General features: G+C 45.9%; 54 protein-coding genes and 1 pseudogene (1 of these 55 running past the window's edge). 45 read left to right on the top strand and 10 right to left on the bottom strand.

From position 1 onward, the window contains the following. From DSOL_RS11120 to DSOL_RS11105, 6 genes are all read left to right on the top strand, one after another. A protein-coding gene (locus tag DSOL_RS11120) for a DUF445 domain-containing protein (protein ID WP_075364925.1) crosses the window boundary here: on the top strand, positions 1-955 show its 3' portion. Its footprint begins 368 nt before the window's first position; 955 of the gene's 1,323 nt are visible here — the last part of the coding sequence; its start codon lies off the left edge, out of view; it ends in the stop codon at positions 953-955. A gap of 127 nt (positions 956-1,082) precedes the next feature. Further along, positions 1,083-1,223 carry a hypothetical protein gene (locus tag DSOL_RS27930; protein WP_170871492.1) on the top strand — a complete coding sequence of 47 codons (141 nt, stop codon included), beginning with the start codon at positions 1,083-1,085 and terminating at the stop codon, positions 1,221-1,223. A 206-nt stretch (positions 1,224-1,429) separates the two neighbouring features. Further along, positions 1,430-2,659: an ammonium transporter gene (locus DSOL_RS11115; protein ID WP_075364924.1), complete on the top strand. Its 1,230-nt coding sequence runs from the start codon at positions 1,430-1,432 to the stop codon at positions 2,657-2,659. Between the two features lie 131 nt (positions 2,660-2,790). Continuing rightward, positions 2,791-3,129: a P-II family nitrogen regulator gene (locus tag DSOL_RS11110; RefSeq protein WP_075364923.1), complete on the top strand. Its 339-nt coding sequence runs from the start codon at positions 2,791-2,793 to the stop codon at positions 3,127-3,129. Positions 3,130-3,470: 341 nt separating this feature from the next. Beyond that, entirely contained in the window at positions 3,471-3,599 is a 129-nt protein-coding gene (locus DSOL_RS29520; protein WP_282433542.1) for a hypothetical protein, read from the top strand. Positions 3,600-3,742: 143 nt separating this feature from the next. After that, a complete protein-coding gene (locus DSOL_RS11105) occupies positions 3,743-4,009 on the top strand; it encodes a hypothetical protein (RefSeq protein WP_075364922.1) in 267 nt (88 codons plus the stop codon). A 131-nt stretch (positions 4,010-4,140) separates the two neighbouring features. Here the strand turns inward: DSOL_RS11105 and DSOL_RS11100 are convergent, their stop codons facing one another. Further along, positions 4,141-4,803: a hypothetical protein gene (locus DSOL_RS11100; RefSeq protein WP_075364921.1), complete on the bottom strand. Its 663-nt coding sequence runs from the start codon at positions 4,801-4,803 to the stop codon at positions 4,141-4,143. Between the two features lie 221 nt (positions 4,804-5,024). Between DSOL_RS11100 and clpP the strand changes: the two genes are divergently transcribed. Then, a complete protein-coding gene (clpP, locus tag DSOL_RS11095; RefSeq protein ID WP_075364920.1) occupies positions 5,025-5,642 on the top strand; it encodes an ATP-dependent Clp endopeptidase proteolytic subunit ClpP in 618 nt (205 codons plus the stop codon). A gap of 203 nt (positions 5,643-5,845) precedes the next feature. Here the strand turns inward: clpP and DSOL_RS11090 are convergent, their stop codons facing one another. Continuing rightward, a complete protein-coding gene (locus tag DSOL_RS11090; protein ID WP_075364919.1) occupies positions 5,846-6,256 on the bottom strand; it encodes a putative ABC transporter permease in 411 nt (136 codons plus the stop codon). A gap of 188 nt (positions 6,257-6,444) precedes the next feature. Between DSOL_RS11090 and galU the strand changes: the two genes are divergently transcribed. The 24 genes from galU to DSOL_RS10970 all read left to right on the top strand — a co-directional run bounded on the left by galU (position 6,445) and on the right by DSOL_RS10970 (position 33,561). After that, entirely contained in the window at positions 6,445-7,332 is an 888-nt protein-coding gene (galU, locus tag DSOL_RS11085; RefSeq protein WP_075364918.1) for a UTP--glucose-1-phosphate uridylyltransferase GalU, read from the top strand. Positions 7,333-7,559: 227 nt separating this feature from the next. Further along, positions 7,560-8,315, top strand: coding sequence for a hypothetical protein (locus tag DSOL_RS11080; RefSeq protein ID WP_075364917.1), 756 nt, complete (start codon positions 7,560-7,562; stop codon positions 8,313-8,315). Positions 8,316-8,805: 490 nt separating this feature from the next. Beyond that, complete coding sequence (locus tag DSOL_RS11075; protein ID WP_083642481.1) at positions 8,806-9,477, top strand: hypothetical protein; 672 nt, start codon at positions 8,806-8,808, stop codon at positions 9,475-9,477. A gap of 159 nt (positions 9,478-9,636) precedes the next feature. Next, positions 9,637-10,695, top strand: coding sequence for an acyltransferase family protein (locus tag DSOL_RS11070; protein ID WP_075364915.1), 1,059 nt, complete (start codon positions 9,637-9,639; stop codon positions 10,693-10,695). 49 nt (positions 10,696-10,744) lie between these two features. Beyond that, positions 10,745-11,881 carry an acyltransferase gene (locus DSOL_RS11065; protein ID WP_075364914.1) on the top strand — a complete coding sequence of 379 codons (1,137 nt, stop codon included), beginning with the start codon at positions 10,745-10,747 and terminating at the stop codon, positions 11,879-11,881. A 72-nt stretch (positions 11,882-11,953) separates the two neighbouring features. After that, the gene (locus DSOL_RS11060; RefSeq protein ID WP_139314450.1) at positions 11,954-13,816 is read left to right on the top strand and encodes a polysaccharide biosynthesis protein; all 1,863 of its coding nucleotides are present in this window, start codon (positions 11,954-11,956) and stop codon (positions 13,814-13,816) included. 15 nt (positions 13,817-13,831) lie between these two features. Continuing rightward, a complete protein-coding gene (locus DSOL_RS11055; protein WP_075364913.1) occupies positions 13,832-15,187 on the top strand; it encodes a nucleotide sugar dehydrogenase in 1,356 nt (451 codons plus the stop codon). A gap of 229 nt (positions 15,188-15,416) precedes the next feature. Continuing rightward, a complete protein-coding gene (locus tag DSOL_RS11050; protein ID WP_075364912.1) occupies positions 15,417-16,463 on the top strand; it encodes a Gfo/Idh/MocA family protein in 1,047 nt (348 codons plus the stop codon). A gap of 66 nt (positions 16,464-16,529) precedes the next feature. Beyond that, positions 16,530-16,778, top strand: a complete 249-nt coding sequence (locus tag DSOL_RS27240; protein ID WP_139314449.1) for a hypothetical protein — start codon at positions 16,530-16,532, stop codon at positions 16,776-16,778. A gap of 15 nt (positions 16,779-16,793) precedes the next feature. Next, positions 16,794-17,000 (top strand): hypothetical protein, encoded by a 207-nt coding sequence (locus tag DSOL_RS27925; RefSeq protein ID WP_170871491.1) that lies wholly within the window; start codon positions 16,794-16,796, stop codon positions 16,998-17,000. Between the two features lie 93 nt (positions 17,001-17,093). Continuing rightward, entirely contained in the window at positions 17,094-17,954 is an 861-nt protein-coding gene (locus DSOL_RS11040; protein ID WP_075364910.1) for an N-acetyltransferase, read from the top strand. Between the two features lie 358 nt (positions 17,955-18,312). Continuing rightward, positions 18,313-19,404 (top strand): DegT/DnrJ/EryC1/StrS family aminotransferase, encoded by a 1,092-nt coding sequence (locus DSOL_RS11035; protein WP_075364909.1) that lies wholly within the window; start codon positions 18,313-18,315, stop codon positions 19,402-19,404. A 19-nt stretch (positions 19,405-19,423) separates the two neighbouring features. Further along, the gene (locus tag DSOL_RS11030) at positions 19,424-20,758 is read left to right on the top strand and encodes an O-antigen ligase family protein (RefSeq protein ID WP_075364908.1); all 1,335 of its coding nucleotides are present in this window, start codon (positions 19,424-19,426) and stop codon (positions 20,756-20,758) included. Beyond that, a complete protein-coding gene (locus tag DSOL_RS11025) occupies positions 20,755-21,879 on the top strand; it encodes a glycosyltransferase family 4 protein (protein WP_075364907.1) in 1,125 nt (374 codons plus the stop codon). Before DSOL_RS11030 ends, DSOL_RS11025 begins: the two co-directional genes overlap by 4 nt. A gap of 8 nt (positions 21,880-21,887) precedes the next feature. Then, complete coding sequence (locus tag DSOL_RS11020) at positions 21,888-23,081, top strand: glycosyltransferase (protein WP_075364906.1); 1,194 nt, start codon at positions 21,888-21,890, stop codon at positions 23,079-23,081. 46 nt (positions 23,082-23,127) lie between these two features. Further along, the gene (locus DSOL_RS11015) at positions 23,128-24,555 is read left to right on the top strand and encodes a flippase (protein ID WP_075364905.1); all 1,428 of its coding nucleotides are present in this window, start codon (positions 23,128-23,130) and stop codon (positions 24,553-24,555) included. Positions 24,556-24,699: 144 nt separating this feature from the next. Beyond that, complete coding sequence (gene wecB / locus DSOL_RS11010) at positions 24,700-25,794, top strand: non-hydrolyzing UDP-N-acetylglucosamine 2-epimerase (protein WP_075364904.1); 1,095 nt, start codon at positions 24,700-24,702, stop codon at positions 25,792-25,794. Further along, positions 25,791-27,485, top strand: a complete 1,695-nt coding sequence (locus DSOL_RS11005; protein WP_075364903.1) for a polysaccharide deacetylase family protein — start codon at positions 25,791-25,793, stop codon at positions 27,483-27,485. Before wecB ends, DSOL_RS11005 begins: the two co-directional genes overlap by 4 nt. A gap of 1 nt (position 27,486) precedes the next feature. Continuing rightward, positions 27,487-28,920, top strand: coding sequence for an O-antigen ligase family protein (locus DSOL_RS11000; RefSeq protein WP_075364902.1), 1,434 nt, complete (start codon positions 27,487-27,489; stop codon positions 28,918-28,920). After that, complete coding sequence (locus DSOL_RS10995; protein ID WP_075364901.1) at positions 28,911-29,915, top strand: lipid II:glycine glycyltransferase FemX; 1,005 nt, start codon at positions 28,911-28,913, stop codon at positions 29,913-29,915. The genes DSOL_RS11000 and DSOL_RS10995 overlap by 10 nt, the downstream gene beginning before the upstream one ends. Before the next feature lie 16 nt (positions 29,916-29,931). Next, positions 29,932-31,143, top strand: coding sequence for a glycosyltransferase family 4 protein (locus DSOL_RS10990; RefSeq protein ID WP_075364900.1), 1,212 nt, complete (start codon positions 29,932-29,934; stop codon positions 31,141-31,143). Positions 31,144-31,200: 57 nt separating this feature from the next. After that, positions 31,201-31,422: a type II toxin-antitoxin system HicB family antitoxin gene (locus DSOL_RS10985; protein ID WP_075364899.1), complete on the top strand. Its 222-nt coding sequence runs from the start codon at positions 31,201-31,203 to the stop codon at positions 31,420-31,422. Between the two features lie 299 nt (positions 31,423-31,721). Next, complete coding sequence (locus tag DSOL_RS10975; RefSeq protein WP_075364968.1) at positions 31,722-32,888, top strand: DegT/DnrJ/EryC1/StrS family aminotransferase; 1,167 nt, start codon at positions 31,722-31,724, stop codon at positions 32,886-32,888. A 16-nt stretch (positions 32,889-32,904) separates the two neighbouring features. After that, a complete protein-coding gene (locus DSOL_RS10970) occupies positions 32,905-33,561 on the top strand; it encodes a sugar transferase (RefSeq protein WP_083642479.1) in 657 nt (218 codons plus the stop codon). A gap of 64 nt (positions 33,562-33,625) precedes the next feature. Here the strand turns inward: DSOL_RS10970 and DSOL_RS10965 are convergent, their stop codons facing one another. After that, positions 33,626-34,498, bottom strand: a complete 873-nt coding sequence (locus DSOL_RS10965) for an RpnC/YadD family protein (protein WP_075364898.1) — start codon at positions 34,496-34,498, stop codon at positions 33,626-33,628. A 151-nt stretch (positions 34,499-34,649) separates the two neighbouring features. On the opposite strand from DSOL_RS10965, the pseudogene DSOL_RS10960 reads away from it, so the two are divergent. Next, positions 34,650-35,093 (top strand): annotated as a pseudogene (locus DSOL_RS10960) (sugar transferase); the annotation flags it as partial. A gap of 66 nt (positions 35,094-35,159) precedes the next feature. Here the strand turns inward: DSOL_RS10960 and DSOL_RS10955 are convergent. Then, the gene (locus DSOL_RS10955; RefSeq protein ID WP_083642477.1) at positions 35,160-36,008 is read right to left on the bottom strand and encodes a hypothetical protein; all 849 of its coding nucleotides are present in this window, start codon (positions 36,006-36,008) and stop codon (positions 35,160-35,162) included. A gap of 255 nt (positions 36,009-36,263) precedes the next feature. Between DSOL_RS10955 and DSOL_RS10950 the strand changes: the two genes are divergently transcribed. From DSOL_RS10950 to DSOL_RS10930, 5 genes are all read left to right on the top strand, one after another. Beyond that, positions 36,264-38,606, top strand: a complete 2,343-nt coding sequence (locus DSOL_RS10950; RefSeq protein WP_075364896.1) for a cell wall-binding repeat-containing protein — start codon at positions 36,264-36,266, stop codon at positions 38,604-38,606. A gap of 30 nt (positions 38,607-38,636) precedes the next feature. Further along, positions 38,637-39,989 carry a glycosyltransferase family 39 protein gene (locus DSOL_RS10945; protein ID WP_235838777.1) on the top strand — a complete coding sequence of 451 codons (1,353 nt, stop codon included), beginning with the start codon at positions 38,637-38,639 and terminating at the stop codon, positions 39,987-39,989. Then, a complete protein-coding gene (locus DSOL_RS10940; protein ID WP_075364895.1) occupies positions 39,990-40,379 on the top strand; it encodes a DUF2304 domain-containing protein in 390 nt (129 codons plus the stop codon). A 41-nt stretch (positions 40,380-40,420) separates the two neighbouring features. Beyond that, entirely contained in the window at positions 40,421-41,128 is a 708-nt protein-coding gene (locus tag DSOL_RS10935; protein ID WP_075364965.1) for a glycosyltransferase family 2 protein, read from the top strand. Between the two features lie 88 nt (positions 41,129-41,216). Continuing rightward, entirely contained in the window at positions 41,217-41,552 is a 336-nt protein-coding gene (locus DSOL_RS10930) for a hypothetical protein (protein WP_075364894.1), read from the top strand. Positions 41,553-41,606: 54 nt separating this feature from the next. Here DSOL_RS10930 and DSOL_RS10925 read toward each other — a convergent pair whose 3' ends face one another. Further along, positions 41,607-41,834, bottom strand: a complete 228-nt coding sequence (locus DSOL_RS10925) for a type II toxin-antitoxin system HicA family toxin (protein WP_075364893.1) — start codon at positions 41,832-41,834, stop codon at positions 41,607-41,609. Further along, positions 41,834-42,061 (bottom strand): type II toxin-antitoxin system HicB family antitoxin, encoded by a 228-nt coding sequence (locus DSOL_RS10920; protein WP_075364892.1) that lies wholly within the window; start codon positions 42,059-42,061, stop codon positions 41,834-41,836. The genes DSOL_RS10925 and DSOL_RS10920 overlap by 1 nt, the downstream gene beginning before the upstream one ends. 343 nt (positions 42,062-42,404) lie before the next feature. Here DSOL_RS10920 and DSOL_RS26730 point away from each other — a divergent pair, with 343 nt between their 5' ends. Then, positions 42,405-42,929 carry an AAA family ATPase gene (locus tag DSOL_RS26730; RefSeq protein ID WP_345788376.1) on the top strand — a complete coding sequence of 175 codons (525 nt, stop codon included), beginning with the start codon at positions 42,405-42,407 and terminating at the stop codon, positions 42,927-42,929. Then, complete coding sequence (locus DSOL_RS29725; protein ID WP_345788375.1) at positions 42,824-43,180, top strand: DUF4143 domain-containing protein; 357 nt, start codon at positions 42,824-42,826, stop codon at positions 43,178-43,180. Before DSOL_RS26730 ends, DSOL_RS29725 begins: the two co-directional genes overlap by 106 nt. Here the strand turns inward: DSOL_RS29725 and DSOL_RS10905 are convergent. The 3 genes from DSOL_RS10905 to DSOL_RS10895 are packed head-to-tail and all read right to left on the bottom strand — an operon-like array spanning position 43,177 to position 45,521. Continuing rightward, a complete protein-coding gene (locus tag DSOL_RS10905; RefSeq protein ID WP_075364891.1) occupies positions 43,177-44,013 on the bottom strand; it encodes an XrtA system polysaccharide deacetylase in 837 nt (278 codons plus the stop codon). The two genes, DSOL_RS29725 and DSOL_RS10905, sit on opposite strands and share 4 nt — an antisense overlap. Before the next feature lie 51 nt (positions 44,014-44,064). Continuing rightward, positions 44,065-45,132 carry a GNAT family N-acetyltransferase gene (locus DSOL_RS10900; protein ID WP_075364890.1) on the bottom strand — a complete coding sequence of 356 codons (1,068 nt, stop codon included), beginning with the start codon at positions 45,130-45,132 and terminating at the stop codon, positions 44,065-44,067. 8 nt (positions 45,133-45,140) lie between these two features. After that, entirely contained in the window at positions 45,141-45,521 is a 381-nt protein-coding gene (locus tag DSOL_RS10895; protein ID WP_075364889.1) for an EamA family transporter, read from the bottom strand. 243 nt (positions 45,522-45,764) lie between these two features. On the opposite strand from DSOL_RS10895, the gene DSOL_RS10890 reads away from it, so the two are divergent. From DSOL_RS10890 to DSOL_RS10880, 3 genes are read left to right on the top strand one after another with little or no spacing between them, the layout of a single operon-like run. After that, complete coding sequence (locus tag DSOL_RS10890) at positions 45,765-46,091, top strand: UPF0175 family protein (RefSeq protein ID WP_235838775.1); 327 nt, start codon at positions 45,765-45,767, stop codon at positions 46,089-46,091. Further along, positions 46,088-46,585, top strand: a complete 498-nt coding sequence (locus DSOL_RS10885) for a PIN domain-containing protein (protein ID WP_075364888.1) — start codon at positions 46,088-46,090, stop codon at positions 46,583-46,585. Before DSOL_RS10890 ends, DSOL_RS10885 begins: the two co-directional genes overlap by 4 nt. Continuing rightward, on the top strand, positions 46,554-46,826 hold the full coding sequence (locus DSOL_RS10880; protein WP_139314447.1) for a hypothetical protein: 273 nt from the start codon (positions 46,554-46,556) through the stop codon (positions 46,824-46,826). The genes DSOL_RS10885 and DSOL_RS10880 overlap by 32 nt, the downstream gene beginning before the upstream one ends. Before the next feature lie 47 nt (positions 46,827-46,873). Here the strand turns inward: DSOL_RS10880 and DSOL_RS10875 are convergent, their stop codons facing one another. Beyond that, positions 46,874-48,871, bottom strand: coding sequence for a cell wall-binding repeat-containing protein (locus tag DSOL_RS10875; protein ID WP_075364886.1), 1,998 nt, complete (start codon positions 48,869-48,871; stop codon positions 46,874-46,876). Positions 48,872-49,171: 300 nt separating this feature from the next. On the opposite strand from DSOL_RS10875, the gene DSOL_RS10870 reads away from it, so the two are divergent. The 3 genes from DSOL_RS10870 (at position 49,172) to DSOL_RS10860 (ending at position 57,447) form a co-directional block, all read left to right on the top strand. Beyond that, entirely contained in the window at positions 49,172-51,775 is a 2,604-nt protein-coding gene (locus tag DSOL_RS10870; RefSeq protein ID WP_075364885.1) for a S8 family serine peptidase, read from the top strand. A gap of 93 nt (positions 51,776-51,868) precedes the next feature. After that, entirely contained in the window at positions 51,869-53,452 is a 1,584-nt protein-coding gene (locus DSOL_RS10865) for an N-acetylmuramoyl-L-alanine amidase (protein WP_139314446.1), read from the top strand. Positions 53,453-53,958: 506 nt separating this feature from the next. Next, positions 53,959-57,447 carry a cell wall-binding repeat-containing protein gene (locus DSOL_RS10860; protein ID WP_075364884.1) on the top strand — a complete coding sequence of 1,163 codons (3,489 nt, stop codon included), beginning with the start codon at positions 53,959-53,961 and terminating at the stop codon, positions 57,445-57,447. Positions 57,448-57,671: the final 224 nt, after the last annotated feature.

Raw genomic sequence — 57,671 nt, 5'->3', positions numbered from 1 at the left:
TACGGACAAGCTTGTGGCTTATATCCGCCGTTATGCAGAAAAACAGGAATCTGACCAGCTTGCTGAGAAGCTTGCTGAGTTTTTGCGTCCTAAAGCGAAGGCTTGGAAGCTAACGCCAAAGGTGCAGGCGGCCAGTGGATGGGCTTTAAAACATGGGTATATCGACCAAGGGTTAGATCGGTTAGCTGAAGGATTGTGGGATAAAGCATCAGAAGGGGAAACACGTGAGGTTATTTTCCGTTATCTCGAGGAAATCAAAGAAGAGAAAGTAAGCAATGGGGGATCAATTTTACGCACCCTGATGGGTTTTGTAGAGATGTCAGACGGATTAAATCTTGAAGACGCTGCTGATGCTTTGCAAGTGGAGTTGCTTCTAACTTTGCGTAATCTTCAAGACCATAAGCATCCTTTGCGTGTAAACCTAAAAGAGACTTTGCTGAACTCCCTAGCGAGATTAAGTTTTGATCCCGGATTTGCGGCCCAAGTTGAGCTGTTGAAGAACGACGTATTGGATGACGCTTTGTTTGAAAGGCTTCTAGAGAGTTTCCTGCAGACAGCATTAGAGCTTGCTGCTTCTCCCTCAACTCCTTTGGAGCCGAATGCACTCTATCAGGCGGTGTATCCTTATGTTGAAAAATATTGGGTTAACGTTCAAGAAAACATGGTGCTTCAAGAAACGATGAATTCATTTATCACGGATACCTTGTGTCGAGTGATTCAAAATGAACATGACATGATCGGGAATATGGTTAGGGAGACCCTTGCTGCATATACGGATCAGGACCTCAATCAATTTATCGAAGAGAAGGCGGGGAACGATCTTCAATGGATCCGGATCAATGGGTCCATGATCGGTGGGATAGTGGGGTTAATCTTGTTCTTATTCCTGGATTTCGTCTATGCCCCCATCATTATGCCGGTACTGGTGCCAGTTATTGCTCAATTTCCCCATTAAGTAAAGGGAGAGGTATAGACAACAGTTATCCCCTAGATTAGTGGTCTGTTGTCTATCGACGCGCATATGTAATTTTGAGCAGAACTTTATGTTTGGATTCTGCAAAAAAAAATTAAGGGGGAGAGTAATGATCGAGTTTACAGCTCACGAGCTGGAAATCATCGAGGTGGCATTGGTGCGTTACATGAAAGGGCTTGAAGGGGGAGTGTTTGCAGAACGTGAACGTGCGCGGATTAAGGTCATTCTGGAAAAAATAGGCGAGGGGTAGTTCGTCGTAAGCTATTTTAGAAGGTATACAGGATTCATGCAATAAAGGTATTGCAAGTATGTTTATCTCCGTGCTAGAATATCAAACATAAGGTGTGCACAGCCGAAGACCCATGGGTTAAGACAAAATGAAAGCAAAGCAATGGCGCTTTGAGTTACTCTAAGGAGTAGCTCAAAGCGCTATTTATTTTGGTGAGGAGGAATAGTATGGATACGGGAGATACAGGGTTTATTTTGATCTCGACAGCACTGGTTTTTCTTATGACGCCCGGTTTAGCACTCTTTTACGGTGGTATGGTACGTAAAAAGAACGTTCTCAGTACCCTCATGCATAGTTGGATTGTCATCGGTATCATCTCTGTACAGTGGATTTTAGTGGGATATACTTTGGCCTTTGGGCCGGACTATCACGGCATTATTGGTAGCTTAAACTGGTTGGGGTTGAGTGGAGTTGGGGTAGATCCCAATGCGGATTACGCAGCAACTATTCCAGCGATTGTCTTTATGGCGTTTCAAATGATGTTTGCTGTCATCACCCCGGCCTTGATAAGTGGTTCTATCGCAGAACGGATGCGTTTTCCGGCGTTCGTCGTATTCGTTCTTTTGTGGGCAACCTTTGTCTACGATCCGTTGGCCCATTGGGTCTGGGGTGTCGGTGGTTTCTTAAGGACCCTAGGCGCCTTGGATTTTGCAGGAGGAAATGTAGTTCATATTAGTTCGGGATACTCTGCCTTGATAGCCGCCCTGTTGCTCGGCAAACGTAAAGGACTGGGCAAAGAATCCATGGCGCCACACCACATCCCAATGACTGTTTTAGGAGCTGGACTTCTTTGGTTTGGTTGGTTTGGATTTAATGCGGGGAGTGCTCTGGGGGCGAATGGTTTAGCGGGTATGGCTTTTGTAAATACAAATACAGCCGCAGCTTCTGCAGCAATGGCCTGGGCAGTAGTGGAACGCTTTCATAGAGGAAAATCCACCGTCTTGGGTGCAGCTAGTGGTGCGGTTGCCGGGTTAGTAGCAATAACACCGGGCGCAGGGTTTGTAACTCCGCTCTCCTCCATATTTATCGGTTTGGTCGGAGGAACGGTTTGTTATCTAGCGATCAGCTTGATGAAGGCTAAGTTTGGATATGATGATGCCTTGGATGCCTTTGGCTGCCATGGGATTGGCGGGACTTGGGGAGCCTTGGCAACGGGGATATTTGCCACCAAGACCATCAATTCGGCAGGTGCGGATGGTCTCTTCTATGGGAATGCTTCACTTTTGGGGATTCAGGCAGTGAGTGTTTTGATTACGGTGGCGTTTACCGTGTTAGCCACATTCATAATTTTAAAAGCCATAGGCCTTGTGATGAAACTGCGAGTCAGTGACGAACAAGAATCAACAGGCTTGGATTTGTCCTTACACGGAGAAACGGCTTATTCAGAATTCATCTAGACGCGCAAGTCGTGTGGGTGCAAGTCAGGGACGGTTCTCGAGACTTGCATCGGTGAAAATGCAAGTCGAGAACCGTCCCCAAACTTGCAAACTTGCATAGGCTTGCAAAATCGTATTTGGAGGGGTTTAATATGAAAAAAATTGAGGCAATCATTCGTCCAGGAAAGCTGGACAACGTGAAAGATGCGTTGGGCACTCATGGAGTTAACGGTTTGACCGTGACCCAGGTGATCGGTTGTGGTAAACAGAAGGGGCATACTCAAGTTTATCGCGGCGTGGAATATACCGTACACCTTATTCCAAAGGTGAAGATTGAAATCGTCGTGATGGACAAATACGTGGAAGAAATCATCCAAGTCATTGCCAAAGAGGCAAGAACTGGGGAAATTGGGGACGGAAAAATCTTTGTATCTGCTATAGAAAATGCCTATACGATAAGAACAGGTGCCACTGGAGAACAAGCATTATAGAACATGCAAAAAAAACCAAAGACCGTTATCCCTTGAGCTGGGATAATGGTCTTTCTCATTTAAGCAAACAACGGATCTATGCAAGTTTAAGAACCGTCCCTGAACTTGCACTCATTTGCACTTCATAGTTGGTAAAATTTGGAACAAAACGATTACGGTGTGCGTATCCTGTATAAGACCAGGTAAGTTCAGGATGAAGGGGGGATTCAAAATGGCATTTGGAGCCGGCGGAGCTAGTTTTGGTGGCGGTGTTGGAGCTGGTATTGCAGTCGTGGTTGTAATAATTTTGCTTCTTATCGCAATGGGAATAGTATTCTAGATTAAAAGAAGGAGGTATTGCTATGTACGGATATGGTGGCGGTGCATGTTGTCATGTAGTTGCTCCTGTTGCTCCCGTTGGTAGAGGAATAGGTGTAGGAATTATTGCGATCGCGATTTTAATCTTGATTGCTTTGGGCGTTATCTTTTAAGAATCGAAGTTGGAAGAAAAGTAAGGGCTCATTCAGGGCCCTTTTTTCTATCTTTGTATCAGAGTCGTGACAAATAGAATACTGAGTTTGCCGAGAAGCAAAATATATTGGAATAAAATAGGATACAAGGGGGTGAATGGTATATGCCGTTGAGAGGATTTAACATCTTAAACAACCAAACTATGCAGCAATTCATGGGACAAAATCAATTTCCCATGCGAGGGCTGGAACGCTTTATGCAGAAACGGGGTATGAATTTCCCTGGAATGATTCAAGGAGGGGGTTTTCAAGGCCTGAATCAACAAGGGGGAGCTGGGAATCTTGTGAACACTCTGAATGTCCAAGCACCACCAAAGAAAAGCGGAGGGATAAAAGAATTATTCAGCAAGTTTAGTCGTAAACTGAAGTAAAAATCATAGGCTTATTCCGAGCCCTCGATGAAAATCGAAGGGCTTTTCTATAGATGTTTTCGGTTGGCTAATCAATTTAGAAATTACAAGAAGCCCCCTAGTATTTCAAAACACAGGGAGCTTGCAAAAGTCTACTTAATTCTTTGAGCAAGGAGGAGCTGGATTCCTGTAGCCATGGTAAACAGGTAAAAGGCTATTTCAGTGGCGATAAGGGCACGTGCAGTAAGATTTGCCGGCATAATGTCACCTAAGTTCCCAGTAGCAATACTTGTAATGCTCAAATATATGAATGAGAAGAGTTGAGTCCAAAAGTCATCCCCCACATCCCCTTTGAAACTTTCGGGAAAGAATCGGTAGAGCAAAAGATAATCGGCGGCAAAAAGTAAAATAATCGAGACAAGGGCTCCCCCGATTGGATAGACTAAGTGATCGTGGGGAGTTTTAGAGTCTGTCACGATATCAGAAATGCAAGAAGAAATTGCAATCGTAGCAAAGATAGAATATCCTACGATAGTAAGTTTAAACAGGGGCCCTTCAAAGCGTTTTATCAAACGATCATTCCCTGAGAATAAGCTTAGGAAAATCGCCCCGCCTGCACCAATGAGCGCAGGAGATAACGATCTCCAATAGTCTAGATCGATCGTTGTGTTCAAAGGGACGTTCTGTTTGGCTGGAGGAACACAATTCGGTGCATTTGGAAGTGATGGCTTATAACCGCGAATAATGCTGGGGTTTAAGGGAGGAACTCCATAATAAGGATAATAGCGGGGGATTTGCGTCCTGTTTTGATCCACGTCTGAATCAGCCACCTTTCAGGGTGATGATACCAGTATATTCCATTAAATCTAGAGGGTTAAGAAGAATATGTAGAATTGTAGATTAAAAGCGGAAATTATTACGTTTGCAAATAAACCATTTGACCTTAACTGACCTTTGTAATAAAATAAAGTTAATCGGTCAGAATATATTAAGTTAATGCAGAACTATTAATCAAGGTGAATAGGGGGAATTATAAATGGGTTATCTCGTCCCAATGGTTGTAGAACAAACGAATCGTGGAGAGCGCTCCTACGACATTTACTCTCGTCTGCTCAAAGACCGTATCATTTTTCTCGGAGGGGCAATTGATGATGATGTGTCTAACCTTATCGTAGCGCAAATGCTCTTCCTTGAGGCCGAAGATCCTGAAAAGGATATCAATCTATATATTAACAGTCCCGGTGGTTCGATCACAGCGGGAATGGCCATCTATGACACCATGCAGTACATTCGGTCAGATGTTCGTACGATCTGTATCGGAATGGCGGCCAGCATGGGGGCATTCCTCTTGGCAGCGGGTACAAAAGGAAAAAGGGTCGCACTTCCCAACTCCGAAGTCTTGATTCACCAGCCATTGATCGGTGGGCACGGGCTCTCCGGGCAAGCAACAGAAATTGAAATTCATGCTAAACAGTTGCTCCGTACTAGGTCAAAGATGAACAAAATCCTTTCAGAGAGAACCGGGCAACCACTAGAAAGAATTGAAAAAGACACCGAGCGCGATTATTACATGACCGCTGATGAAGCCAAAGAATACGGTCTCGTCGACCAGGTTTTAGAAAAGGTTGAACCTACCGCGGAAAGTAAGAAGTAAGCAAATGAGAGTTAAATGACAAAACGCAAGGGCAATATGCGCTCTTGCGTTTTGTCATATCAATCAGAAAGTATAAATTTCAGGTGGGTCCCTTCTCGCCATCCATGGCTACAGGGACACTCGGCCATCCTTGGCCAGCGCATCAGTGCAACTAAGGCGACCGCCTTCGCAGGCTTGGCGTTAGCCAAGTTTTCTTTATAGGGTCAGATTTTCAAGGGCAGCGTATCTAAGAAATCATGGATGAATTCAAATCCTAGGCCTGCAAGGAACCATTCGGGGGCCATGCGGAGGGTGATATACCCATTAACGTTTAAGGGATCACTGTAGTGCCAAGGACAGTTTCCAAGAATCAAGGCAAGAATAATCCCGCTGGAAAATTCAATCGCCCAGATCGTGGCTAAATAGATGAGTCCGCGTATCCACCAAGGGTGAGACCGCAAGTAGTTGTGCAAGGGTTCAAGAAACACAGATAATCCATAAATAGGCAACATCACCAAGAAGGTCATCCCTTGCATGCTGAAATCTCCTTTAAGCAGGGAGGCCAAACCTGTATAGATGACCTCGAGGACAAGACCAATAATTCCGTAAATCAAAAAGCGTTTTAATGTTTTCATAGATTTTAGTATGGTTAGACAAAGTTTGAGCATACATCATTCGAACAGGAATGTTTTGGAAAAAAGAAGGTAATTGTCCCTCATTCGTCGAAATGATTTTCTGTTTGTAAAATAGGGAATTAGTCAGGTTGTTTTTCTATATACATAAAAAGACCTGTGAATTTTTGAGATAAAGGAGAGCGGAAGAAATGCGGAAAATTCGCAAAGCAGTGATACCGGCAGCTGGACTGGGAACCCGTTTTTTGCCAGCCACCAAGGCTCAACCAAAAGAGATGCTGCCTATTGTGGATAAACCAACCATCCAGTACATAGTTGAAGAGGCCATTCGGTCAGGAATCGAAGACATCATTATTGTCACGGGGCGTAATAAGCGAGCTATCGAAGACCATTTTGACCGCTCGATGGAACTAGAGGCCTTTCTGGAGAAAAATGCGAAAGATGAGCTTCTGGATTTGGTTCAGGATGTCGCACGAATGGCGGATATCTATTACGTTCGACAAAAAGAAGCGTTAGGCTTGGGACACGCAATCTATAGCGCTCGGAAATTCATCGGAAATGAACCATTCGCAGTCCTCTTGGGGGATGATGTCATCTATTCTGAAGTTCCTGCTCTCCGTCAAATGATGAATCAATACGAACGCTATGGAGCAAGTATGGTAGGGGTTCAGGAAGTGCCGCTCGAGGATACGTCCAAATACGGGATCGTGGATGGAGAGAGGTATGTAGATCGGCTTTATCGTGCCAAGAATATGGTGGAAAAGCCTCGCTCAGAGGATGCGCCTAACACTCGTTTAGCGATCATGGGACGGTATATCTTAAATCCCGAGATTTTTGATATCTTGGGTGTTCTTCCACCAGGGAAGGGTGGGGAGATCCAGCTCACAGATGGGATCAAGGAACTCGGTCGTTATCAGGAAATCCTAGCTTATGAATTCGAAGGACGGCGGTATGACGTTGGCGACAAGCTAGGCTTTGTGGAAGCGACCATCGATTACGCCTTGCGTCGAGGCGACATTTCGGAAGATCTAATGAACTATTTGAGAGAAGTCGTTCGGAAAGCAGATATTGACGGCTAGATCAAAACCTCACCCTACAACAAGGTGAGGTTTTTACTATATATTTTGGATATGCTGCTTAATCTTCGCGAAATTTATGTACCCTAAGTAATATCTTGGATTTTACCAGAAATTGAGGACGGAAAATAGGCCAAGCTTTACAGCAAAAGCGACACACTTTTCTCCTAATAATTGGTAAAATTTTAACGTAGCATCATGAAAAAATGATTTAAGGAGGGAAGAGAGCAATGAGACCAATGGACAAAAAGAGGATAGTAACTTTAGCAGGAACGTTAGTTCTAGCTGGTGCTGTTGTTGCCGCAGGGGTATATGGCCCCAGTGCCTGGAAGGTTTTTAGGCAACAAAGTTCCATCACGGACAAAGAAGTAGTCATTCAAACCCCTGCCGTTGATTCGATTGGGGCCCCAAAGAACAACGGCGCAATTGACACTGCACCAAATGGTACGGCACCACCAGGTACAGGTACATCTGGAGCGGCTCAGCCAACAGCTACAGCACCCACTACCATTAACACACCCCCCCAAGGAGAAACGGTTTCCAAAAGTAAATATAGGGAGCCGGACACCAAACTAATTGACCTAGCACCGTCTGTCGCCATGTTCTTCGGCGAGGCTGCTCTGAGCAATGATGCTAAGACATTAGTCTTTGGTTCAGCCTGGAACATCCATCAATATGTAGACGGTTATCTCTATGGGCCAGCAGCGGGTCCGCAGTTGAACGAACAAGACATTAAAAAGTATATTGTGTTCCATAAAACTCTCTTGGACAAGCAGTTTAAAAATGAAGCCAATGTTTCCAAAGCAGTAACCTTTACCGGTTATATAGATGTGCTTCTCAACAGTGGAATTGACGCGTTTGACTCCAAAGATAAAACGCGAATCGAACAGTTCCACCAAGGAATCCACGACCTAGATGCGCACATCTTACGCAATGATGTTAATTCTAAAGTCTACGGAGCAACGCCCTTTGCAACCAAACGGTAATAATTCAGGGCAACAGATAGTGCAATTGAACATAGGAATGAAATGGAGCTTAACTAGAGTAATGTTTACGCTAACAGATCCGTTGAATTATTTTCTAGGTGCAAAGGGCTTTTGTACTTATAGATAATTAGAGACATTGGACCAATGAAACGCTCGGAAAAGAGCAGTGAAACTTAGAATTGATATATAAATTTGATAAATGAAAAGGAATGATTGAGAAAAGTATAACTATAGTTAATAAATAATTGAATAGACAACTAAATCAGTAGACTGTGACCTTGTTTTACGAGGTTGAAAACTGAGATTAGTTGTTGCATTTTAAGTCCACAAAACTGAATAGAAAAGAGCAAGGCCTGCCTTAAAGGGACAGGCCTTGCTCTTTCTTTAACAGCCTGAAAGTGGATCAGATGATAAAAAAATCGCATGTCTAGAATCTTCTTGCACTGGCCAAACTAGTAATAAAATCCATTTAAAGGAGATTTTGGTCTTTATGCGTAAAATGAATTATTTTGTAGGTGCTCTGGCGTTAGCTCTCGGTGTATTAGTTGGAACCCTCGGCATGTCGTTGCTTACGAATTCGAGTTCCCCAGCGTCTTTTATCTCTAAACTACGTGGTCAAGACAAGGTACAAACGGTTTCCGGAATGCAAACCCCTTCAATTTTAAACACAGTTCCGGATAGTCTATCAACGTCAAATCCCGTAGGGCCAGAAAAGGATGTCCTATCCCTGGGGCAAAACGGAAGCAACAAGGATACGGCAGCGTTAAGTCAACTAAAACAACAAGTTATTACAGACTATAAGCAAGATATTGGAATCTTTTTCGGAGCTTGGAAATCAACGGATATGGAGAATTTCCGACTCAAATTAGCCAAAGCGTATACCGGAGACTTGTTCGAGAAACATGCACGACGAGCGGAGGAATATTTGGTTCAAGGCATAGGGCTCGATGTTAGTCAAATAACCTTTGACAGGGTCGACGTGGAAAGTGCCAATGAAAATACAGCCACACTACGTGCAGATTATCACTACACAGCCAGGGATTATAACTTAGCAGATGCCGCTACAGTCGGGGAAGAGCATGAGCAGACTGTACACGCTCGTGTCAATCTCTTGAAATTAAATTCACGCTGGATGATCACAGGGGAGAGTCCCATCCAATAGTATAGAGACGTTTGGTCATTAAGGGCTGCCTAGCATTTAGCTAAGCAGTCCTTTTTTATGCAAATGGCTAGAGTGTATGATAGACTAGACGAATGAACAATGAAATGATTCTTATAGGGCAAATATCTGAGATGTGACTAAAAAAGGGAGGAAATGATCGTGGGAACCGTCATGGGCTCTGAAGTCGAGCGTGTTAAATGGGTGGATATCTTAAAAGGCCTCGGAATTTTGACGGTCGTTTGGGGACATTCCGGAAGTCACAACTCGTTCTATATGTTTTGGTTTCATATGCCACTCTTTTTCTTGGTGAGTGGGTATCTCTACCGTTTCAAACCGCATCAAACATGGTTAGCTTATGTTCAGCGCAAAGCAACGCATTTGCTTGTCCCTTACTTCTTCTATTTATTGCTTTTAACGCTCATGATGGTTAGTGTCACTCTATGGAGAGGGCAATCTGTGGGACAATTTTTGAGTGGCAATTGGAAACCCTTCTTATTAGGCGGAAGTCTTTTGGAAGGCGTCTATGCGACGTTTTGGTTTACCACTTGCTTGTTTGTGACGCAAATCGCCTATGATTACTTATGTCGAAAAGTTTCCTCATCACTTTACAAAGCGCTCTTCGTGACAGGGTGTTTTTTCTTAGCCTACTGGGAATCTCGTTATTGGACGGGGGTGTTTGTTCCTTGGAATGCGGATGTTGGCCTATATGCCCTAGTTTTTTATGCTCTAGGTCATGTGATCAGGCAAGCGAAACTCTTGGAAATACCAAACCGCCGTAAGATAGTTTTTGGGTTATCCTTAGTGCTCTTCTTAGGGTTCATCTATCTCTATTCTCATCAAATCCTGGATTATGGGCTGGATATGAAACATCGCCAATATTATTATTTTGGGACTAATCTAATCGTTCCGCTGGTGCTTACCTTGCTTTTAAGTAAACTAAGCATGATTCTGGCCAAGTTTCCCTTTCTCAATGATGCGCTTATTCACTTAGGTAGGGCCGCCATGGTGATCATGTATTTGCATCTAGCATCCGGCTATATGGCTCGTCAGTTCATCGCGATCACGCCGCTGCGTTTCTTTGTCGTTGGGCTCCTGGGGCCTTTGGTTTTTTATAAGCTGGTTCAAGTTTTCCCATATGGAAGGTTTTTGGCATTGGGCGAGACTAAGGCAGGAGTTTCCAAAGCGAATTTTCCGAAGTCTAAGGATTTACCACTATAGATCTTAAGGCTTGAAAAGTAGGTTGGTTGAAGAGGAGTATCGGTTGAGCATGGAAGATAATAGAGTCGATCCGACGAAATTGGGCACAATCAAGGAAATTGACTATCTGCGGGGATTTGGCGTTTTAGCAGTCATCGCTATCCATACAACAGGCTATTTTACTGAAATACCGCGCTTTAATACCCTAGTCTTAATTAATTTATGGACGGACGTATTTTCTCAGTTTGCCGTGCCCTTATTTATTTTAATTTCAGGATTTGTCCTAGCTAAGAACTACCGATCTAAATTTTCCTTAAAGACGTTTTACCAGAAGAGAATACGCTCGATCATTCCTCAATACCTGATTTTTTCAGTGGCCTATACGGCCTTTAATAATTGGGGAGTTATGAGGAATAATCCCCTTAAAGCAAATCTTGTTCTCCTACTTAAGAATATCATTCATGCCGATGCCTCCTACCACTTATGGTTCTTCTCCATCATAATCCAGCTGTATATTTTCTATCCACTAATCATCAAAATCTACACGTTCTTCAAACAAAAAAACAAGGCCGAACTCTTGATGGCCATCTTATTAATCGTTCAAATCCTTTGGATGGAAGGGCTGCATACCCCTTATTTTGGAACTCTAAAAATCAACTTCATAGCCTATTTGTTCTACTTCGGAATGGGAATTTACAGTGGGGATCACTTTGAACATCTAAGAAATTCTGGGAAGAGTTTAACGCCCATCTTCTTAACGATATCGCTAGCTTTAACCTTAGGGGCAAGCTCTTTCATAATTATTGGTTTAACAATGGGTTATCGATACACGGATATTCCGGCTTATTTCTTTATCGGTCCAGAACTTATTTATCCTGTCCTCCGGATTTCGACCTTTTTATTGTTCTTTAATCTAGCCAGGAATCTTGTTGGACAAAGAAATGGCCTGGAAAAGGTTATTTCTAAGCTAGGGAATTACTCTTTTGGAATTTATCTCATTCATATTTTCTTTAACCAGTATGCTATTAAGTTCCTGAGGAACTATACTATTGATGATACTCATTGGATCTTCTATCCGGTCGTGTTTGGCGTGACTGTGATTTTAAGTTATCTAGCCGTAAGGCTGATGAGTTACCTTCCTTATAGCTACTATATTATCGGTCACAGGAGCAAGCCACAGTCTCATCGTTCGATTGTAAGGTTGTAAAGGCACGTAATTTGTAGTAAACTTTGAACGATAAGTTTACGGGCAGGTTCATTTTAGAAGGGGCTGAGCAGTGTGTCATTACGCAAACGAACATTGATTCTGATGCTGATTGATGCTATGTTGATCAACTTAGCAGCTTTCGGCAGTTTTTATTTACGCTTCGAAGGAGCCATCCCATTAGAGTATTATCAGACGTACTACCATACCGCTGCGGCGGCTACGATTCTTTATCTTGCAGTGTTTTATGTTTTTGGCTTATATAATCGTCTTTGGCAGTATGCGAGTACAGGGGAACTACTCTCCATTGTTTATGCTGTGACAGTCGGAACGGGTGGAACGGTTGCAGTAGTTTATGTTTACGGTTTGGTTAGGGCTGTGTATAGATTGCCTCATACTGCAGCTATGTTGCTTTGGCTAGCCATGGTCTTTTTGATCGGAGGATCTCGCTTTATCTGGCGAATTTTGCAGGAAAATGCCTTTGAACGTCACGTTCCAGGGTCGCAAAAGCAAGTCCTTATCGTGGGGGCTGGGGATGCAGGCGTGCTGGCAGCGCGAGAATTAAAAAATCGCAATTACCGAGATGGGCGCCCGATCGGGTTTATTGATGATAACGTTTCCAAACAGAAGTTACATTTACTGGGCATTCCGGTTTTGGGTACCCGGAAGGATATCAATCGCGTTGTCAAAGGACATAGTATTGATGAAGTCATCATAGCCATGCCTTCGGCTTCGGGCGAATCAGTTCGAGAAATCGTGCAAATTTGTGAAAAATCCGGGGTCGAGTTGAAGATTATGCCCGGTGTCTATGACATTATTAGTGGAGATATTAATGTCAACGCCATACGACAGGTTCAAGTGGAAGATTTACTGGGCAGAGACCCTGTTTCCGTTGATTTAGAGGAAGTAGCTGGATATGTAGCCGGAGAAACGGTGTTCATTACCGGAGCGGGGGGCTCCATCGGCTCGGAAATAAGCCGTCAGATTGCGAGATTTAATCCCGGAAAATTGGTTTTGCTCGGGCATGGTGAAAATACCATTTTTGACATCGAGCAGGAATTGCGCGCCGAGCACCCCAGCATCGACTACATAACAGAAATTGTGGATATTAAAGATCGAGAGAAAATAACCTTGATCTTTGAACGATACAAACCGGGCGTCGTCTTCCACGCTGCGGCCCATAAACATGTTCCTCTGATGGAACGTAATCCAGAAGAAGCATTGAAAAACAATATCGTCGGGACCCAGAATCTCGCAGAAGCGGCAGACAAAGTGAATGTAAAAACGTTTGTCTCCATCTCCACGGATAAAGCAGTCAATCCAACCAGTGTCATGGGGGCCACGAAACGTACCGTAGAGATGCTTATCCAGAACTTGGATCGCCGTTCGCAAACCAAGTTTGTAGCGGTAAGGTTTGGAAACGTTTTAGGGAGTAGAGGAAGTGTCATCCCGACCTTTAAGAAACAAATTGCTAAAGGGGGTCCGGTAACCGTCACTCATCCTGATATGGTGCGTTACTTTATGACGATTCCGGAAGCAGCTCAGCTGGTTATTCAAGCAGGGGCTATGGCTAAGGGTGGAGAAATATTTATCCTGGATATGGGGAAACCTGTAAAAATCGTGGATCTAGCCAAAGACTTAATTCGGCTTTCGGGTTTCGAGCCCGATGTCGATATTAAGATACAATTCACAGGAATTCGACCGGGAGAAAAACTCTTTGAAGAATTGTTGACGGCAGAAGAGGGAACAACGTCAACGAAACACAGCCGAATTTTTGTGGCTAAACCCAACCAAATCGACGTTGAACGTCTTGAAGAGCTGACACATATTATTCGAGAACGGGGCAGCTATTTAAAGCGAGATGAAGTCATTGAATTGTTGCAGACAGTTATTCCGACTTTTCGCAAGAAGACGGCCAAAGCAGTAGCTAATCATTAAGGGGGAAAACGTAGGATGATGACGGTAAAGAATGTTATTACAAGTAAAGATGTCGTTGCTCAGACTCTCAAAGGAAAAATAGAAAAGCACGAAGCACAAGTTGGGGTTATTGGTTTAGGATATGTAGGACTCCCTCTAGCCGTTGAAAAGGGAAAAGTGGGGTTTCCGGTTATTGGTTTCGATATTAATTCAGCCCGCGTTGACCGTGTGAATGCAGCAGACAATTATATCGGAGATGTCAAAGATGAGGATCTAAAAGATCTGGTGCAAAAGGGCCTGCTCGTGGCGACTACGGACTTTTCCCGCTTAGCGGAATGTGACGTCGTGATCATTTGTGTTCCCACGCCCTTGACGATTACTCGTGACCCAGATATCTCGTACATCCAGGCCTCAACAGAAGAGATCGTGAAACGCCTTCGCCCCGGACAGATCATCACCTTAGAAAGTACAACGTATCCCGGAACCACGGAAGAAGTCATTCTTCCTCTCTTGGAGAAAACGGGACTTAAGGTGGGGAAAGACTTCTTTCTCGCCTTCTCTCCGGAACGTGTGGACCCAGGCAACAAACGGTTTAGCACCAAAAACACCTCAAAAGTAGTTGGAGGGATGACCCCAATTTGCTTAGAGATTGCCTATACCCTTTATGTTCAAACGATTGCCAATGTTGTTCCCGTGTCTTCACCTGCCGCGGCAGAGTTGACTAAAGTCTTTGAAAATACCTATCGAGCCGTAAATATTGCGATGGTCAACGAATTGATGATGCTCTGTGATCGCATGGGCATTGATATCTGGGAAGTGGTTGAAGCTGCCGGAACAAAACCGTTTGGCATTCAAACCTTCTACCCAGGACCAGGCGTCGGTGGTCACTGTATTCCTATTGATCCGTTCTACCTTACTTGGAAAGCGCGTGAATACGATTTCCATACCCGCTTCATCGAACTTGCTGGGGAAGTTAATGTGGAAGTTTCTTATTACGTAGTCAACAAAGTGGTCAGAGCCTTAAATAGTGTGAATAAGAGTTTGAAAGACGCTGAGATTTTGGTCCTCGGGGTAGCCTACAAAAAGGATATTGACGACATGCGTGAATCACCAGCGTTGAAAATCATGGAACTCTTGCGCAAACAAGGAGCTAATATTGTGTATCATGACCCCTACATTCCAGTCATCGAGCCCCACGGCGGAAGTACTCTCCACCTAGAGAGTATTCCGTTGACGGATGAGGTGTTGACGAGTTCCGACGGCGTGTTGATCTTAACAGATCATACCGCAGTAGATTATGAACGAGTGGTTGGGAAGGCCAAACTGGTGGTGGATACTCGCAATGCCACGAAAGACGTCCAAGAGAATCGCGAGAAGATCATAAAAATTTAGGTGTTCGCGGAAGCAAGGGGACGGTTCTTGTGCTTCCTCAGGATTGGGTTTAAGGGGAATCAATAGATTCCCCTTGGAAGCAAAGGGACGGTTCTTGTGCTTCCTCCGGGATTGGGTTTAAGGGGAATCAATTAGATTCCCCTTAAATCTATAAAAATAAAGAAATCTACATGCCATGAGTCAAACATAGATCATTTAAAAATATAAAGAAAAGAGTTGTTGTACTGAGATGAGTGGAGAAAAAAAGATTCGTTTTGGGATCATTGGATGTGGGCGGATTGCCCCGAAACATGCGGAATCCATAGTAGCACTTCCAGAGGCTGAACTGGTAGCGGTCTGTGACATTGTGCCGGAATTGGCTCAAAATTTTGCGGATAAATACGGAGCAGAACCCTATACCGATTATCTGGAAATGCTCAAGAGGGCCGATATCGATGTCGTCACCATAGCGACTTCAAGCGGAATACATGCCGAAATTGGGATTGCCGCAGCCGAAGCCGGCAAGCATGTCCTCGTAGAAAAACCAATGGCCATGACCTTGAAAACCGCGGATGCTCTAATTGCGGCTTGCCGCAAAGCAGGCGTCAAATTAGGCGTTATTCACCAAAACCGTTTTAACGCCTCCATTAAACTCCTGCGCAAAGCCTTAGAGGATGGCCGTTTTGGCAAATTGACGCATGGACAAGCCACGGTTCGCTGGAATCGGAATGATAATTATTATACCCAAGCACCCTGGCGTGGGACAAAGCTCCAAGACGGCGGGGTCCTCATGAATCAATCCATTCATAATATTGACCTCTTACAGTGGACGTTTGGACCTGTGGAATCTGTCTTTGGATATACAGCGACCTTTATGCGCAAAATTGAAATGGAAGATATGGGTGCGGCGGTTATCAAGTTTAAAAGTGGTGCCATCGGACTTATTGAAGCAGCCTCAACCATTTATCCTAAAAACATCGAAGAGACTCTGAATGTCTTCGGAGAAACAGGATCAGTCATCGTCGGAGGGATTGCTGTCAACCGCATCGAAGTCTGGGAGTTGCCTGATAGTGTGGAAGAGAAAGAAGAGATCTTCGCCAGTCAGGAAGGGGATCCCCCGAACGTTTACGGCTTTGGACACAGAGAACTCATTTTGGATCTAATTCAGGCGATTCGAGAAGACAGGGAACCGGCCATTCCGGGAGAAGAGGGACGTAAGGCGCTGGAGATTATTCTGGCCATTTACAAGTGCCAGGAAACGAAGGAGCCGGTCGTGTTTCCGATGACGGTTGAGTAACGGAGAGTTCCGTTACAGCCGCTCCACCGTTACGCTCGCAGACCAAACTAAAGGCTAACCTGCTGGATGCAAGAAGCGGGGTTCCGCCAAATTCGACATCCGCTGGCCATGGATGGCCGAGTGTCGCCGGAACCAAGGATGGTGGCAGGCGACCTTGGATCCCGCCCCGCCGATGAAAGAGAGCAGGTTTGCCTAAGTTTGGTTATCTGCTCACGTAGAGGCATCGCTTGCCGTAATCGTAACTCTCCGGGCTTAGATTACGGGTCACGAGAAAGCATTCAAGCAAATTATCTCGTGAATTTAGAGATTACGTGATGAGTGATGCGAGAGTTGCGTTACCAACCGCTTGGCTACAACGTTTCTTGTGAGCCTGCAGGGAGTTTGATTTACAAAAGTGAACGACTCAAGCGAGTAGCTCACCAAACTTCGCGAGAAGGCAGCGGAGACGAGTTGGAAACAGGACGTTTCCAACCGGCAACTGAGCCAAGGACGGCGAATTGCCGGGAACTCGTCGGAGCGGGCGGCTTTGAGCGTTAGTTTGGTCTACGCAGCTTATGGAGCGAACGATGTAAATCAAAATCCACTGGACGGTCCATAACTCTTTAACTCTTCTGAAATGAGGTAAAAGTAATGACTGAAAATAATATACCACGCCAAATCCCCTCAAGTGCCACCGTGCCATCAAGCGTAACGATCGGGCCGTTTTGTGTGCTGGGAGAAAATGTCGTGCTGGGAGAAAATGTGGTCTTAGGAGTGGGGTGTGTTCTTGGTGACGGTGCTCGGGTTGGGACTGGAAGCGAGCTCGGGAACTATGTCACGGTCGGGACAGGGGGAATCATAGGGGCTCGCACCTGCATTGGAGATCACACCACGATTTACCCGCAAGCTGAGCTTGGTGAGGACGGCTTTTTTGGCAGCAACTCGTCGCTTGGACGTTTACCCAAGGCCGCAGCTACGAGTACGGTTAAAGCACATGCGGATTTGCCACCTCTTAGGATGGGGAATGGATGCACTGTTGGGTGCTCTGTTGTCCTCTATGCCGGGACGAGCTATGCCGACAACTCCTTTGTGGGAGACGGAGCAGTGGTGCGCGAGAGATGCTCGATCGGCCAGAATGTGGTTATAGGTAGCGGAGTGGCGGTCGAAAATGATACTAAGATCGGTGCGTTTACCAAGATCCAGACGGGGTCTTATATCACAGCTTATATGGAGATCGAAGAACGGGTGTTTATTGCGCCTATGGTCACCACGACGAATGATAATTATATGGGGCGCACTGAAAAACGCTTCAAATCAATCAAGGGTGCGACTATTCAACGTGGGGCTCGGGTTGGCGGTGGGGCTATCCTGTTGCCGGGCATAAAAGTTGCCCCAGAAACCTTTGTGGCGGCAGGGGCCTTGGTTACTAAAGATACTACGGAAAAACGTGTGGTTAAAGGGTTCCCGGCTAAAGAGGTTCGGGAGGTTCAGGAAGAGGAGCTTCTGCCCTAGGGGGGAAGTTTCTTAGTCCATCCCGGCATCTTGCCCATCCATGGCGATGCTCTTACCTCAAACGTCCTGTTTGAGTCATGGACAAGTCCCAATGCGTTTCTTCACGCCTCATCGTCTGCGCTCATTGACGCAATTCCGCTATCCGTGCTCTCTAAGCTAAGAAACTTCCTCTGACTTGGGGTCTACGGGGTGTGGAACGGTTCTGCGTGGCTGTTTGCGTCATATACGCAAAGGTGCTGTGTGCAAGTGAAGGTGCAAGTTCAAGAACCGTTTCCGACTTGCACGCGGAAGCGAGGGAAGTCAGGGAGGGAAGCAAGAGAACCGTCCCCTTGCTTCCAAAGAAAGGAGAAGATGAAATATGCGTATTCCGTTGTTAGATCTTAAGGCTCAGTATTTGAGCATCAAAGAGGAAATTGATCAAGCCATCATGAATGTGTTGGATTCTTCCGTGTTTATCCTTGGCCCAGAAATGAAGGCGTTAGAAAAGGAAATTGCGGCTTACTGTGGGACGAAGGATGCTGTCGCGGTGGGTAACGGTACGGATGCTTTGGTACTCACACTTAAGGCCTTTGGTATTGGACCGGGGGATGAAGTGATCACCACTCCATTTACGTTTTTCGCATCGGCGGAAACGATTGCTCAGGTGGGGGCAACGCCGGTATTCGTGGATATTGACCTCGTGACCTTGAACATGGATTTGACTCAGCTTGAGGAGAAAATAACGTCCAGAACTAAAGCGATTATTCCGGTACATATTTTTGGTCAGATGGTTGATGTTGAGCGAGTGATGGAAATCGCTGCGCGCCATGACTTGAAAGTCATTGAAGACGCTGCTCAAGCGATTGGGTCCGAGTATCGGGGAAAAAGGGCGGGCTCTATTGCCCATGCCTCAACGTTTAGCTTTTTTCCAACCAAAAATTTAGGGGCCTATGGGGACGCTGGGATGATTGTCACCAATGATGCAGACCTAGCTTCGCAGCTGCGCATGCTTCGTTTTCATGGGTGCAAAACGAAATATTATCATGATGAAATTGGCTATAACAGTCGCCTCGATGAAGTTCAAGCAGCGATTTTAAGAGTCAAGTTACGACATCTCGACAATTGGAATGAAGGCCGTCGAGAAAAGGCCAAGGTTTATGACGAACTTCTGGCCGATGCAGCGCTTCAACTACCGGGTCGCGATCCCTTGGCGACACCTATTTATCATTTATATGTCCTCCGATCAGAGGAACGAAACGTCCTGATGGAGCGTTTAACTGCTGGTGGAGTAGCTAATGCTATCTATTATCCTGTTCCACTCCACTTACAAAAAGCCTTTCGTACCCTCGGCTACAAAGTTGGAGATTTCCCTGTTGCAGAAAAAGCTTGTGAACAAGCCCTTGCGATACCGTGTTACCCTGAATTAAGCCTCGAACAACAACGAGAGATTGCGACCTTAGTTAAAGGTTAGGAAAACGAGGAGGAAAAAGATGTTCTGGAACACAGGGATTACTCGCACTAACTCAAATAAATTGATGCTCATAATCGCTGTCATGCTGTCCGCAATGCTTCTGCCTTCGTTTGAAATCCGATCGAGTTTGCCACGTGTTCGGTTGGATGATGCGCTTATTTTTGGAGCATTTGCTCTCAACCTTCTCCTCGGGTTGATACACCGGACGCGTCCGGTGGACGACTTCGGATTCTCTTTTGAGGAGGGACAGAGCAGGGGCTTGCGGGCAGTAAATAAAGTTTTCTTGTTTTTCTTAGCATCGATCATTGTTTCGAATGTGTTTGCCTTGGTTTTCTTAAAAATGCCCTTCGGTGTCCGGGATGCCATGGAGGGAGTGACACTTGCTAAATATTACTTGGCAATCACCCTAGCCCTATCTTTGGACTTGCATGAAGGGGAATTCGAGGGGTTAAGGAACGCATTTCTCGTGGGGCTGGGCATAATTATGTTACTTTCGTGGAGTCAATTTTTGAATCTAGCCAATGTCAATGCCTGGCTAACACCTTTCTTTGCCCTGTCTCACTTGGATAACCTAGTGAATGCTAACCCGCCTCGCGTCTTAGGGACCTTTGATAATCCAAATGTCATGGGTATCGTGTCCGTCCTGATTATGACTTTGTTCGTAACCTGGTTTTATTTTCAGAGAAACGATCGAACAAAAGCTGCGATCTTTTTTGTAGCGACAGGGCTAACGATAAAACTGACGTTTATGACCATTTCGCGTACTGCTCTTTTAGCGACAGCAGTAGCACTCACCTTTCTAAGTCTCTGGGGCCTGTTTAAATTCCATTGGAACAAGGGCATTCTACTTAAAGTTGGGTTGCTGGCTATGTTAACCTTGGCGATATTTTTCACCTCGCCGCGAGATTTTACGGCTCGGATGAATGAAGGGACCGATATTAAGACAAGCACATCGGCGCAAGGACATATTTTGCGGGCGGGAAGTGCCTTCGTATTCATAAAACAGTCGCCGATCTTAGGTTGGGGTACGGCCAAGGACACTATGACCACTCTCGTAGATGATGAGTATGCCTTGGTGACTCGTCGTTATGGTGTTATCGGGTTAGCCTTTTATCTTTGGCTTTTTCTCCGGCCGGCTCTTGCAGCCCTTCGGAGGGGAAGATTATTGAATCCCTATGCCTTCGAATATGGGATACGGGAAGCTAAAACCTTACTTTCCATCGCTTTTGTGGCAGCTACGCTTGTGATACTTGTGTATAATATTACCGCAGGGGCTTTCTACAATCTTCAGTTAATGACCCTGGTTGCCCTTTTCATGGGTTTAATTTACAGAACAGAAGGGGAAAGCGATTGAAAGCTTGTATCTTAACGACAGCACATTCGCCCTTTGATGAGCGCATTTTTCATAAGGAAGGTAAAAGCTTGGCGGAAGCGGGTTATGACGTAGTCATCGTGGCCCCTTATGAACGATCTGAACTAAAAGAAGGGATTCGGATCGAGGCGGTCACACCGCTTTCTTCCAGGATGGATCGGATTTGGCGAATCAAGGATATCTACCGAGCAGCACTTCAGGAAAAGGCGGACATCTATCACTTTCATGATCCGGACTTGATTCCTGTGGCACTCTGGTTGAGTCGTAAACATCATAAACCCGTGGTTTACGATGTCCATGAATATTATGGAGATAGCCTTCTTACGCGCTATTGGCTGCCAAGACCATTTCGGAAATTTGTGGCGAAGAATGTGGATCGAGTCGAAAAATGGGCAGCACGCTCCTTTGCTGGCATTATTACCGTGAACAGTCACATGGCGGAGCTTTTTCGCAGGGAAAACTCGGAAGGGGAAATCTTACATAACTACCCTCTCAAGAAACAGTTTGATTTTCCACGTCCCGAGAACGTAAAACCTCCGGTTATTTTATACCTAGGAGGGATTAACCGAGAACGGGGTTTGGAAGTTATCTTGCGTGCTATGTCCACAGTGAGAGAAAAATACCCTGAAGCAGTGTGTGAGCTCGTAGGCCCAGCTGAGACTACGGATTTGGGTCCGGAATTTTCGGATCTCACCCCCTGGTTAGAACAGGGAAATGTTCGATTAAGAGGGAAGGTCCCTTATGAGCTGGTGCCTGAAATCTTAGCAAAGAGTTCGATCGCCTTGGTTCCCTTACTCCCAACGTTGAACTATCAAAAGGCGATCCCGGTAAAACTTTTAGAATACATGGCAGCAGGTCTTCCCGTGGTTGGCTCCCGTTTTGGCTATATCGAAGAGATCATTGCCAAGAATCAGTGCGGCCTACTCACTGAGCCGGGTGATCCGGAGAGCCTGTCTCGTGATATTTGTGCTTTATTAGAGAACCCGGAACGAGCCTTAAACTATGGCCAAAATGGGTGGGACGCTTTCCAACGGGAGTATACTTGGGAAAAAGAACAAGGCAAACTCTTAAGACTATATGAACGAATCTTGGCAGCGAGGTAGGCCAAACGATGCGTGTTTTAATACTTTCTCATATGTATCCAAATGAAGTTTCTCCCTTAGGTGGGATCTTCGTCCGCCAACAGGCTGTCGCTTTAGCAAAACTTGGCGTAGAAGTGACCGTCGTCGCTCCAGTTCCTTGGGTCCCAGGCTTCATGGCTGGACGAGGAAAATGGGGTGGCTACCCCTCGGTTCCTCTAGAAGAACACCCGGATGGGTTTCCAGTCTTTCATCCACGGGTTCTCGAATTTCCCCGCTCCCTCTTTTTTGAATACTACCCTCAAACCTATGCTCACGGGATAGAAAAGGTTTTCACAGAACAAATCGCCCGAGGGGTTGATCTTATCCACGCCCACGTCGCTCATCCAGATGGAGCAGCGGCTTTGAAATTTGGCCTGAAGTACAACATTCCAGTGGTGGTTACAATTCATGGTCAGGATTTTGCGTACACGCTGAACCGCAGTCGCACCTGTGCCGAGAGCGTCCGGGCAACCCTTAAAGGTGCCTCGGGAGTTATCTTGGTAAGCGAGAAGCTTAAAAAACAGTACGGCCTGGAAACTTGGGCGGATCAGCTGGCCAAGTATAAGGTTATTTATAACGGCGTGGATTTGAACGACGTGGTTCAAGAGCTTGAACATAAGACATCCCGTCGGCGTCTCCTGACGGTTGGGTTCTTACGCCCAGATAAAGGGCATGCTGTGGTTATAAAGGCGCTCCCCGAACTTATCCGCGAATTTCCCGACCTAGAATACCGAATCGTGGGGGACGGGACGGAACGGCAAGCGTTGGAGGCGCTTACTATAGAGTTAGGCTTAAGAGAGTATGTCGTGTTCTTGGGAAGCTTACCCCATCACGATGCCATGCGTGAAATGGCTAAGTGTGAGGTATTTGTCTTGCCGAGTTGGAAGGAAGCCTTTGGAGTCGTGTATTTAGAGGCAATGGCTCACGGTAAGCCCATTATAGGCACGAGCGGTGAAGGAATCGCCGAGATTCTTGATCAGGAAGACGTTGGTATCGCTGTTCCGCTTAAGGATGTCGACGCCATCGCTAAGGGGATTCAGGAGCTCTTCAGACATCCTGATCGCGCGAAGGAAATGGGGGTCCGAGGGAAAGAACTCGTCACCCATAAATTTACCTGGCAGTACAACGCCCAGAAGACGCTAGAAGTCTATCAGGAGGTAATCATGTCAGGTTACACAGATTAATGACTGAAAAACACTATTCAGGGCAGAGTTAGAAAGGAGAACCCCAGTGGAGCTTCGTTTAGTCCTTAAGAATGCTGCCGCCTTAAGCGTAGCCAGTGTGCTTTCCAAAGCGATTGCCGCTGTTGTGGGAATCTCGGTCGCTCGGTACTTAGGACCGGAAACGTATGGAGAATACAACGTAGCCCTCGCTTTTGTCAGTACGTTTATCCTCTTTGCGGATTTTGGTTTGAGTAATTACATGGTCCAAGAGGGGTCTCGAGATGAAGGAGTTTTACCGCTTTATTTAGGGAATACCCTTTTATTTAAGGTGTTCTCCTCTCTGGCCATCTACGCACTTATGCTGGTTTTAATGCCCTCAAGTTATAGTCAGTCGATTCGGAGCATGATCATCGTTTTTGGACTGGCCAGTGGGTTAAATGCTCTAGACAGCACGGTTTATAATTATTTTCAGGCCAAACAACAAATGTATTACGCCGCTGTATATCAGTTCCTGTCCACCTTTCTCATTGGGGCACTGACAATCCTGGTTGTGCTTATGAAAGGCAATGTGGTGATGATCTCCGTTTCCCAATGCGTGACGGCAGTTCTGATTTCGTTCATGCTCTATGTCCACATACGGCGTGACCTCCGCCTGGAATATAATCTACGCCATCTAATCAAGATGATCAAACGGGGACTGCCCTACGGGATTGCAGTCATCTTTTTGTATGTCTATTTCCAGATTGACATGTTCATGCTTTCCCTGATGCGCCCTCCCTTAGAAGTAGGAATCTATTCGGCAGCTTATCGCTTAATTTCCATTCTCTTATTTATTCCTGGAATTTTGACAAGTGTGCTTTATCCAATCTTATTCCAGCTCGGAGTGGAGAGTCAGGAGAAACATCGTGGTACCATAGAAAAAATCTTCAAAGTCCTGAGTGCTGTCGGGATTCCTGGCAGTGTCCTATTATTTGTGTTAGCCGATCCTCTGCTGACGTGGCTTTACAACAATCGTTTTCCACAATCAATCCCGATCATGATGATTTTAAGCTGGTTTTTTGCCTTGGAATGCTTGAGTTTCTCCCTAGGAGATGTATTGACAACGACAAATCGGCAATGGACCCGGGCCTGGATTCAGGGAAGTGCCGCTTTATTAAATATAGCCATCAATTTATATGCCATACCTCGTTATGGAATTTATGGGGCGAGTGTGGCGACCCTTATCACTGAACTATTCGTGTTTGTCATGTACTACTGGATCGTGCGGCGGCAAGTTTATAAAGTCCAAACTTGGCGGCAACTTCCTGTCATCGTTTTCGCTGCCATAGTCATGGCCCTTGCAGCTTATTTCTTGCGCCATTTTCATCCGCTGGTCTCTGCGGGTATTGCGGGGATCCTTTACCTCGTTATCTTGATTGCCCTAGATGACGATTTTAAACGCATTGGTGGGTATGTTTTGCGCCAAGGAACTCTTCGCTTTAAAACAAGGAGTTAGGATAATAATTAAGCGTTGAAGCTTACAGTGATCGAGTAAAACGTATAAGAACAAATTAAGACAAATTGAGAACAGGTTAAAAAATAAATTGAGAACAAATAGGAAGATGTTCGCTGGATATTAGGAAGGCAAGGAGTTTTTCAAATGAAAATAGTGACTGTACTGGGCGCTAGGCCCCAATTTATTAAAGCCGCTCCTCTTTCAGAAGCTCTCAGAAAAAACCATGAGGAGAAAATTGTGCATACGGGTCAGCATTATGATTACCAGATGTCGGATGTATTTTTCGAAGAATTAGGGATCCCCAAACCAGACTATTTTTTGGGAGTGGGCTCAAAGCAACATGGAGCACAAACTGGAGAGATGCTAACGGGTGTTGAAGAGGTGCTCCTCAAGGAAAAACCCGACTGGGTTCTCGTCTATGGGGATACGAACTCTACTTTGGCAGGGGCGTTGGCCGCAGCCAAGCTCCACATTCCGATCGCTCATGTCGAAGCGGGGTTGCGGAGTTATAACCGTCAGATGCCAGAAGAAGTAAATCGCGTCTTAACGGATCATCTCTCTACCTTATTGTTTTGTCCGACGGATCAGGCTGTGAAAAACCTTAGTCAGGAGGGCCTGACTGAAGGAGTGGTCCGTACGGGGGATGTCATGGCTGATGCCCTTTACTACCATGCCCGGCGGGTAGAGGAGCGTCAACCGGCGGAAGAACGAACCATCTCGGAGAACCTTCGGTATAAGAAGAAGTCGTATCTCTTGGCCACCGTTCACCGAGCGGAAAATACGGATAACCCCAGCCGTTTGGAAGGAATTATTAACTCCTTCGCTCAAATTGATGGGCAGATCGTTCTTCCCCTTCATCCCCGAACTAAAAAATTCCTCCTAGATCGGAAAATCACGATTCCGGGAAATGTTGAAGTGATTGAGCCTGTGGGCTATTTGGAAATGATTCTTTTGGAAAAAGGTGCTGAACTTATCTTGACAGACTCCGGCGGCGTGCAGAAAGAAGCGTACCTTTGGCGGGTGCCCTGTGTGACCCTGAGAGATGAAACCGAGTGGGTCGAGACCGTACATACGGGTTGGAATACCTTGACAGGCGCGAAAACAGAAGCAATCGTTGCCGCCGTCGCCCGCTATCGCCAAAACTCCTTGCCACCTTATCAGGAAAATCTCTATGGAAATGGTCGGGCTAGTGAAGAGATCGTAACTGCCATCGAACAGAAAAGAAGGCTAGGTACGTGAGCGAAGCACAACACGGTGAGAAACGTCGGATTGGCTTTTTCGTCTCCGCAGAGTTAGAGGGAGTTTACCGGGAGATTGCGGGCCTTTTGGGAATTGCTTGGAGTGGGAATTCTGACGATGAAATGTCTTCAGACTTCGATGTAATTTTGGTCGATGGAATTTCACTCGCGCGCTTAACTGAGCTTACGCTGAGCTACTCAGACTCTGACTCAGGACGGCCACATGAGGATAAACCTCTGATCTTGGTCTGTGGACCGGTTAGCGGGGAAAACCCAGACCTACGACTGAAGACGCTGCCTTTTCATCTGGGGCAAGAGGGGACTCGGCTTTTGATGGAGGGTCGAGACTATACGGAAAAGAACGTCAGTGAGCCTAGCCTCGATCTCATGCTTGAAGAACTACGCAAGGTACTGCGCCGGGAAGTCAGAAATTACATAGAACTTCCGCCTATCCCTTGGGGTTATTCTTATGCCATGACATTAACCCATGATATCGATATCTTAAGCCTCAAGGAAATGCCGATTGCGCGCACGTTTTTAGGGTACTTCTATCGCAGCTCTGTTTTGAATTGGAAACGTTGGCGGGCCAGAAAGGTTCAGACCTTAGAATTCTCCCGCACTCTTTGGGAAATGGTGAGGACGTGGACCGCGAAAGCTGGTATGGGGCAAGATGTCTGGCAGCGGGCTCTGCCTATGCTGCTTGCACTGGAAAAACGCCTTGGAGTTCGCTCAAGTCTTTATTTTATGCCTATGCCGGGGAAAGCGGGCATTCTTCCCGAAACCTTAAAGCTGTTTAAAGATAATGATAACGATAGTGGTAATCCGAAAAATGACGCTTATGATCAGGCAAGAGAAAGCGCCCCCGCCAACCGTGCCTCCTTTTATGACGTGACAAAGCATCAGGCCTTGCTTGATACCTTGGAAGACGGCGGTTGGGAAGCTGGGGTACATGGAATTGATGCTTGGCATGATGTTCAAGCAGCGCAAGCCGAACACGACCGGATTTCTCAGCTGACCGGGCAAAATGAAATCGGGGTACGCATGCACTGGCTTTACTTTCAGTCGCCAGACTCCTTTAAGGCCTTAGAAGAAGGTGGATTTCTATATGATGCGACATTCGGATATAATGAAGTCGTCGGTTTTCGGGCAGGAACGCTTCAACCCTATCATCCCTTAAATTGTCAAACCCTTTGGGAGCTACCACTACATATTCAAGATGGGGCCCTCATGGGGGAGGAATACCTGGACTTAAATCGGGAAGATGCTTTCAATAAAGCAAAACCTATCTTGGCTTGGGCCAAGCGCTTTGGTGGCGCCGTGAGTTTATTGTGGCATAATCAGAGTTTCACCGCTCCTCGTTTTTGGGGAGAAGTGTATGAACGTCTGATAGACCAAGGAAAGACGGACGGCGCTTGGATTGCAGTGCCACGGGATGTCTTACGTTGGTTCAACTTAAGGCGCAAGTGCGAGGTTGACTTGTCTATTGAAGGGACACACTGGCAAGTTAGGTGTGTCATTTCAGACCAAGATTTAATTCCGCCAACGTCCTTGCAGATCCCGCCCGTGCGGGTTCGCTTGTATATCGATCCTAGAAGGGTTTTGGCGGTTTCCGTGCCCTACGAGGTTGGAGAGGGTTATCTTGATTTTCCAGTCCAAGCCCTGGTTACACTAGAAGTGGAAGGAGAGGGTTGAGATGGGGCTTATACTCGCAAAGTGGGTTTTTTTCCTTCTCTGCGTTGGAACGGTGATCTATTATGGCTGGAAAAGACCAGCTATCTTACCTTCGCTGCTGGCAGGGGCGGTCGCCTTTGATATCTCTATTAACTGGTTTCCGGCTTTGGGACCACTTGGCTCACAGCTTGGTAGTCTTGCACGTCTCTTCACTGTCGGGGTTATCGGAGCCGCACTTTGGCGTCTCTGGCTTGAACCTGAGAAACGTCAGGTCCTGAAAGGAATTTTAAGTCACTTTTTAACTCGAGCCCTCATGATTTATATTGCAGTAGGAGCTGTAAGTCTCCTCTATTCTATAGGGCGAGGTAAGACTGCAGTGGAAGTTGCTCGCTTGCTCACGTTATTTTTGCTCTATCTCGGGATCTGCCTACTGGCAGAGCGTAAACATACCTTCCTCCCTTTCCATGTTGTCCATTGGGTCGGAGTTGCTTTGGTCCCACTTGCGCTCTATGAAGGAATGACACGCCAGTTTATCTGGCGAGGATACTTGGCTGAGGGCATGATCGCCCGAGTCAATGCAACCTTTGTGGATCCCAATATTTTTGCTCGCTACCTTGTTTTAGCGATTGTGGCAAATTTGGTTCTTCAATTTTTTAACACCTTACCATGGAAACGGCTTGTGTATTTTGGGTCGCTCTTAGGATTGCTTGGGGCGCTGGCCATTACGCTCTCACGCAGTGGGGTCGTAACCTTGGTTGTCGTCCTCATGCTGATGGTTATTCTTATTCCACGCAAACAGATAATCCAGCCGATTGGAGTTTTGGGACTGATCGGGGCTGTAATTGTGGCCTCGCGTCCGACCATTTGGCAGCGTTTGCTCACGTTTCGAGAAGGGTTTGGCGCTTTAGATGCCCAGCGGCAATATTTATGGAAAGTGGCTTGGGCGATGTTTAGAGATCATCCTATTTTTGGGGTCGGATTGGGCGGATTTCAGCAGATGTTTTTAACCCATTACATAAGCATGAAAACCGTGATTCCGGATGTTGAAGGGGTAACCCTTTCGCATACAACGATTCTAACAATTGCAGCAGAACTTGGCCTAATGGGATTGGCGGCACTAGCTTGGGTTTGGTTGGCCTTAGTTCGAGTGCTTAGACATTTGCGCAACGGTATGCTTGTACAGTCAGAAAGTATAAACTCCGTTATATACTTTCCAAGCATAAGTGCAACTAGGCAGCCGCCTTCGCCAAGGCTTGGCGCCAGCCAAGTTTTCTTTAACAGAAACAGCCTCGAGCGGTATATTCCCGGGGTGGGTTACTTTTTATGGATTACGACAGTTTTTATCAGCTCACAAGCCGAAGCGCGTTTTTTTGAAGATCCGATAATCTGGATTAGCATGGGAATGATGCTTTGCTTGTTGGGTGAGGTAGGGAGTGAGAAAACGACGTGGGTTTAAAATTACGATCCATCGAGCGCGCTGCATGGCAAGACTATTTAAAGGGGACGACTCAAGGGTCTCTCTTTCATCGTTGGGAATGGCAAGATATTATTGAAACAGGATTCGGTTTGCGGGTTAACCGCTTGGGTCTGTTTGACGACGAGGGGGTTCTTAAGGGCCTGTTGCCTTTGATCGAGCGGAAAATGAGCCTTTTGAAATTGGCAGGGAGTCCACTTTCCGGTGCGGCAACCCCTCACTGCGGACCATTAGGTGCCGTCTCCTTGACTGAAGTCCTTGCTGCTCTCGAGGGGTATGCCGCAGAACAACACATTGATTATCTCGAAATGAGTCTTCCTACTTTGGCCGAAAAAGACACTTTCGAACAAAATGGTTATACTGTTGAGGAGCTAATCACCTTGGAATTACCGATCCCCACGGATGAGACTTCCCTCTGGTCTGGGCTTGAAGTCCGTTGTCGCAATGCCGTACGTAAAGCAGAAAAATCAGGAGTCGAAGTGATTGAACCTCAGACCTTGGAAGAATGGCTTGAGCCGTATTATGAACTTTCGTGTGGGGTTTATCGTCGTCAGGAAATGGAGCCCCCCTTCAGCAAAGAATACTTCACGGCCCTTTGGCAGAACCTATATTCGAGTGGGGATTTAGTGGTCTTGCTCGCTCGTTTTGAAGGGAAAATAATTGCGGGTGGGATTTTCCCGAGGGATCGGAATGTCGGCTATTACCTAGACGGAGTTTCCGATCGGGAGTACAATAAAGTCGTACCTAATAATCTCGTGCAATGGGAATACTTAAAACGGGCCCAAGCCATGGGAATTCAACTCTACGATATGGTAGGGGCTAACATTCCGAGCATCGCGAAATTCAAGAAGAGTTTTGGGAGCATCGAGCGGAATTACCTCTATGCTTACCGCAACCGGACGATCGCGGCGCGTGTTGGCCGTACAGTTTATGCTAAACACGGGGAAACCATTAAGAAATTTCTTAAACGATCTTAAAGGAGCGCGGTCTAATTTGCGCATATTAATGCTAACACAATACTTTCCACCGGAGTCCGGGGCTGCTCAGGTTCGGCTCAAGGAAGTTGCCAAGGGGCTGCAACGTAACGGGCACGAGGTTACGGTTGTCACTGCGTTCCCCAACCACCCGAGTGGTGTAATTCCGCCAAACTATCGTGGGCATTGGCGAATGAAGGATGAAGTGGATGGGATACCCGTCTGGCGGACCTGGATTTATCCCGTGCAGAGAGGCCGTTTCTGGAAGCGTTTGCTTAATTATTTTTCCTTTGTCTTTTCCTCCTTCTGGGGCTTGAGCAAAGCAGGGAAGCAAGATATTTTGTTTTTCGAATCCCCACCGCTTTTTCTCGGAATCACGGCCTTAGTCTATGGGTGGTTCAATCACACACGGATTATCATGAATATTTCGGATCTCTGGCCAGAATCAGCCGTTGCTTTGGGACTCGTGAACAGCCAATGGATGATTAAGGCAGCAGAGGGATTGGAGAAGTTGCTTTACCGCAAAGCATGGAAAATATCCTGTCAAACGGAAGGAATTCGCTCGTCCTTAATTGAGCGTGGCGTGCCTAAGGAAAAAGTGACCTTTTTGCCTAACGGGGTGAACCTCGAACTTTTTGCACCGCGGGAACGAGATCAAGAGATGACCCAAAAGTTGGGTTTTAAAGAAGAGGACTTTGTCCTGATCTACGCCGGTACGATGGGCTATGCCCAGGGCCTTGAATCCGTGATTCAGACAGCGGAACTACTTAAAGAAGAAAAAAACCTCCAATTTTTGTTTGTCGGTGACGGTACGGAAAAACCGATGCTCGAAGCACTTGTGAAGGAAAAGGGATTAACCAATGTCTGCTTCGTCGATTTTCAACCGGTTCAGGAAATGCCGAGATATTTCTCCTTGTCCTCGGCAAGTATTGTTCCTTTGAAGAAAAACAAGCTCTTTGAAGGGGCACGGCCCTCGAAGATGTTCCCTGCTCTCGGGTCAGCGGTCCCCGTAATCTATTCTGGCGAAGGTGAGGCAGCCGAACTAGTCCTCTCATCGGGGGGCGGTGTCGTTGTTGAGCCGGAGAACAGTGAAGATTTAGCGCGAGCCATTATCGCCTTGAAAGAGAACCCTGATCGCCGTGAGATGGGTAGAAGAGGGCGAGAGTTTGTCCAAGGCAACTATACTTGGTCAGAAATTATTCAGCGTTGGCTTGGGGAGCTTGGGGTGTAAACCAGAGGTCAGAGGTCGGATAAGTTCAGGTCAAATTCATTAAGGGGGTTTTCCTGAATGCAAAGAAGATTTAAGGTGATTCTTGAGAAGAATGAAAGTGGAGGCTTTACGGTTACAGTCCCCTCTCTTCCTGGTTGCGTCACGCAGGGCGACGATCGAAGAGAAGCACTCGAACATGTTCAGGAGGCAATTGAGGGTTTTCTCGAAGCATTGGTGATCGAGGGATTACCTATCCCCTCAGCTGATGCAGAAATGGACGAAGTGCAGGTGAGTTACTGATTATGGTCAGAATACCTGGAGTTGAGGGGAAAGATGTTGTAGCTGCGCTTAAGAGGGCGGACTTTAGGCTCTCACATATACGAGGAAGCCACCATTAACTTCGACGATCCGGTGAAAGCCTAGTTTGTGTGCCGGTTCATGCTGGAGTGATTGTGGATATAAAGACATTAAAGAGTATTTTGGAACAGACAGATCTAACGATAAACGAGTTAATAGAATTGCTTTAGGGGGATCAGCGGAGCCTAAGATTGAAAAAAGGTAGTGTTCTAGTAGGCGCTTCCAAAGAAGGTGGAATTGTTATGAGTGTACGTCAAGAATTCTTACCCTATAATATTCCTTTGATAGAAGAGGACGATATCGCAGGGGTTGTGGACAGTCTAAGGTCAGGCTGGATCGCAAAGGGCCCCAAAACTATGGAATTCGAGAAACGTTTTGCCGAATATGTTGGAGCTAAATACGCTGTTGCAGTGAATTCTTGTACTGCAGCGTTGCATCTTGCCCTAGTGGCTGCTGGTATCGGGGAAGGAGACGAAGTCTTGACTACTCCGATGACCTTTGCCTCTTCAGCTAATGTGGTCATTCATACTGGGGCAAGGCCAGTACTCGTGGATATTGATCCGGTCACGATGAACATTGACCCCAAGAAAATTCGAGAGAAAATCTCGCCTCGGACCAAAGCGATCATCCCAGTTCATATAGCGGGGCATCCCTGCGAGATGGATGAAATCATGGCGATTGCGCGAGAACATAACCTTTTTGTCCTGGAAGACGCAGCCCATGCCGTTTATACCCAGTATAAAGGGAAAATGATTGGGTCGATTGGGAATGCCACCGCTTTCTCATTTTATGCCACCAAGAATCTAGTCACAGGTGAAGGCGGCATGGTCACAACCAACGATGAAGATTTGTATAATAAGATCCGCATCTTAAGTACGCACGGTATGAGTCGGAATGCCTGGAATCGCTATGCTCAAGCTGGTTCGTGGTACTATGAAATCCTTGCACCAGGGTATAAAGATAATATGTCTGACATAATGGCAGGACTGGGGCTGTCCCAACTGGATAAGCTGGAACGGATGCAGGGGATGCGCCAGGAAATTGCAGACTATTATAAGGTTGAGTTTGGAAAAATGCCGGAGATTGAAGTGCCCGTAGAACTCGATTATGCACGACACGCTTGGCATTTGTATATCATCAAGCTGAATTTGGATAAGCTATCCATAGATCGCGGAAAGTTTGTTGAAGAACTAAAAGAAGAGAATATTGGAACGAGTGTCCACTTTATTCCACTTCACATGCACCCGTATTACCGGGACACGTATGGATACAAGCCGGGCGACTTCCCGATCGCGGAGAGCGTTTTCGAGAGAACGATCTCCTTGCCGCTGTATCCTAAGATGAGCATGCAAGACGCGAGTGATGTGGTGAATGCGGTAAGGCGAGTGGTGGAGCGTTTCCGGAAGTAGAGAAAGGAGATAAATGATGGGTCAGAGATTTTCGGCATCTGTGGAGAGCAAAGAGTTTGAATATTCCCGGTGGCAATTAGTTCTGAAGCGGCTGCTTGACCTTCTAGTTGTCGTGGTTCTCCTTGTGATTTTATCCCCGCTCTGGCTCATCATTGTTCTTTGGATTCGGTCAGACTCTTCCGGGCCAGCGATTTTTAAGCAGACAAGAGTCGGTCTTGGCGGAAAACCTTATACCATTTATAAGTTTCGTACTATGGTTCAGAATGCGGAGGCTTTGATGAAGGACAGACTCGAAAAGGTGAAAGATCTGGAGAATTTCGTCTTTCAGGAAAAAGATGATCCGCGGATAACCCGAAGCGGTCGTTTTCTTAGAAAAACAAGTTTGGATGAACTGCCTCAACTTCTAAATATTTTGGTGGGAAATATGAGCTTGGTCGGCCCTCGCCCTGAGGTGCCGGAACTTGTAAAGCTCTATACACCAGAACAACAGCAACGCCTTAATGTTCTTCCAGGAGTTACTGGTTTGGCCCAAGTTAATGGGCGAAGTGAGCTGACCCTGGGGGAGACAATGGCTTATGACTTGGAATACGTCCGCATTTGGAGTTTCTGGTTGGACCTCAAAATTCTGTGGAAAACTATCTTTGTGGTTTTTACAGGCAAAGGTGCATATTAGGGAGATATCAAATTAAAGCCCCCCTCGGATTACGAGGGGGGCTTTAATTTGAGAATGAGGGGGATTAGTTTAGATCATCTAGCTTTTGAATTTCTTCTGAACTTAACCCTGTAATTTCTTCAATTTCCTTGACGCTCATCCCCTTAAGCCTTAGCTTCTTAGCAGCTATTCTCATTGCCGCAAGACCTTCCATTCGCCCTTCCACACGACCTTCCATTCGACCTTCCATTCGACCCATGTCCTTAGCCTCTTCTTCTAATGCTCGTAATACCTTGCTCATCATTAAAACCTCCATGATTTTCCGTGTATACTCTCGATCAATAAAATTATCGGATATTGCAATCACGCAACCAGTCAAAAACGTCTTCTGGGCTTCATCTCGGATCATACCTGCTAGTTCAATGGTTTCGAGAGCACGTTCAGGCTTGGAGTGCATACTCTTCATTAAAGGTAAAAAGGCTAATTGCATTTGTTCTAGTTCATTTAGTCTTGAACCCCTTAGAATTTTTTGTTCCAAGTCCGAAAAGATGCTATCCCCGTTGTAACGATCCATGTATATTCCTTTGGCTCGATATTCAATAGATCCACAGTTTAAAACCTCTTGTGCTCCACTAATTCCTGAACCGTAGACTACATAAGTATGAATCGTCTTCTTACGCTTTCGATACAAGGCTATATCGTACTCTAAAAATCGCTCCAGTTCTTCCGGGCCTTGAGTACTCTGAAATTCCAAATGCAAATAGCTATCATCAGCCAGATAAAAAACAAAGTCCATGGTTTTTTCTTGTACCATAATTGTAGGTAGATTTGCTGGTTCAGCACGTACGATCGGTGCAGTGTTAATATCATAAAAGTTCAGGACCCGATCGGCAAATATCTCAGTTAGAGATTTGAAAATTATATCTTTGTGTTGATAAGGTATTTCGCTATTCCCCAATCTTATTATATCTCTCCTTTTTAAATATTATATCTCTATCCGAAGTGAGCGTAAATATGTTTGTCAAGAAATTGCAGGAATGAGATCTTTCGTTAATTCGAAAGAGTAGAAACTGGAGACATGCAAGTCAAGAACCGTCCCCGATCTTGCATACACCATTTATAAGTTTCGTACTATGGTTCAGAATGCGGAGGCTTTGATGAAGGACAGACTCGAAAAGGTGAAAGATCTGGAGAATTTCGTCTTTCAGGAAAAAGATGATCCGCGGATAACCCGAAGCGGTCGTTTTCTTAGAAAAACAAGTTTGGATGAACTGCCTCAACGTTTAAATATTTTGGTGGGAAATATGAGCTTGGTCGGCCCTCGCCCTGAGGTGCCGGAACTTGTAAAGCTCTATACACCAGAACAACAGCAACGCCTCAATGTTCTTCCAGGAGTTACTGGTTTGGCCCAAGTGAATGGGCGAAGTGAGCTGACCCTGGGGGAGACAATGGCTTATGACTTGGAATATGTCCGCATTTGGAGTTTCTGGTTGGACCTCAAAATTCTGTGGAAAACTATCTTTGTGGTATTTTCAGGAAAGGGTGCCTTTTAAGGCGATCCAATTTAAAGCCCCCCTCGTTTGGCGAGGGGGGCTTTAAATGTAGGAATATGAGGGGGATTAGTTTAGATCATCTAGCTTTTGAATTTCTTCTGAACTTAACCCTGTAATTTCTTCAATTTCCTTGACGCTCATCCCCTTAAGCCTTAGCTTCTTAGCAGCTATTCTCATTGCATCAAGACCTTCCATTCGACCTTCCATTCGACCCATGTCCTTAGCCTCTTCTTCTAATGCTCGTAATACCTTGCTCATCATTAAAACCTCCATGATTTTCCGTGTATACTCTTGATCAATAAAATTATCGGATATTGCAATCACGCAACCAGTCAAAAACGTCTTCTGGGCTTCATCTCGGATCATACCTGCTAGTTCAATGGTTTCGAGAGCACGTTCAGGCTTGGAGTGCATACTCTTCATTAAAGGTAAAAAGGCTAATTGCATTTGTTCTAGTTCATTTAGTCTTGAACCCCTTAGAATTTTTTGTTCCAAGTCCGAAAAGATGCTATCCCCGTTGTAACGATCCATGTATATTCCTTTGGCTCGATATTCAATGGATCCACAGTTTAAAACCTCTTGTGCTCCACTAATTCCTGAACCGTAGACTACATAAGTATGAATCGTCTTTTTGCGCTTTCGATACAAGGCTATATCGTATTCTAAAAATCGCTCCAGTTCCTCCGGGCCTTGAGTACTCTGAAATTCCAAATGCAAATAGCTATCATCAGCCAGATAAAAAACAAAGTCCATGGTTTTTTCTTGTACCATAATTGTAGGTAGATTTGCTGGTTCAGCACGTACGATCGGTGCAGTGTTAATATCATAAAAGTTCAGGACCCGATCGGCAAATATCTCAGTTAGAGATTTGAAAATTATATCTTTGTGTTGATAAGGTATTTCGCTATTCCCCAATCTTATTATATCTCTCCTTTTTAAATATTATATCTCTATCCGAAGTGAACGTAAATATGTTTGTCAAGAAATTGCAGGAATGAGATCTTTCGTTAATTCGAAAGAATAGAAACTGGAGACATGCAAGTCAAGCATGCAAGTCAAGAACCGTCCCCGATCTTGCATAACTTTGGGCAGGAACTATCCCTTTCTTGTCGAATAAGGAATGTAATAAAGATCATCATGACTTAATTGTTATAGTAGGAAGGGGTAGAAATGGTGAGAACGCACCAATTCAGGAAGGTCATTGCAGTACTGATTGTCGGACTCTTTTTTTTGCAGTTAGTTCCGGTCAAAACGGCTTCAGCGGCAGTTGATCAAACGGCTTACTATACTGAGATCGGGAAAAAACTCGAATTTTGGGCCAATAAATATAACATTCCGCCGGTACTTCTTAAGGCCGTTGCTTGGATGGAGAGCGGGTGGAAACAATATGAACGGGATTCAACCACTGGGTTACCGATCACCGATAAACCGCTCATCGGATATGACGGTATCGGCATTGGAATTATGCAAGTTTCCTCCTATAACTCTGCGGACACAGCAACTGTGGATAGACTGAAAAACGACATTGACTATAATATTGAAGTGGGTTGCCAGCTCCTTAACCAGAAGTGGAGAGCTTATCCTAAGATTGGAAATGGAGACCGCAACGTCTTAGAAAATTGGTATTTCGCAATCTGGGGTTATAACAGTTGGGGTGCAAGGAATAACCCGAATAGCCTGAGCGGGGAGTCCACGTATCAAGATTCGATCTTCAGCCTTATGGGCCAAAAATATAATAGTGCTATTACCTTCGCTCCCGGAGCCACTAAATTCTCCAAAACCTTGTTGCCACCGATCAATCCTCCTAGCCTCCAAAGTCGCTGGAGTACACCGACGCCCACTCATTTGGGAGACCTAGCGCTTGATCAAAATCTCTTGATCGCTACGGGTGGAGGTTCCGGTGCGGAGGCTGCCAACGGGGATTACTGGTTCAATTATGCCCGTTGGGGTTCCTATTACGCCTTGGGATTTTACGCGACAGCTTATAATAGCCCGGTGGTCACGGATAAGACGCTCGTATCGCAGAAAATCCTAAGCTCATATGCCAATCTCTTGGCTGAAGCAGACGCTTTGCTCCTTGATGGGAAAGATACCTCAGACGCGAGTGCAGCTAAATACTACTGGACTGTCCTCCAGGGTCCTAGCTTAGATGCCGGAGTCACGCAACGGGCCACGACTGGCCTTCAAAGTGCTTTAAGCAAACTCTTAGCTGAAGCGGATAAATTATCCCTTGCAGGAACAGGATCCTCTCTCACGAGCGCAGTTCAAGATTATTGGATGATTCTTCAGGGCCAGAGTTTGGATGCAACCCTTGCGGAACAGACTAAAACAGGCCTTTTGGGTGCCTATAGTAAGCTCTTAGCTGAAGCGGATAAGTTAGCTTTAGTAGGGACAGACTCATCAAACGCCAGTGCTGCTAAATATTATTTAACAGTTCTGCAGGGGCCAATCTTGGATGCAGCTCTGACGGAACGGGCTAAAGTTGGCTACCAAAAAACGAATACTCCCGTCCCGACCCCAATCCCTGTGCCGGCACCAACCCCTACCCCTACCCCGACTCCTACTCCTACTCCGACGCCAACTTCCCAGCCGGTGGTCCCGAGTATCATACGCCTGTCAGGGACGCGAGCGGAGGACACGGCGATCAACATTTCACAAGCAGGGTGGGTCGATAACTCTTCCCCTGTTGTGCTCCTTGCGCGGGTAGACCGTTTTCAGGATGCCCTAGCAGCAGCCCCATTAGCTAAGAAACTTAAGGCGCCCTTGCTCTTAACAGCACCCGATCAGCTCGACAAGGCTGTTTTGCAAGAATTGAAACGCCTCGGTTCCGGAAGTAAGGTCTATGTCATTGGAGGAGAGGGTGCGATCAAAAAGACAGTAACGGACGCGCTTACCGCAGCAAACCTGCCGTCTGAGCGGATTTTCGGGGACACAGCCGCCGATACTGCGGCAGAGATCGCTAGGAGGATTGGCCCCAGTACTCAGGTAATCCTTGCTTCCAGTACCAGTTTCCCGGACGCCTTATCTGCGTCTGCCCCCGCGGCTGCTCTGGGGATTCCTATCTTGCTCACAGAAAAGAACACCTTGCCCGACTCCACCAAACAAATACTGAAAGAGTTCGCGGTGACTAAGACGATCATCGTCGGAGGAAAATTTGCCATATCGACTGCGTTTGACAGTAAGGGAGGCGCTCTGGAGAGCTATGGCCCGAAGCGCTTGGCTGGAAATACAAAATATGATACGATGTTACAGATTGTAAAGTATTTTAATCAAGATCCCATGTCAATCGTCGTTGCCACGGGGGAGACCTTTCCAGATGGCTTATCAGGGGGTGCTTTTGCCGCCTTAACGGGGAGCCCGATGCTTCTAATCCCCAAAAACAGTCTGAATGACGATACTAAAACTTATCTGGGAAGCTTGAGCGGCAAGACCACTAAAACTTATATTTTAGGTGGAACTGGGGTAATTGGCACTGTTAACGAGAAATTGATTAGTAGTCTATTAACTCAGTAGTACTCCTAAATCGGCAGAGGATGGACGTCATTGGATAAACAGTATAAAAGAACACCAGAATTAGAACATCGTGTATCGAATATCGAGCATCGAAAAGGGCTGTGGATTACAGGACTCCTTTTTTTCATAGCCTTAGGCATAGAGCTTCTTTATATCAAATCGTATAGTGTGCATTATTTTATTTCGCCGGATGGACTACACTACTCCAACATTGCCGAGAATTTCCTTCAAGGGCGAGGACTCGTGAATACCGCAAATTTCGCGCAAGGGGCTGACGGTGTCGTACGGGAGGTGGCTCAAACACGCGAGTATGTGGTTGGGCCGATCTATCCCTTGCTTCTAGCCTTGATCTATGGGATCTTTGGATTCAAAAGTTATGGAATGGTGATTGTTGTTTTGCACGCCGCACTTGGAGCAGCCAGCGCCGTGCTAGCCTATAAGACAGGGGAACTCCTATTTAGCAAGAAGTATGCTTGGATCCCCTACGGGTTGACCCTGGGATACCCTCTGTATGCTTTTTGGGGGATGTACGTTCTCACAGAAACCACCTATGTTTTCACGATCACGCTGTTCCTTTATCTCTTAGCGTTCTATTCCAAACAAATCGAACGACCTAAGCTCCGGACCCTCTTGATCTTAGGAGTTGCGATCGGGATTTCAAACCTTGTCCGTCCGTTGCTTCTGCTGTATTTCCCAGTCCTGGTAGTTTGGATTCTCTGGTTGAAGCACGGGCATTTAAAAACAGCAATCAGAGACTTCAGTATTATCGTGATGATGACGGTTCTGGTTATGAGTCCTTGGTGGATTCGCAACGCGTTCAAATATCATCAGTTTATTGCGGTGTCCAATTATGGTTCCTATGAGTTTTACCTAGGGAACAATCCTTTGACAGTGACAAACAGCTATTTTTATTACACCCAACCGAGCTATGACCCAGTCGTGAAAGCGCGGATCGAAAAACTTCCGATTCCAGAACAAGAAAAGGACTATAAGCAACTAGGAGTGTCTTATATTCTTCAACACCCCGTGCTGTTTCTGGAGCGCACGCTGGCGAAAGAAATAAACCTATTTTGGCAACCGGTGACTCCCGCTGACGGTCAAGCCTACAAGATGAAGGGGGATTCGCTCGACAAATGGTATCTCCTGTTAGGGCTCGCCGGAGCGCTTCTGAGCTTTTTCCGTTTGAAAAAATACAGCTTTCTTTTGCTGTTTACAGTATATTATAGTTTTGTAGTATCGATGATCACGGTGGTTTCCGGCGCTCGCTACCGCTTACCGGTAATGCCTGCGTTAATTCTTCTGGGGTCCTTGGGTTTGGTTATGGTCTTCGAGGGAATCGGGAAACTTTTTAAGGCAAATCTGCGAATAGGAAGAAGGGTATAGATGTCTCGTGTTCAGATAGCCGCTCTTTTAACCAGCCTGATGGTCACAGGATTTGTCGTAGAGCAAGTTCGGCGGCGGCGCTTGGCAGTTGAATACTCTCTCATCTGGATTGTCGCGGGTCTAGGCATGATCTTCTTTTCCCTTTGGAGAAATGGGATTGAGTACTTGGCAGGCCTTATGGGAATTTATTATGCCCCTTCGGCGCTTTTCGTGATTTTTGGGGTGTTGGTGTTTGTCTTATGCATCCATTTTTCCTTAGCAATTTCCAAGTTGAGTTCGAACAATCGGGCCTTGATCCAACGGATTGCACTACTCGAAGATGACATAAAGATTCTGGAGGAAAAAGCCGTCAGTATGGAAATTGAGTCGATTGAAAAATCCCGTGGCTGAAACCGATGGAATTCTTGGGTAAGGACGGTTTAGGAAACACTATGAAAAGTACTCTAGTAATTGTTCCAGCTTTAAATGAAGCAGAAAATATAGGTCATGTGGTTCAAAATCTTAAAACCACATCCCCTTGGCTTGATGTGCTCGTGATTGATGATGGTTCGACCGATCAAACCGCTGAGGTAGCTCGAACGCAGGGGGCAAAGGTGATTTCTCTGCCCGTGAACCTCGGTATTGGAGGAGCGGTTCAAACCGGGTTTCTTTATGCTGTGAAAAATCACTATGATGTGGCCTTGCAAGTGGATGGGGACGGGCAACATCGGGCGGAAGAAATTAAGAAGTTAATCGATCCAATACTCCTTGGAGAGGCGGATGTCACAATCGGATCGCGCTTCTTAGCCAAAACGTCGTACAAATCGGCTATACCTCGGCGTCTAGGAATTTATATCTTAAGTAAAACGATCCAATCCGTTGTTCGCAAGAGCTATACAGATCCAACATCCGGATTTCGGGCCTATAATCAGAAGGCTTTGCGAGTTGTATCCACGCATTATTCTACAGATTATCCGGAGCCGGATTCGATTGTGACTTTGGTTAAAAATGGGCTGAGAGTGATCGAAGTTTCGGTAGAAATGGACGCACGCTTGTCCGGGAATTCCTCGATTACCCCCTTTAAGAGCGGCTATTATATGGTGAAAGTGAGCTTGGCGATTATTCTTAACTCAATGATGAGCAAGATTTGGCCGGATTAAGGTTTTTTACCTCGCTCACTGATACAAGTCAGAGGCTTACTGTGATATACTTGAACAAATACTACTAGATGGAAAGAAGGTGATAAGAATGGAAAATAAAATCCTTCAAGCAATTGAAGGACTCAAAAACGATTTCAATCACAAATTTGATGTGCTAGCAGAGAAAGTAGATAACCAAGGGAATCAAATCAGCACATTAGCAGAGAAAGTAGATAACCAAGGGAATCAAATCAAAGAAAATACGCAAATATTAAAGGCCTTAGAACATTTAGCACAAGTCGATAAAGCAGAACACGATAAAATGTCGTTTAATATAGCGGAGATAAGTGGAGAAATCAAAGCCATCAGAAAAGACTTATCAAATGTTGAAATAATCACAGCAAGTAATTGGGGCGACCTTGCAAGGCTTAAAGCTGTAAAATGAATACTTTAAATTGAAACGAGATCGTAGGGTAAACCTACGATCTCGTATTTTATTCTAATCCTTTCGCATTATCTCATATTCTTCATCGGATATCCCAATGTCTTTGAGGATTGCTTTAATCAGTCCACGTTTGAGATCCTTGCTATGCATAGGAAGGACGGTGTTTCTACCATCTTGACGGCTGAAGAATTTGTGACTGCCCGTTTGTCGTATTTCATCAAATCCTAACCGTTTTAGGATTGCTACCATTTCCTTGGATGAGATAATCGTTAATTTACTCATTAGATAACCAACTCAAATTGTTTGGCTTCAATAAAGTTCGGATCAAAGACCTGGATTCCGTCTTTTGCATGAACCTCTAAGCACAATTTGATTGCTTCATCTACATTAGCCATTATTTCGGCGATCGTTTCCCCTTGGGTATGGCAGCCTTTTAACTCCGGCACAGTTGCAATATATCCTCCGTCTTCGTCCTTTTCAATGAGCACCGTAAAATTATATTTTTTCACAAGCTAACCCCCTTTAATATATAAGGATAGATCAATAAATTCGTTATTTATATTATACTTAATATAAAGATTAATTGCCATATTATTCCTGATTATTTGCGCTAAAGTCGTATCATAAGTAAACCTCAAACTTCTTAATTGAATAGTCGTTAGGAAAAGTGTCGCATTATTAACAATAGTCGTTCCACTTTGGTGTTTAAGTGTGATATGCTTGGGGGTATATTAGAATCAGAGGTGATATTATGCTTAGAAATTCGATGACGGATTTAAGTGTATGGAAAAACTCGAAGGATAGAAAATTGAGGCACAAAACACCTTAATTATCTTTGATGAGGTTCAAGAAGTGCCGAGAGCATTAACCTCCCTGAAATATTTTTGTGAAAACGCATCTGAATATCATGTTGTAGCTGCAGGGTCGTTGCTTGGTGTAGCGCTTCATCCTGGTACTTCGTTTCCTGTTGGAAAAGTGAAATTCATGGACTTGTATCCCTTGGATTTCTTAGAATTTATGAGCGCCATGGGCTATGATGATTTGGTAAAATTGCTAAAGAGCGGAGATTTCAGCTTAATAACAAATTTTAAAAGTAACTATATCGATTTATTAAAACAGTATTATTATATTGGAGGCATGCCAGCAGTTGTTGCGTCTTTCCTAGAAGACTCCGATTATGGCAAAGTACGTCAACTACAAAAGGAAATATTGATGGCCTATGAACAGGATTTTCAAAGCATGCGCCAAATGAAGCCGTGCCACGAATCAGAATGCTATGGAGCTCTATTCCTGCTCAGCTCGCTAAGGAAAATCGGAAATTTATATACGGACTTATACGGCAAGGAGCAAGAGCGAGAGAGTATGAGCTTGCGATGACATGGCTTATCGACTGCGGATTAATTTATAAGATAAACAGAGTTACAAAGCCAGATAGGCCTCTTATGGCTTATCAAGATTTTAATGCGTTTAAATTGTTTGTTCTTGACGTCGGGTTGCTCGGGGCAATGAGTGAACTTGATATCAAATCTTTGCTTGAGGGGAATAAACTATTTGAAGAGTTTAAAGGTGCTTTGACTGAACAATATGTGCTACAGCAACTTATAACCAGCAGAAAAATATGCGATTAATGTTCTGCCGAATAGTTTAAAGACTCCTTAATTGAAGTAAACTCGAACTTTTTCAAAATGCGTATCAACTTCTGCTCGCACCCGCTAATTCCGTAATAATGGATTAGGCTCTCTTTCAGACTGAGGGTGAGCCGAGGTTGCCCGGGGTCAATCTCGCGGGGGTGGAGATAGACGATGGCTGGGTGACCTTCTTTATTCACCGTATTAATGCACTGCGCGATCAGAGAATAGGGAAGGGCACGGAAATAAAAGCCACCGGCAAAAGGAATATTTTTATTTAAAATTCGGACCGTCGAGGAAGGAACTTCAAGAAGGTTGAGGGTCCTTTCCTTGTACTGAGGATGGTAGGGAAAACGGGGAGAAGAGGGCAGGCCGTAGAGATACGTTTCAATCGGAAAGACACTGGCATCATAAACAAAACCCAATTCCTCGAGAATCTCCCAAGCCCAGAGAGACTTTGGAGTGATGGACCAAGAAGGAGCTCTGTAGCCTTTGACGCTTTTGCCGATGATATCTTCAACGAGCTTTTTGGCTCGACTAACATCTTCCTTAAATACTGCAGGGGTTTGTTGGTAAACGAGCTGATGTGCATACCCGTGGGTAGCAATCTCGTGTCCTGCTGTCGCGATCTCCCGGATCAACTGGGGGTGTTGTTCCGCGACATAGCCAAGGACGAAGAAGGTAGCCTTGGCTTTGTGTTTGGCAAAAAGGTCTAAAAGGCGTTCCGTGTTTTGGACAATTCGTACTTCATACGTCTTCTGGGGGTCAAAAACGTCATCATGATAATTAGCGTGAAACCATTCTTCCAGATCGATGGTTAATATATTCTTCATAGTTTAATCCTGCTTTCATCCAGAAAGGGCACGAGGTATCGTGCCCCTACTTTAAATAGCGTCGTAGTCACCCATGGTTAAGAACCAGTGATTGAGTTGGAGGAACGGGTCTTCCCCTTGATTGCTAAGCCTGCGGTAAATAACCGGGAAGGGTTGCGGTTCCAAGAATTTGGGACAGGTGAAGAAGCCATTAGCTTTGAGAATGCGGGATTCTTCAGTCTGGGGCATCATTAGCGAACCGGCCAAATCCATGTTGTTATCGACAAAGAAGCGCAGGAGGCGATTAATGAGAAAGTTCCCTGCGTCGGGAACGCTTGGATCGACTAGAAAGTCGACGATCATACCAGAAGACATACCCTCTACTTCGGTGCATCGGCCTACTATATAACCGATAAGCTCAGAGCTGTTTTTTTTATGAATCCCGTAGATCTGATAGTCCCGATAGGGATTTTCAAAATACCGCCAGCGTATATAGTCTGCATCACGGATTCCCATAATGGGGTATTTATCTTGTATTTTAGCCCAGAAAGCATTTATAGCGGAGAGATTAAAGGCGGTGAGCGGATAAACCTCATAGCGGTCATCTGAGCGGTCTTTCACCTTATAGAAAAGCTGGAAGGGAAGTGCAAGAGACCCAAGCAGGGAACCGAGTTTTCGTGTGACCAAGGTCTTGGTGTTTAAGGGGCGGAGCAAGAGGGGGACACTTCCGAGGTCGGTAAACCCTAGTTTGCGAGTGAATCCCGGGTAGGAATTCGGATTAGGAAATCCATAGCAAAACTCCGCGCCTTGCTCGGCGCAGTCCTGATAGACGGTTTTGGCCAATCCTGTGAAAATCCCTTGTCCAGTGTAAATTTGGCGAGTCAGGGTGTTTAGGGAGAGGATTCCGTTAACCGTTTTGTCATACGCTTTAAACCGCATCGGAATCACGACATATTGACCGGCAAGCTGATTCGTTTCCACATCTCGGGCCAATTGGATGATTGCCGGACCGGCCGGGTTGGCTTCATACTGCCATTTTAAGTATCCAGGGTCGGAAATCCAGGATTCTCCGTAATACTCCCTCGTTAAATCAATGGTTTCCGATAAATTTTCAGGCATGTATTTAACGGTTTTCCACATGTGGATTCCTACTTTCGTGTGATAATAATAACGCCAAGGCAAATCACTAAGACCCCTATGATTTTCGTAGGCGTCAGATGTTCTTTGAAAATCGTTGTGCCAATGATAAGGGCGAAAATAAAGGCCGTACTCTGAATCGGATAAACATAACTTAACTCACCTTTATTTAGAATATAAATCCAAAGGACGGAAGCAAACGCATACACCATGAGCCCAGAAAGTACATAAGGGCTTAAAAAAAGGCGCAAGAGTTGACCAAGACTGTGGATCTCCTTGCCGGTGGCTCCCAGCTTCCAAAGAGTTTGGCCCGTCACCATGAGTACGGAATTAAAAATCGTCAGTAAGACTAACAAAAAGGCCACCTCATCATTCTCTAGTCTAGCTTTCATAATATTATACAATGTGAGGGTTTATAAGCAAGCCTAATTGGACGGAGACGAGCTCTTGCGAAGCGAAGACATGGGGACAGTTCTCATGTCTTCGGCACCTCAAGTTTATCTTTGGGTTCAAGTTGGAGGTGGATACCCTACTCGTGGCCCAAAGAATGCATCTAGTGCATCATTCTAAGATGTGGGTGAACTTGAAGTTCCCCTACTGTTTGGGTATAAATGATTTCGGAGTTAGTATATAATATGATGCAAAAGGGAGTGATTCTGATGGCTTTGGAACAATCAAAAGTTCAGGTGAACATTCCAGACGATCTTGTGCCAATTGTTAATAGCTTGGGGGTCGGGACTTCGTTGGATGACAGGGTCAGGCTGTCCCTCACTATCGGGCTTTTCGCAAGCAAGGCCGTCTCGTTAGCCCAAGCAGCGCAGCTTTCAGGACGGTCACTGTTGGATTTCATGGAGATTTTGAGAAGCCGAGGATTGCATTGGGGCGAGTATACGGAAGAGCAGCAATCCCAGGATGATGAGTCTCTTAGGAAGCTGCTCGATCAAATGGGAGCCGTGAAATGATTAGGGTTGTTTGCGATTCCAGCCCAATCATTGGTCTTTCCAAGATCGGAAAGCTGGATCTATTATGGACCTTATTTGACGAAGTTATGATTCCAGAAGCAGTGTTTGAGGAAATTGTCCACGGAAATGTGGTCCAATATGCCAGTACACTTGAAGTGGAGAAGGCGGTTTTGGAACAAAATATCTCCGTTTTTAGGGTTGAAAATCAGTCAATGGTAGAGCAATTGCAAGGAAGATTACACCGAGGAGAAGTGGAGGTCATCATAGGAGCGAAAGAACTTGGCATTCGAACACTGGTTATTGATGATCGTTCTGCACGTAACCTTGCCGAGGCATTACTCTTTACAACGACCGGTGTTATTGGAATCTTATTGTTGGCCAAAAGAACGGAGAAGATTACAAAAGTCAGACCATATCTCGACGATTTGGTGCAGAGCGGCTACAGAATATCAAAAAAGTTGTATGACGGTACGTTGGAAAGAGCAGGCGAATAAGAATTTTGCCGGCTCTTTTTTTGTGCTCAAAAAGAGAATGGTTATTCCGCAACTTCGGTACCATCAGGTAGCCTATAAATTATCGGAAGAATCAACAGTAGAAAGAGAATTTGGAGCATTGCTCGGTATAAGAGACCATTATCCAAAATATGTTGTGACAATGGAGGACTTTTGGCAAGACAATATAGAGGGTGTCAAGCATAAAAACATTGCCGAGTTTTTGCTGATGGATGAATATTAAGGACCCAGCGCTGCCGGGGGAAGCAAGAGAACCGTCCCCCTGCTTCCCTACCGGAGATACTGCTTCAAAAGGGGGAAGATCGCGTTCGAGCTGGTAGGGTTTTGCGTCCAGATCAGGGACCAAGCCCCGACTCCGCCTAGGTTATATTGATTGAGCAACCCTAATTTGGCATTCCAGCTTTGCGCATCGTCGAAATAGACGGTGTGAGTCCCTGAAGCATCGGTGTAGTTGAAGTAGGGAATCTGTGAAGAGTCGCGTTGCACTGGGCCTTTCGCTAAGGCCAAAAGTTCAGCCATCCCGCCCGAGCGCCGTTTATAGGTTGGGTTGGTTCCCGTGTCAGTTGTCCACCAGTCAACCCCATAGTAGGGGAGACCGAGGAGAACTTTATGCATGTCTACCCCTTGCCCGCGTGTATATTGTAAGACTTTGCTGCTCCAATCCAGTGGGGCCAGGGGGCCGGGGGCAGAGTGGCTGTAGTCATAGGTCATAATGTGCAAGTAATCAACATATTGGGCCAGGGCATGGTAGTCAAACTCGCCAAGCCAGGTTTCTGAACCAGTTCGGGCCATGACGGCCTCGATGACTAACTTATTCAAGGGATGAAGTTGAGCGTAAAGTTCTTTCATGAACTGAGTGAGGTTGGGCCCAGTGGCAGTGCTCATCAGCTCAAAGTCGATCACGATGCCGTCTGAGTTTGTCCTCTGGATCCGCTGGATAATTTGGCTTTCCAGCTTAGCACGAGCAGTATCAGAAGCCAGTACAGTATCTACGGTTTTGCCGCTGTCCCAAGACGATTGGATAACCGGAAGGACTTTTAAGTTGCGGGAATGAGCCGCAGCTGTAAACTTGGAGTAATCCCCTGTGCCCGTATCCCAGCCCCCAGTTACATTTCCATCAGCGGTATCATCAAGGTAATACCAACTTGGCGCAATAAGGTCGGCATAATCCGTAGCAGGTGAAGGAATGGACTGGACCTGGTTAAGCATTCCCTGTACACTGCCCTGGGTGTATTGGAGGGAAATCCGTGACTGAATCACCCCAGTGCGAACGATACTTTCTAGCTTATAGTTGATAACGCCCCATCCCCCAAAAATGGTAAAGGCTGAGCCTGAAGTCCGTTTTTGATTGAGATAAGTCGTTGTCGAAGCGCCCAATTGCGCATGGGGTAGCAAGAGAATCGGCGCCTTGTCCTTGGCAGCCAGAGCAGCACCGGCTAGGGCATCCGGGAAGTTTTCTCCCGTCGCTACATAAACTTTAGATGTCTCGAAGCCTAATTGATTTAAGACTGTCGTGTTGGTTTCGTATTGATCGTACCCAGCATATCTCGCGGTGACCTTAACAGGCTGAGGTAGTTTGCCGAGCTGTTCTGTAATGGAGTCCTTAATCACAGCCGTGCCGCCCACCAACGTCACGTTCTGAACCCCCATTTGGGCGAGGGCCGTCGCGGTTTCCGCCGGGAGAGAATCGCTTCGTGTGAGTAAGATAGGAATTCCTTGAGCAGCTGCGTACGATGAGATGCTCAGAGCGTCCGCAAAATGTTCCCCGTTGACTAAGAAAGCCTGGGTAGAACTCGGAGTGGCCACCCCAGCAATGGCAGCAGCTGTTCCATACTGGTCCCAGCCCGCAAGCCGCCGTGGCAAGATCCCTTGGTCTTTGAGCGACTGTTCGATCCCACTATTCAAAGCAACCGTACCGCCCAAGAGATACACTTCTTGCGTACCGAGGCGTTTGAGTTCTGCGGAAACAGCGGGAGTTAGATGATCCGATTCGGTAAGGAGCAAAGGCCCATTTACTTTATGCGCTAGAACGCTCCCCGTCAGTGCATCCGGAAAATTCCTCCCGGTTGCCAGCACCGCGACAGGAGCATAATCCCAACCCTTCTTGGAAATCTCTACGGCAGTATCATATTGTGTATTCCCATAAATACGATCCGTCACGGATTCGGTGGGGTCAGCTTGTACACTTAGCGGGTGGAAGTGTATAACACTAACAAGCATGGCTAAACCACAAAAAATACTAAGGGTTTTCTTAGTGAAAAAGTGCATTAATAAAATTCCTCCATTTTTCTTTTGTTTCTATACGTTTTAATGTATTCAAGCACCAGCCTATATCTCGGGTATACCTAAGATATTCTTTGCCAAAAGGAGAAATCCTCCTAAAAATTGTGAAACATAGTCTTCCAAAATCATACAGTCAACATAGAGAACACAAAAACTTAACATTTGAGGGACGCAAAAAGGGAAGGAAAGTTACATTAATTGTCGAATGGAATCCCATAACGGTTTGAAATAAACATAGAAGAGTTACCAAAGACAAGAAAGACACACGAAAGAGACGTGAAGAAGATGTTAATTAGAAGAAGAGTGATTAATCAACTCAAAGTAGGGCTAGTGTCTTTGGTAGTTCTGGGGATGATGGTTCTTAACTTGGGGCTCGCTCCACCAGCCCTCGGACAACAAACTCCATCCCAAGCACAAGCCCCATCCCAATCCTTTCAAGTCATCGTATCCTTAGCCCCAGGGACGGATGTTGACAAAGTGGCCCAAGACTTCGGGGCAAAGGTTGTGCGACGAGGACCGCTTAATTTTGCAACCCTAGAACTCGAGGCCTCAAAAAATATGCCCCAAGTCATAGCGGCCCTAAAGGGTACCCCTGGGATTTTAGGGGCGGAGGAAAATCATCGCCGTACTTTAGTCACCACAACCGCAGCTACAACGGCAACGACAGCATCAACAACCACAACCTCAACGTCACCAGGATCAAACGTGCCGAACGATCCCCTTTTTCAAGACCAATGGTCAATCATCAATGGCAACGTCCAGGGAGCCTGGGACATGGGAGCCACTGGCAAAGGAATAACGATCGCCGTCGTCGATACGGGTGTGGCGCTTCAACATCCGGATTTAAAGGACAATCTAGTCCCCGGCTACAATGCCATCACCAAGAGCGAAGTACCAGGTGCAAATCAGGATAATAATGGACACGGAACCCACGTCTCTGGAATCGCCGCTGCCGAACGAAACAGCGTGGGTATTGTCGGAGTGGCCTATCAGGCAAAAATTATGCCGATAAAGGCCATTGATTCCGTGGGAGAAGGGTATGACGATGCCATTGCCGATGGCATTGTCTGGGCTGCGGATCATGGAGCACAAATTATTAATTTAAGCATTGGCTCGCCAAATGGTTCAGTCTCCTCAGATATATTAAGGAAAGCCGTTGCCTATGCCTATAAAAAGGGGTGCTTATTAATCGCGGCTGCGGGGAATTATGACCCTCAGACGGAAGGAAATCCCGGTGTGAGCTACCCAGCCTCTGACCCAGACGTGCTGGCCATAACAGCGACAGACACAGCAAACAAGGTGGCAGATTACTCAGTCACAGGTCCAGAGGTTGACCTGGCTGCCCCGGGAGATGCCATCGCTAGTGATTGGTGGAGCAAAACCAAGGGGGCAAGTTACGCCGACGCGAGTGGAACCTCTATGGCCGCTCCGTTCGTGTCCGGAGAAGCGGCCCTGGTTTGGAGTCAACACCCCGATTGGTCTAGAGATCAAGTGATTCAGGTTCTTGAGGCGGGGGTAAAGGATTTAGGCACGCCAGGACGGGATAATGCATACGGGTATGGGCTTGTGGATGTGAAACAAGCCTTGACCCTTGCTAATCAAACAATGAAAACGTTAACCTCTCCTGGTACTGTCAATCAATGGGGTGGAATTGTCCAAGCAGTAGCAGGTTCGACACAGGTGAGCTTAACGATCCCTACCCAAGCATTTAGCAGCTCCGCCAACGTATCGGCACAAACAATCCCGGCTCCGGCCAGCTTACCAAACGGAGCAAGTTTCTTAACCCCAGTCTTTCAGCTGGACTGGGGAAGTGTCACTGCACAGAACATGCTCTCCTTAACCTTGAACGATCCCTCACTTAAAGCGGGCTCTGCAGCGACTGCGGCAGTCTATCGCTGGGATGGTTCACGCTGGATTTCCTTAGGTGGAGAGATCGTAAATGGTGAAGCCAGGCTTGGCCTTTATGAGCCTGGAATCTATGCGGTAGGGACCCCTCAGGTAACGACAGAGGGCAATCGTTTTGCAGGAGTTACGGCTGAGGGAACGGCAGTAAAGATCTCCCAAGCTACCTTTACAACCGGCGCAGATACTGTGATTCTCGCCCAAGCTAATCAGTTCCAAGATGCCCTCGCTGGAGCCCCTCTCGCCTATAAGTTGCAAGCCCCGATCTTGCTTTCGCCAAGCTCAGGTCTCACGGATGAGATTCGGGCGGAGCTGGTAAGACTGGCCCCCAAGACCATCTATCTTTTAGGAGGCACAGCAGCTCTGTCCTCGACGATTCAAATCGAGCTTCAGCAGAACTATGACGTAAAACGTCTAGCCGGTTACACGGCAGAAATAACAGCGGTGGCGATCGCCCGAGAACTCGGTACCCGAGGAAAGGCCATCGTGGCCAGCGTGCGTTACTTCCAGGATGCCTTAGTCATCTCTTCTTGGGCTGCACGACAGGGGGTCCCCATCTTACTCACAGAACCGTCAACCTTAGCGGAGGATACGCAAACCGCTCTCAGGGAGCTCAATGTAACTCAAACCCTGGTCATCGGAGGGACGGCTGTGGTCGGCGCGGACGTCATGGATCAACTCCCACTTCCCAAACGGATCAGCGGTGACACGGCTTACGACACCGCCGCAGCCGTTTTGCAAGCTTATCCTCCGACAACCTCCAAACTGGAAATCGCCACTGGAGAAAATTACCCAGATGCCCTCACTGGGGCTGTCCGTGCCGCTTTCTACGGATCAATGGTAGTCCTGGTCCCGACGCATTCCACCATTCCCTCCAGTTTAGCTACCCTCCTGGATTCTTGGCAAGGAAAGCAAGTAGAGGAGTTTGGCGGGGTCTCAGCACTGCCAGAAAATGTTATACAGACCGTAGAACGTTGGGTTCAATAATAGATTGGGACGAAAGTCCCTTTCTTTTTGGGCAGGACATCGGTCAAATATGTCGAAATTTAAAAGGTATTAAATTTAAGGAGGGGTTAAAGTGTGGCAAGATTAAAATGGGGACTCATCGGAATGTTGGTATTAGTATTTTGGTTAGGGTTACAGAATCCTGCGAACGCTTCTCCCCTAGCCTTAGAGACGTCAAGGATATCCGGGGTACGACAAATAGATACTGCTATTGAAGTTTCTAAAACAGGGTGGCAGCATGCCAATACAGTCTTACTGGCCAATTCCGACCATTTCCCAGATGCCCTCGTCGCGGCGCCACTTTCCCATCAGTTAGATGCCCCCATTCTGCTAACTCCAGCGGGGGGAGTTGATGCGAAGGTTATGGAAGAAATTAAGCGGTTGGGTGCACAGCAGGTCATCCTTTTAGGCGGAGAAGTAGCCTTAAGCCCACAAGTTGTGGCAGATATCCAAAACGCAGGCTTAAGCAAACCAGAACGCATTGCAGGGTATGATCAGTTTGAAACGGCCCAAAAAGTGGCTGAACGTGTCGGGACTAAGGGACAAGTGATCCTGGCTAATGGAGAACAGTTTCCGGATGCTCTCGCAATATCGGCGTACGCAGGTGTGACAGAGACTCCGATTCTTCTGACCAGTGCCAAGACGATGCCTGCCTCGACGCAGCAAGAGCTCAACAGTCTACAGCAAAAAGGGGATCTCAACACCCTTGTTGTGGGGGGAGAAGCAGTCGTCTCCGGTGCGACACTGAGCAGCTTGAACAGTGTTCAACGGATTGCCGGCAATGACCGCTATGAGACCGCTGCAGCTGTCTATGAATTTGCCATGGATGACCTGACCGCTCAAACGACGTATCTTGTTACCGGCGAGAACTTTCCCGATGCACTCGCAGCAGGAGGTCTAGCCGCCAAGCAACGAGCCGAAATCGTCATGTCTCAAACGGCTACATTACCGGGATCAACTTATTCCGTGTTGTCTAGACCAACGGAAAGTCCCTTAAATGTCGTGATCATTGGAGGAACGGCGGTGGTCACAGACCAAGTCAAGGGAATAGTACAAGGAGATGTTCAGCCCGCCTATCTTTTGGCGGGATATACCGTTGTTGTTGACCCAGGGCACGGGGGACCGGACACAGGGGCAATTGGGGCGACCGGAACGTATGAGAAAAACAACACCTTGGCGGTGGGTCTTAACCTCGCGGGCTTATTGCGTTCGGCAGGTGCGCAAGTCATCTTGACGCGCAGCACGGATGTTACTCCCGCAACTGGAACCTATTCAGAGCTTTCCGACCTTCAGGCGCGGACCAAGATTGCGAACGATCAGAAGGCAGATCTCTATATCAGCCTCCACAATGATTCCTTTAGCAATCCCGATGCAGGAGGGACAACGACCTATTATAGTTCGTCTAGTCCTGTGGCCGTCCAGTCGAAAGCCTTAGCAACTAGCATACAGAGTGAGTTAGTAAAAACAATTTCCTTAACGAATCGCGGGATAAAGGACGCAGCCTTCTACGTCATTAAAAATACCAAGATGCCTGCGGCCCTTGTAGAAATAGGTTTCATTTCTAATCCGACCGAAGAACAGCTTTTAGGATCATCAGATTTCCAACGAAAGGCCGCGTTAGGTATCTACAGAGGAATCCTGAAATTCAAAGGCTATTAAAAGTTTAACAATTTGTTTAGTGAATGCCCACAAAATACTAACATTTAGACCCGAACCCTATGCTATACTTCAATTATTCCATTCGAGGTCAGGATATTTTTGACTAAATGGTGGAAAACTAGTAAGTTTTAGTGTAAACTGAACAGTATCAATGGAGAACCTGTCCGACCATAATAAATTTCATAAGGGTCTTTATAAAAAAAATCGGACAGCAAGAAGGAATATTGGCTATCATGTAGAATACATATAGCTAATGCAGACCCTTTTTTATGGGTTCCTCATTCTTATGCGGTTCTAAAGGGTACGCCACAGGAGGGATGATGTGATCATCCTTAGGGGGGACGCTCCCACTTATGTCCTGTGGAATGCTTTTAGATATTGCGCAATGTCTAAAGATTGTGCTACACATTTTAAGGGGGTGAGGGACGACTAAGAAACGTCCTGGGTAAAAGAGAAAATGTTCACCTAATGAAGAGATCCAAAAGTTGAGAGGAGAAATTTACTACATGAAAAAAACTAAAAAAGCCTTAGCTTCATTAGCTATCGCAGGTATGACATTAAGCATGCTCCCATTTAATGCTTTTGCTGCGTCAACCGTCCCGACTCGATTAGCAGGTGGAACTGCTGCACAAACTGCAGTAGCAATCGCTGAACAAACAGGTTGGACTGGTACAGCTATCCTTGCATCATCAGCTTCTTATGGCATGGTGGATGCACTGACATCTGGCCCGCTCGCTACATTCTTGAAAGCTCCTATCCTATTGCAAGAGCCTGGCGCAGTCTTGAATGCTGACACCAAAGCTGAACTCACTAAACTCAATGTTAAGAAAGTATATGTGACCAGTGGAACTTCTGTCATCAGCCAAGCAGTGCTTGACCAAATGACGGGCATGGGTATCACAGTTGAGTCTCTCGGCGGAGCTGATCGCTTCGAAACTTCCGTGAATATCGCTAAGAAAATGGTTGCTCTCGGTGCTCCAGTATCCAAAGTTGCTGTTGCTTACGGCTGGTTGAACCAAGACGCTCTTTCCATCGCAGCGATCGCTTCTGCTTCCAATTCCCCTATTCTCTTAACTGAAAAAAATGCAGTTCCTGCAAGCGTTCAAGCTTTCTTGGCTGCCAACACCAGCGTTACAGCTTCAGATGTTATCGGTGGAACAGGCGTTATCAGTGATGCTGTTAAAGCAGCATTGCCTAACGCAACCCGTCATGCTGGCAACACAGCTTATGACACCAACAACCAAGTCATCCAAGACTTCAACTCTTCGCTCACCTATGGCAATGTATTCGTTGCTAGTGGCGTAACCGGAATTGATGCTCTTGCTGGTGCACCACTCGCAGCTGCTTCTAAGTCAGCTATCGTACTTACTGACGGAACAGTTCCTGCTGCAGCAACTTTCGTACACAGCAAACTCGCTGCTGACAGTGTTGTTACTGCTCTCGGTGGTTCAGCTGTTGTTCCTGAGACTGTACGTACTGGAGTTGTTACTGGCGTAGTTACACCACCAACTGGTGCGTTGTCAGTTACGTCTGTAAGTGCTGTTAGCGCTGCAAGCTTTAAAGTAGTTTTTAACCAAGCATGTGTAGATACAACTAAGGTTACTTTTACAGTTAAAAGATCAACAACTCCTGTAACTGTAACAGCGACTTGGAATGCAGCTAAGACAGAAGCTACTGTGACTAGTGCTTCAAATTTACCTGAAGGTTCTTATACCGTTGCTGTAAAGAATGATACGACTGATCTTGGAACTTCAACGGTAGCTATAAGTCAGCAAAAGATTGCTAAGATCAATATCACTTCTACCAAATTAGCAGTTGTTAATGTAGCAGCTACTGCTTCAACTACTGCTAGTTCAATTGGATATGCTACCTATACTGTATTAGATCAATATGGAAATGATATTACAACCTCATCTCTTGCTAATAATGTAACATTCCAGACTGGTGCTGGTGATGTTACCAAAAGTAAAGGTGTGCTTAAAGTAACACCTACTGGTACAGTGAGTCTTATTCAGCTTGGTAATATTGTGATAACTGGCTATGATAACACTAGTGGAGTTTCAACAAGTGCTACATTATCTGTATCTACAGCACTTGGTACATTAACCGATATGCAACTTACAACTTTAACAAATGCTGATAACAAAGTGTTGACTGGAGGAGATACTTCAAGCGTCTTCTATCTGGGCTATACAGCTACTGATATCAGTGGTAATACTACACAAGATTATAACTTGGTTAAGGGTGGCATGATCTTAGATTCGAATGACGGGTTAAGTGTATCTGCAAGCAACTATGTAACTGCTAGAGTTATACAGGATCCAAATGATTCATCGAAAGCTGCCATTGAAGTCAAAGTTATTGCTGGCAGTGATATGAATATGGATGTTCCGGTAACAATTACTGCTATGACTTTTACAGGCAAAACTTCAACATTTAATGTGACATTGAAGAAGCCATCGGCAGCAGATGCATTTACATTAATGGCTCCATCATATGATATTGCTGTTAATGAAACTAAAGAAATTCCATTCGTAGCATATGATCAAAATGGAGTTCAATTAACTAAATATAGTGATTTAGCAACAGGATCAAACGCAGTAACCTTATCCGGTGCGGATTTTGTAGAAAATGTTGATGGAACTGCCAAAGTTATGGTTACGGCACCTTCCAGCAAAGGACCACGCATTATAACAGCAATGACGAAGAGTGGAAAATTCAGCTCTTTGACTCTAAATATCCAAGATGTTGCTAAGGCTGACTCGTTAACGTTAGATTCTTCAGTGTTGCTAAGTGCAATGCAACATGGTGCAACCCAAAAGGTAGACTTCGGATATCGTTATGGCGGTTTCACTGTTAAAGACCAATATGGTAGAGTTTACGACATGGTAGGTAAGGCTGATAGCGCAGTTGGTCATTATAGGGTTATCGCAACTACTGCTGCCACGACCGCTATTGCTTTATCAGGTCAGGATGATGATTATGGTAAAACCCAATTAGCAGGGGCAGCAAATGCAGTAGCTTATGGCGGAAAAGCTATTGTGATCAATGCAACTGGATCAGCAATAACGGGAGACACAGGAACAGTTGTCTTCTCATTGGTTGATACAAATACTGCAACGAATGGTGGTCATGCTGGTACTACAGCGGACCCATATACTGTGATTGATTCGAAATCAGTAACATTCTCCGTTGTTAAGGATACAGATATTAAATCATACACAATGGATACAGTAACAAATCCTATCTATGCAAATGGTCCTACATCTGGTACAGTAAATGTTAGACAAGATGCTTATGCAGCTAATCCAACCATTTATGGTACAACATCAGGTGGATCAAAAGTAGTAATGGGTGCTGGAAGGGTAATTGGAGCATATGTTGATTCTACTGACTTTGCAATTGAGGGTCCAATCTCGACTACTACTCCGGCGGCTTTTGATGGAGTAAGTGTATATGCAAAGCCATTAGCAAATAACGTCACATCCTCAAGCACTAACTTAACAGTAACATTCTACGGTGCAGATAATAAGGTACATTCATTAACTACACCTATTAAATCTTCAACTGCAACACCTGTAGATAAAACTCTTGTTGCTGCTGTAGGTACTTTCAAGGCTGGTGTTTCAGTAAATGGAACTGGCGATGTTGTAACAATTAATACAGTTACGGCAGGAACAGATTATCTTGGTATTGGCGCTTCTTTGGCAAGAGTGAATGAAGCTGGAACTGATGCTAACAGAACAGTAGTTTACTTCATGGCTGTAGATTCGTATGGGACTAAAGCTGATCAATTAGCACAGATTGTAGTAGTTTCAGACGAAATCACCACTGCCGCAGGTGTAGATGTACGTCCTGGTTCATTTGCTGTAAATCAATATGGAACAGTCACTTCTGGAGTCACTGCAACTACAGGTCAAAATGAGGTTATTACACTTAGTGGTATTACAACTAACGGATTAGTAAAAACCATTAAGGTGATCGTCGAAAAGTAAGGAATTAGCCTTATGACTCCTCACCGAGGTGCTAGTGCTCAGAGGGAAGAAGCCTTCGGCTACTTCCCCCGGGTACGACCCTCACACATTGAGATCTATGCTGACATTTAAGCAAAAGAGTCATTTCGTCTTCGGGCGAAGGGCTCTTTTCGCTTTTTAGGTGGCTTGAGGGCGGGAAAATTGCTACAAAAGTATTCAGTACTCACTGGAGAGAGCTATAGTTT

This window comes from Desulfosporosinus metallidurans (assembly GCF_001936615.1).
Taxonomy (GTDB): Bacteria; Bacillota; Desulfitobacteriia; order Desulfitobacteriales; family Desulfitobacteriaceae; genus Desulfosporosinus; species Desulfosporosinus metallidurans.
Note: the sequence above shows the minus strand (reverse complement) of the source record. Positions and strands in the feature narration are given on the sequence as shown.

What these genes read in the sequence shown, in the direction of transcription:
- DSOL_RS27930 (WP_170871492.1), top strand. Translation starts at nt 1,083, where the DNA reads ATGATCGAGTTTACAGCTCACGAGCTGGAAATCATCGAGGTGGCATTG.
- DSOL_RS11115 (WP_075364924.1), top strand. Translation starts at nt 1,430, where the DNA reads ATGGATACGGGAGATACAGGGTTTATTTTGATCTCGACAGCACTGGTT.
- DSOL_RS11110 (WP_075364923.1), top strand. Translation starts at nt 2,791, where the DNA reads ATGAAAAAAATTGAGGCAATCATTCGTCCAGGAAAGCTGGACAACGTG.
- DSOL_RS29520 (WP_282433542.1), top strand. Translation starts at nt 3,471, where the DNA reads ATGTACGGATATGGTGGCGGTGCATGTTGTCATGTAGTTGCTCCTGTT.
- DSOL_RS11105 (WP_075364922.1), top strand. Translation starts at nt 3,743, where the DNA reads ATGCCGTTGAGAGGATTTAACATCTTAAACAACCAAACTATGCAGCAA.
- clpP (WP_075364920.1), top strand. Translation starts at nt 5,025, where the DNA reads ATGGGTTATCTCGTCCCAATGGTTGTAGAACAAACGAATCGTGGAGAG.
- DSOL_RS11090 (WP_075364919.1), bottom strand. Translation starts at nt 6,256, where the DNA reads ATGAAAACATTAAAACGCTTTTTGATTTACGGAATTATTGGTCTTGTC.
- galU (WP_075364918.1), top strand. Translation starts at nt 6,445, where the DNA reads ATGCGGAAAATTCGCAAAGCAGTGATACCGGCAGCTGGACTGGGAACC.
- DSOL_RS11080 (WP_075364917.1), top strand. Translation starts at nt 7,560, where the DNA reads ATGAGACCAATGGACAAAAAGAGGATAGTAACTTTAGCAGGAACGTTA.
- DSOL_RS11075 (WP_083642481.1), top strand. Translation starts at nt 8,806, where the DNA reads ATGCGTAAAATGAATTATTTTGTAGGTGCTCTGGCGTTAGCTCTCGGT.
- DSOL_RS11065 (WP_075364914.1), top strand. Translation starts at nt 10,745, where the DNA reads ATGGAAGATAATAGAGTCGATCCGACGAAATTGGGCACAATCAAGGAA.
- DSOL_RS11055 (WP_075364913.1), top strand. Translation starts at nt 13,832, where the DNA reads ATGATGACGGTAAAGAATGTTATTACAAGTAAAGATGTCGTTGCTCAG.
- DSOL_RS11050 (WP_075364912.1), top strand. Translation starts at nt 15,417, where the DNA reads ATGAGTGGAGAAAAAAAGATTCGTTTTGGGATCATTGGATGTGGGCGG.
- DSOL_RS27240 (WP_139314449.1), top strand. Translation starts at nt 16,530, where the DNA reads ATGCAAGAAGCGGGGTTCCGCCAAATTCGACATCCGCTGGCCATGGAT.
- DSOL_RS11040 (WP_075364910.1), top strand. Translation starts at nt 17,094, where the DNA reads ATGACTGAAAATAATATACCACGCCAAATCCCCTCAAGTGCCACCGTG.
- DSOL_RS11035 (WP_075364909.1), top strand. Translation starts at nt 18,313, where the DNA reads ATGCGTATTCCGTTGTTAGATCTTAAGGCTCAGTATTTGAGCATCAAA.
- DSOL_RS11030 (WP_075364908.1), top strand. Translation starts at nt 19,424, where the DNA reads ATGTTCTGGAACACAGGGATTACTCGCACTAACTCAAATAAATTGATG.
- DSOL_RS11020 (WP_075364906.1), top strand. Translation starts at nt 21,888, where the DNA reads ATGCGTGTTTTAATACTTTCTCATATGTATCCAAATGAAGTTTCTCCC.
- wecB (WP_075364904.1), top strand. Translation starts at nt 24,700, where the DNA reads ATGAAAATAGTGACTGTACTGGGCGCTAGGCCCCAATTTATTAAAGCC.
- DSOL_RS11000 (WP_075364902.1), top strand. Translation starts at nt 27,487, where the DNA reads ATGGGGCTTATACTCGCAAAGTGGGTTTTTTTCCTTCTCTGCGTTGGA.
- DSOL_RS10985 (WP_075364899.1), top strand. Translation starts at nt 31,201, where the DNA reads ATGCAAAGAAGATTTAAGGTGATTCTTGAGAAGAATGAAAGTGGAGGC.
- DSOL_RS10975 (WP_075364968.1), top strand. Translation starts at nt 31,722, where the DNA reads ATGAGTGTACGTCAAGAATTCTTACCCTATAATATTCCTTTGATAGAA.
- DSOL_RS10970 (WP_083642479.1), top strand. Translation starts at nt 32,905, where the DNA reads ATGGGTCAGAGATTTTCGGCATCTGTGGAGAGCAAAGAGTTTGAATAT.
- DSOL_RS10950 (WP_075364896.1), top strand. Translation starts at nt 36,264, where the DNA reads ATGGTGAGAACGCACCAATTCAGGAAGGTCATTGCAGTACTGATTGTC.
- DSOL_RS10940 (WP_075364895.1), top strand. Translation starts at nt 39,990, where the DNA reads ATGTCTCGTGTTCAGATAGCCGCTCTTTTAACCAGCCTGATGGTCACA.
- DSOL_RS10935 (WP_075364965.1), top strand. Translation starts at nt 40,421, where the DNA reads ATGAAAAGTACTCTAGTAATTGTTCCAGCTTTAAATGAAGCAGAAAAT.
- DSOL_RS10930 (WP_075364894.1), top strand. Translation starts at nt 41,217, where the DNA reads ATGGAAAATAAAATCCTTCAAGCAATTGAAGGACTCAAAAACGATTTC.
- DSOL_RS10925 (WP_075364893.1), bottom strand. Translation starts at nt 41,834, where the DNA reads ATGAGTAAATTAACGATTATCTCATCCAAGGAAATGGTAGCAATCCTA.
- DSOL_RS29725 (WP_345788375.1), top strand. Translation starts at nt 42,824, where the DNA reads ATGCTATGGAGCTCTATTCCTGCTCAGCTCGCTAAGGAAAATCGGAAA.
- DSOL_RS10905 (WP_075364891.1), bottom strand. Translation starts at nt 44,013, where the DNA reads ATGAAGAATATATTAACCATCGATCTGGAAGAATGGTTTCACGCTAAT.
- DSOL_RS10900 (WP_075364890.1), bottom strand. Translation starts at nt 45,132, where the DNA reads ATGTGGAAAACCGTTAAATACATGCCTGAAAATTTATCGGAAACCATT.
- DSOL_RS10895 (WP_075364889.1), bottom strand. Translation starts at nt 45,521, where the DNA reads ATGAAAGCTAGACTAGAGAATGATGAGGTGGCCTTTTTGTTAGTCTTA.
- DSOL_RS10890 (WP_235838775.1), top strand. Translation starts at nt 45,765, where the DNA reads ATGATGCAAAAGGGAGTGATTCTGATGGCTTTGGAACAATCAAAAGTT.
- DSOL_RS10885 (WP_075364888.1), top strand. Translation starts at nt 46,088, where the DNA reads ATGATTAGGGTTGTTTGCGATTCCAGCCCAATCATTGGTCTTTCCAAG.
- DSOL_RS10880 (WP_139314447.1), top strand. Translation starts at nt 46,554, where the DNA reads ATGACGGTACGTTGGAAAGAGCAGGCGAATAAGAATTTTGCCGGCTCT.
- DSOL_RS10875 (WP_075364886.1), bottom strand. Translation starts at nt 48,871, where the DNA reads ATGCACTTTTTCACTAAGAAAACCCTTAGTATTTTTTGTGGTTTAGCC.
- DSOL_RS10870 (WP_075364885.1), top strand. Translation starts at nt 49,172, where the DNA reads ATGTTAATTAGAAGAAGAGTGATTAATCAACTCAAAGTAGGGCTAGTG.
- DSOL_RS10860 (WP_075364884.1), top strand. Translation starts at nt 53,959, where the DNA reads ATGAAAAAAACTAAAAAAGCCTTAGCTTCATTAGCTATCGCAGGTATG.